This window comes from Streptococcus fryi (assembly GCF_053206505.1).
Genome location: NZ_JBRUGW010000010.1, coordinates 1 through 54,963, shown reverse-complemented (window position 1 = coordinate 54,963; position 54,963 = coordinate 1). Strand labels below are relative to the sequence as shown.

The following is a 54,963-nucleotide window of genomic DNA, read 5'->3' as shown; positions in this document are numbered from 1 at the left end:
GAAACTTTGACAACTTTAAAAGAAGGATTTTGATTGCCTTGAACATCAAAAAGGAGAGAACCAATCTGATTCTCTCCAGATGTTAGCTTTTCATCTACCCACTACAGTTGACAAAGAGCCTCATTTTATTGACCTGACAATTCAGTAGCGATATCGTCCATTGAAAGAACTTCGTGGAAGACACGTTGTGTCAATTCTGTTTTTTGTTCTTTAGTCAAGTACTTAGTGTTAACACAGTAACCTGAGATACGTACGATAACATCTTCGCCAGCCATAATCTTGTCATAAACATCTTGAAGGTCCATAACGTTCAAGTTAACGTGTTGACCTCCACCTTCAAAGTAACCATCAAGGATACGAACGAGGTTGTCTACTTGCTCATCGAATGTTTTACCAAGTGCTTTTGGAGATACTTGTGTAGTCAATGAGATACCGTCGTTAGCGTGGTTGAAGTCTAACTTAGAAAGTGAGTTAAGGTTTTGCAACCAACCACCACGTGCTTTAGATGTTGGGTTAGCTCCTGGTGGGAAGAATTCTACTTTAGAAGTGTTCACTGAACCATCTTCGTTTAAGAATACCCCACGGTGAACTGGAGAGTTACCAGTTTGTTTAGAGTAAGCAACGTTAGATGTGATTGTCAAGATTGACACAGCAGCTTCAGCGTTCTTATAAAGTTTGTGTCTGTTCAAACGAGTGAAGAATGCTTCCATCAACCATTTAGCGATGTTATCAACACGGTCATCATCTTCACCGTAGCGTGGGAAATCACCAGTAACTTCGTAGTCATAGATGAAGCCGTCTTCGTCACGGATTGGTTTAACTTGAGCGTATTTAATCGCTGAAAGTGAATCAACAGTATTTGCGAAACCACAGATACCGAATCCCATGTTTGCACGTAGGAATGATGGTAAGAATGCCATTTGAACAGCTTCGTAGTTGTACTTGTCTGTCATGTAGTGGATGATATTCATTGCATCTACATAAGTGTCTGTCAACCAGTCAAGTGCTTTTTCAAAGTTAGCGATAACTTCATCGTATTCGAAGATTTCAGAGTTATTTGGTTCTACAACATCGAAGACTTTGTAATCCTTGTGAACATCGTCGTAACCGTTGTTCCAGCTTGAAAGAAGAGCTTTAAGAACGTTAACACGTGCACCGAAGTATTGGATGTTATGACGTTTGTCTTCGTTTTCTGGATCAAGTGGTGATACACAACATGAGATACATGACATTTCACCGTAACCATCTTTAGCCATTGTTGTTACACCTTCGTATTGGATAGAAGAGTGTTTGTGGCTCATTGACATACAGTAGCGGCGGAAAGCGTATGGTAATTGGTCTGACCAAAGAACTGTTAAGTTTGGTTCTGGTGAGTTACCAATGTTGTCAAGTGTGTTCAAGAAACGGTAGTCCATCTTAGTAACACGGTGACGACCATCGTTACCCATACCTGCCATTGATGTTGTCAAGAATGTTGGGTCACCAGAGTAAATTTCGTCAAAGGCTTTTGTACGAGCAAATTTAACTGTACGAAGTTTAAGAACGAAATCATCAACGAATTCTTGAATTTGCTCTTCTGTATATGTTCCGCGAGCAAGGTCACGTTCTGAGTAAATATCAAGAACGATTGGCACACGTCCTAGAGATGTTGCAGCACCGTTGATAACACGACAAACTGCCATGAAAGCAATGTTAACCCATTGGATAGCTTCTTTTGTATCCATCGCAGGTTTGCGAACGTCAACACCGTACAAATCACCAAGCTGAACAACTTGTTGAAGAGCTTGATACTGAAGATTGATTTCTTCACGAAGACGGATAGTTTCTTCATTGATATCAGTGATTGAGTTCCAATCGTTAACTTTTTCTTGCATCAAGTAGTCTGCACCGTAAAGAGCAAGACGAGCGTACATACCGATGATACGTCCACGAGAGTAAGCATCTGGAAGACCAGAAACATGGTGTGAGTGACGAGCACGACGGATATCAGCAGTGTAAGCACGGAAGATACCATCGTTTACGGTAGTTGCATGCTTAGTATAGATTTCATGTAAAAGTGGATCTGGAGTATAGCCGTTTTCGATAAGCGTTGTTTCAGCCATACGAATACCACCACGTGGCATGAAGTTTAATTTAAATAATTCATCATTTTGAATACCAAAGATGACTTCGTTATCTTTGTCGATAAATCCAGCTGGGATGTCAGCGATAGAAGTTGCTCTGTCGATATCCATTGGGAAACGTGTTGCTTCGTAGTGTGCTTTTGTTTCTTCAATGATTTTTTTGATATGAAGAGAACGTTCTGTAGGACCTGCAAGGAAAGATTCATCTCCATCGTATGGTTGATAGTTGTCTTGTACAAAGCGTGTTACGCTTGCTCTATCACGCCAGCTAGTTCCTTTGAAGCCTTCCCAGGCTTTTTCAAAAACGTCAGTGTTAGTTTTTACAGTTGCCATTTTATTACTCCTATATTCTAGTAACAATAACTGTTACAATTACGACTTTATAATAACATACAGTAATCGGTTTCATCAAGAGAAAATAGGCACTTAAAGCGATTTCTTTACTAGCACAGTTTTTTCAAAAAGAACAACTGTATTATATCATTGTGTTTAATTTCACAATATCACAAAGTTTTTTCGAGATCATGCATCATTTATGGGGCTTAGAGGAGGTTAAACTAATTTTTTTATGAGATAATAGTAATAGAAGGGGGTTGTATGTTAGTTTTTCCTTTAATCAATGACATCTCTCGGAAAATAATTCATATTGACATGGATGCTTTTTTTGCTGCAGTGGAAGAAAGGGACAATCCATCTTTGAGAGGTAAGGCGGTTGTTATCGGCTCAGATCCTAGATTAAGCGGAGGTAGAGGTGTTGTCTCAACGTGTAATTATATTGCTCGTTCCTATGGCATTCACTCTGCCATGAGCACCAAGGAAGCATACGAACGTTGTCCACAGGCTATCTTTATATCGGGGAATTATCCCAAATATAAAGCCATTGGACAAGATATTAGACAGATATTCAGACGTTACACCGATTTGGTTGAACCTATGAGCATTGATGAAGCTTATCTTGATGTCACAGATAATAAATTAGGCTTAAAATCTGCGATCAAAATAGCAAGGCTTATTCAAGAAGATATTTGGAAAGAAACACAGTTAACCTGTTCAGCCGGGGTATCCTACAATAAATTCTTGGCAAAACTGGCTAGTGACTATCAAAAACCAGCTGGTTTGACAGTGATTTTGCCTGACGATGCCCAAGCCTTTTTAGCACAGTTACCTATCGAAAAATTTCATGGTGTCGGTCAAAAAACAGTTGCTAAATTGCATGATTTATCTGTTTTTAATGGGCAGGATTTATTGAAATTGTCAGAATCTGATCTGATTGATCATTTTGGACGGTTTGGTTATGATTTATACCGAAAAGCTAGAGGAATATCACAGTCGCCTGTAAGAGCCGATCGGATTCGCAAATCAATCAGCAGTGAGAAGACATATAGTAAGCTCTTACGTGAAACAGAAGATATACTTCTTGAGTTAGGCAAACACGCGAAGCGTCTGGCTCGGTTGTTAGAAGAAAATAATAGGTTGACGGAAGTTATCGTTGTCAAGATACGGTATGCTGATTTTTCGACAGTAACAAAGCGTCGACGCTTGGATCATCCTGTGAATGATAGTGAAGAAATTGATAGGCATGTTCAAGATATATATGCTGAATTAGAAAATGAAGATAAGGCGATTCGTCTACTTGGTATAACGGCAACGGGGCTTGTTAGCGCCTCCTCAGCAATTCAGTTAGATATTTAGCCAAGCACAGAGTCATCTGTAGTTTTTAATGTCGGTTCTGTTATATAAAAAACACTTCAAAAGTTAGAGTCGCTCTCACCTTTGAAGTGTTTTGATGATTATTGGAAGATGTCTTCTGAACCTTGGTTATCTTTCCCTTTGTAGATAGAATATTTGTAAATGGCATAACCATAAGCAGCTAATGCACTAATTGGTATGATAAGACCGATGACATTAGCCCCTTCAACTGTTAAGCTATTATAGATCCCGAAAATAAGGCCTATAGAAACATAAGTGATACCGATGTAGTAAGCAGTTGGTTTTGGGGTTTGTTCGTTACGTAATAGTTTAGCGTTTTTAAAGTTTAAAAATGTCAATAATGCTTCCATAAATAGTGAAATCACAGAACTTGCTATCACAAAAATAGATAAGAACTGTAATTCTGGGGCGCCACTGTCTTGTATGGCTTGATTAAATTCATTTTTGAACATGAACAAGGCAGATAAGAGGAAAACTATTCCTAATATTCCTAAAATGAGCATAACCAGATGATAGATAGCTAAGCCAAATGTCGTGCTTCTCAAAGATTCACGAACTTTTTCATAAGAAATCATGTCAAATCCTCCATAATGAATGATGTATTTTTGTAATGATTATATCATTTTGTTCTTTTTTTGCCTAGTCCCTCATGTCACATATTGTCTGTCTATGTTATAATTAACTTAGTTTAAAAAAGAGAGGTGATGTCTATGTTGGGACTAATTGTAGGAGCCATTATTGGTAGTATAGCAGCGTCAATAGCCAATACAAAAAAACAGCAAGGATGTTTATCTAATATTTTTGCTGGTATGACAGGTTCTTGGGTGGGTGAGCGTTTGTTTGGTAACTTTGGTCCAGAAGTGGCAGGTTATTATATTTTTCCAGCCATTATAGGCGCAGTTGTTGTGGTTGCTGTGATGACGGTTGTTAGGGGTAAATAATAATTAAGTAGAACTTTCGGATTGTAAAGTTCTTTTTAGTTATCTATACCAATTTATATTTTTAACTTAAATTTATGGAGTTTTCATCAAGAAATACTGTATCAGTGTCTTTTGAAAACAGGGTCTATACCAATTCCGGTAATGAAAAAGAGATTGACAAACACTTAAAAATTAGATAGTATATCATTATAAAGAAAACGTTTACAAAATTTCTTTAACACAATTGGTTACTTCAATACAAGGAAAGGAAAAGTAAAAAAATGAAAAAAGCATTGAAGTTTCTCGCATTAGCCTTTGTCGCTGTTCTCTTGGTTGCTTGTGGCAGCAAAAAAGCTGATGAAGGTTCAGGTGATGGTTCAGGAAAAACCTATAATGTAGGTGTTGCTATTTACAAATTTGATGACAACTTTATGACCCTCTACCGTGAAGAGCTTGACAAGTATTTCAAAGAACTTGGTGAAAAAACAGGTAATACTTACGTGTTGGATATCCAAGATGGTAAACAAGACCAAGCGACTCAAACAGAGCAAATCAACAACTTTATCGCTCAAGGTAAAGATGTTATCTTGGCAAACCTTGTTGACCCAACTGCAGCTGGTGCGATCATCAATTCAGCTAAAGCAGCTAATATCCCAGTTGTATTGATCAACCGCGAACCAGAAGTTGCTGAACTTGACATTTGGCCAGGTAAAACAACTTACGTTGGTGCAGACGCAACACAATCAGGAACTTTCCAAGGTGAAATCATCGCTGCAACAGACAGCAAAGGTGATATCAATGGCGACGGAACAGTTACTTATATTACATTGTTTGGTGACCCAGCAAACGTTGATGCGCAACAACGTACAAGTTATTCTGTCAAAGCATTGGATGATGCAGGCATCAAACGTGAAGCATTGGCAGAACCATATCTTGCAAACTGGGACACTGCTAAGGGTCAAGAAATGACAGCTTCAGCCCTTGAACAATTTGGTGATAAACTTGAAGTTGTTTTTGCAAACAACGATGGTATGGCTGTTGGTGCCGTTACAGCTATCAAAGCAGCAGGACGTACTGTTGGTAAAGATATTTTTGTTGTGGGTGTAGATGCTATTCCAGACGCTATGGAATTACTTGCCAAAGGCGAATTGACTGGTACTGTTCTTAATGACCACTTTAACCAATCACACACTGCAGCAGATGTTGCTGTTAAGTTGATGAATGGTGAAGATGTATCTTCTTACTACTGGGTTAACTATGTTAAAGTAACTAAGTCAGAAGATGCTGAACTTAAACCAGCTGAAGCTAAAACAGAAACAACTAAAGAAGCTAAGGCACGTTACGACGAACGCGCTAAGGACAAATAAGCCGACATTGAATAAGTAACCAATTAAGAAATCCAATATGTTCTCACGAGCCCAGGTGCCACAGAGTCTATGGTCATACAGCACGTGGGGACATATTTTTGTTAACTAAAAAAGGGTGAAAGTGAGTTAGGGAAGATGAGTGACTACATTTTAGAGATGAAACAGATCACGAAAACCTTTCCTGGGGTTAAAGCTTTAGACAAAGTTGATTTTAAACTCAGGCCAGGTACAGTGCATGCCCTGATGGGGGAAAATGGAGCAGGGAAATCCACACTGATGAAGTGTTTGTTTGGGATTTACCATCGTGATGGAGGACAAATCATTTTTGATGGCAAAGAGGTTGACTTTAAAGATTCTAAAGAGGCTATTGATGCAGGGATATCAATGATCCATCAGGAATTACAACCTATCAGAATGATGTCCATTTCAGAAAATGTCTTTTTAGGAAACTACCCTATGGGTAAGTTTAACTTGATTGATCATGCTAAGATGAATGAAGACACTAAGGTGTTGCTAGATGAAGTAGGTCTTCATATTGATCCCAGAACATTACTAGACAAACTGACAGTATCTCAGATGCAGTCTGTTGAAATTGCCAAAGCGATTTCACACCATGCTAAAGTTGTTATCATGGATGAACCAACTTCTTCCTTGACCACATCCGAGGTTGAAAAGCTGTTTGAAATTATCGCACAGTTGAAAAAGAAAAATATTGGAATCATTTATATTTCTCATAAAATGGATGAAATTTTAAGGATTTCAGACGATATTTCTATCATGCGTGATGGTCAGTATGTAGGAACTTGGCCAGCTAGTGAAATGACAACGGCTAAGATTATCCAAGCAATGGTTGGTCGTGAATTGACTAGTTTATTCCCACCGAAAACCAATGTGGTTAGTGATGAGGTTGTTCTTCGTGTAGAGAATATGACATCACCAAGTCCGTTGTCCTTTAAAGAAGCTTCTTTTGATTTACACAAGGGTGAAATTCTTGGTATTGGTGGACTTGTAGGGGCACAACGAACAGAGTTGATGGAGGCTCTTTATGGAATGAGAACCTTAGAGCAAGGCAAAATTATTCTCAATGGTAAAGAAGTTAAAATTAAGACCCCATCTGCTGCTATTCAAAACAAGATTGCTCTGGTAACAGAAGATAGACGTTATAACGGTATCTTTGGTGTCTTATCGATCACAGATAATGCCTCTGTCGCAGCTCTCAAACAATATGTTGGCGGTTTTGGACTCTTGGATGATCGCAAGATGAATAACGTCGTGAATCAGAATGTCTCACGTCTTCGTGTTAAGACACCGAGCAATAAAACTCATATTGAAAGTTTGTCTGGAGGAAATCAACAAAAAGTTATTTTGGCACGTTGGTTGGCAAATAACCCAGATATCTTGATTTTGGATGAACCAACTCGTGGTATTGACGTTGGTGCTAAATATGAAATTTATCAAATCATCAATGACTTGGCTGCTGAAGGAAAATCAATTATCATGATTACATCTGAAATGTCAGAATTGCTAGGAGTTTCAGACAGGGTTATGGTGATGTGTGAAGGCCGTGTATCAGGTTTCTTAAACAAAGAAGAAGCGACACAGGAAGCTGTCATGACATTGGCAACTAAGTTTATGACTAATGATTAGGAGGAAAAAGTAAAATGCCTAAACTACCAACTGCTGGTACAGCAAAAAGTTTTAATCTAGGGGACTTTCTGACGAAAAACTCTATGTATATTGTTGTTGCTGCAATGATTCTCTACACAGGATTAACGCAGGATAACTTCTTTACTGTAGGTAATGCAGGAAATATCATGGCCAACACCTCAGTGCGTTTTATCATCGCTCTTGGTGTCTCAGGATGTTTGATTATTCGTGGAACTGACTTAGCAGCAGGACGTATCGTTGGTTTGACAGCTATTGTGACGGCCACTTTAGTTCAACGTCCTGATTTTGCACAGAAATTCTTCCCTAATTTGCCAGATCTTCCGATTGTTGTGGCTTTACTAGCAGCACTTGCAGTGGGAGCTACCCTTGGTTTAATCAGTGGTTTGATTATTTCGTTCCTAAATGTACCACCATTCCTTGCGACATTAGGGATGCAAATCATGACTTATGGTTTTGTTTTGATCTATTCTGAAAGTAAGCCTATTGGTACCTTTAAAGACGAATTTGTGATGATTGGACAAGGTAAGATTTTTGGTGTTGTTCCGTATATCGCCATTATTGCAGCTGTCGTTGGACTTGTCATGTGGGTACTCTACAATAAAACACGCTACGGTAAATACATGTATGCCATCGGTGGCAACGAAAATGCTGCTGAAGTATCAGGGGTTAACGTTCGTTTATCTAAAATTAAAATCTACTTGCTTGCTGGTTTCCTTTATGGTTTAGCAGGATTCCTCTTGTCAGCTAAAACAGGTTCTGCAGGTGCAGGTGCAGGTATGGGTTACGAGTTGGATGCGATTGCTTCGGCGACAATCGGTGGTGTTTCAACTGCGGGTGGTCAAGGAACTGTGCCTGGTATCTTGCTTGGGGTATTTGTCTTTGAATTGCTCAAAGTCTGCTTGACTTACCTCGGTGTAACACCAGATATGACTAACGTTATCCAAGGTATTGTTATCATCGTTGCGGTAGCTCTTGATATCCGTAAAACAATGGTTAAACGTTAATAGTTGATGATGATATAAAAGGTATGCTTTCGTAGAAAGTGATTTTGTGGTTGCATTTTTGAAAGCTTGACAAACCTAGTCAACAATTGCACCAAATGCTTATTATAAAATGTATTAAGAGGTTGTGGACTTGTTCCCAACCTCTTTTGTGGGTATGGTAAAATAGATCATATCAGAAAAAAGGAGTTGTTGATATGAAGATTCATTTGATAGGCGATAGTTTATTTGCAAGAAGGGAAGGAGCCCCTGAGCCCATGCTATCACATCTGCTAAAGAGCAAACGTCCCGGACTAACAGTGTTTAACTCAGCTGTTTCAGGCTATAATAGTTTTGACTTACTTAGGCAATTACCCCAGTTGATTGAGCTTGGCCCTATGGACGTGGCATTTGTTTTGATAGGTGCCAATGACTTGGCTCTAAATAAGCAGATACCTCTACAGGTGTTTAAGGAGAATGTGACTCTCTTTATCAAGAAATATCAATCTGAGCAACTTGCTACTAAGTTGGTGTTTTTGACCCCGACTCCAGTAGATGAGGAGAAACAGTACTACAGGCATAATGCCTTGGTGGATAACTATGCTCAAGCTATCAAGGCTATTTGCTCGTCACTAAATGTGGAAGTTTTAGATGCTTATGCCTTATTTATGGCTCACACACAGGAGATTCCATTATCAGTCTTATTAGAAGGTAGCTTAGATGATGGGTTGCATTTTGGTCGGAAAGGATATGAGTTACTTGCGAATATGATCATAGAAAGTTTGGTATAAAACATGAAGACATTAGTTATAGGTAGTCCTGGAGTTGGGAAAACTCATTTTGCAAAACAACTTCAACAAAAAAGGCAGTGTGCTTTATTGCATTTGGATTTTTTATGGAATAGTGGTGATTATTCAGCACAAGCTAGAGAAAGCTACTTAAATGATTTAATGACATTCATGACGAAAGAGTCAAAGTGGATTATAGATGGTAATTACAGCAGTAGTCTACCTTTGAGATTAAAGTATGCTGATCAGGTGATTTGGTTGCGAAAGGGTCGTTTGTCCTGTATCAAGAACGTATTGAAACGAACGCTGGCTTTCTATAGAGATAGGAGCACTCGAAGTGAGATGCCTGCAACCTTCAAAGAAAAATTTGATAAGGAATATTGGGCATTTTTGAGATTTGTTTGGGATTTTCCTATCAAAACAGAGCCACAATTATCGGAGTATATGAAAGCATTTGAAGGAGACGTTGTTATTTTAAGCACTCCTAGTGCCATTGCTACTTTTTTAGATAATGAAGGTCTATCTTGAGGCATTTACTATTGGAAGATAGTCAATAGAATGTTTTATAGTGTAGGTTTTATGCTGATATCAGACTTAAAAGCCTATCTGTTATAGTTCTAAAATAACTATTTTAAAAAGATTGACGAATTTAAAAAAATAGCTTATAATAATCTTGTTATAACAAGTGTAAGCGTTTACTTGGAAGGAGTGATCCAATGCTTGATACAGATAATGATAGACCTCTGTATTTACAAATGGTAGATGCTTTGGAAGTTACCATTCGCAAAGAATTATCCGCAAACGACAAGCTACTATCTGAACGTGAGTTGACGGAGAAATTTGGCGTTAGTCGTATCACGGTGCGGCTAGCTCTTAAAGAATTGGAAAATAGGGGTCTCATTTATAAAAAACATGGTAAGGGTACTTATGTATCTGAAATTAGTGAACCAGCTGTCGATTTGTCAGCAGCATATAGTTTTACAGAGCAGATGAGAAAGATGGGCAAGGTTCCCAGCACCCAGACGATTGCTTTTAGTAAGATTCAAGCTAATGAACAAATTGCTCGTCAATTAAATATAGCTGTTAATGATCCTATATTTGAGATAGAACGACTTCGTAGTGCCGATGGTGTAGCTATGATGTTGGAGAGATCCTATATACCGGCTGAATCATTTGACGGAATTAGTAAAGAGGATTTGGAAAGAAAACCGCTATATGATATTTTTTATGATGATTTTGGCCATGTCATCAGAATGGCGGAGGAAGAATTTTACGCTAGTATAGCTCTTGAACAGGAAGCACAACTATTAAATATTAAAACAGGAAGTGCTGTTCTGCATTTAATTCGAAAGACTTATAATAGTAAAAATCGTATCATTGAGTTCACTTTAAGTGTAGCGAGGGCTGATCAATTTCGTTACAAAATAACCCACCATCGTCATCTAAATGATAAGGACAGCTAAAAAGCTCTCCTAGTAGGAGAGCATGACAGGTATATTAACGCTTGTTGACAGAAATTTCAAATTTGAAGTATTTCCAATGCTTATAACTCTCAATATATTCTAAATGCTCATCAGTACCATTTTGGCGCGTAGTACGAATTTGTAAGATACTAGGCTCGTCTTCGCCAAGCTTGAGAGCTTTAGCGATATGATCTGGTGTTGGAAGAGCGATTTCATTTGTTTCAACAAAAGGCTCTTCAGACATGTGGATATTAAAGTCTAACTTAAAGCGTTGGTAAACTGATTGGAAATGGCTAGGTTTAGCATTTGGAGTTAGGATATAGCGTTCAGGAATATAAGATTGTTGGTAAAGGTATGGTTGGCTACCAACTGAACGTAAACGAACAATCTTATAGTAGAAGTCATTTTTATCTAGTCCAAGTTTGTCGAGATAAAAGTCATCGTTACCTTTTTCAATAGAAATAACGGTGACAGACTCATTCTTTAGGGGGAAAATTTCAATATCAGAAAATTCGACAAGTTTCCCTTTCCGTGAACGAGAGACAAACGTTCCTTTTCCTTGTTGGCGAACAAGATAGCCATCTTTAACGAGTTCGTTCATCGCACGGATAACCGTTATCGAACTAACGTTGTAGAGCTTACTTAGCTCTGATTCAGTATAAAATTTATCTCCGTTTTCAAATTTTCCTGAGATAATTTGTTTCTTAAGATCGTTTTGAATGAGTTGATATTTTGGGACTCTCATTTATTTTCTATACTTTCCTTTCTATATTTTTTGAGTAATTGATTTTTCTATTAATCAGTACCATTATTATACTAAAAAAATAACTTTTACGTATGAAAAAAATCTAAAATGTAAAAAAAATTCTAAAACAGCTTGATATAACCAGTGATTTATGTTAATATAACAATGTAATTAAAAAAGGTGGTAAAACACATGACAAGATTCGAGATTTCGGATCAGTTTTATCTAGATGGAGAACCATTTAAGATTTTAGCCGGAAGTATTCACTACTTCCGTGTACACCCAGATGATTGGTATCATTCTTTATATAACCTTAAAGCATTAGGTTTCAATACTGTTGAGACCTATATCCCATGGAATATGCACGAACCTCAAAAAGGGGAGTTTGTGACAGATGGCATCCTTGATTTTGAACGTTTTTTGACGCTGTCGCAGGAACTTGGTCTTTACGCGATTGTGAGACCTTCACCTTACATCTGTGCAGAGTGGGAGTTCGGTGGTTTACCAGCTTGGTTATTGAATGAGGACCTGCGTGTGAGAAGTTCTGATCCAGCCTTCATCAAGCATGTTGATGATTATTATCAGTTCTTAATTCCACGTTTAGCCAAACACCAGTTGTCACAAGGTGGTAATGTCCTGATGTTCCAAGTTGAGAACGAGTTTGGTTCTTACGGCGAGGACAAGACCTATCTTAGACAGGTTCGTCAGTTGATGGATAAACATGGTCTAGAAAGTCCTTATTTCACTTCAGATGGCCCTTGGAGAGCGACTCTGAAAGCAGGTAGTCTGATTGAAGATGATATTTTAGTGACGGGGAACTTTGGTTCTCGAGCAACTGAAAACTTCAAGATGATGCAAGACTTCTTTGATGAATATGGTAAGAAATGGCCACTCATGTGTATGGAGTTTTGGGATGGTTGGTTCAACCGTTGGGGCGAAGAAGTTATTCGTAGAGACCCAGATGAATTAGCTAGTGCTGTTATGGAAGCACTAGAGTTCGGCTCAGTCAACCTCTATATGTTCCATGGTGGCACAAACTTCGGCTTTATGAATGGCTGCTCGGCTCGTAATCAAAAAGATTTACCACAGGTGACTTCCTATGATTATGATGCTATCTTAGATGAGGCAGGTAATCCAACGCGTAAGTTCTATGCCTTACAGGCCTTGCTCAAAGAACGCTATCCAGAATTATCCTATAGTGAGCCACTCACTAAGCCAGCTAAGGCTTTTGAAACGGTGAGTATAAAAGATAAAGTTAGTCTCTTTAACACACTAGAAAATGTAAGCGATTGCGTTGATAGTTTTTATCCAGCTAATATGGAAAAACTAGGGCAAAATGTTGGTTATATTCTTTATGAGACCACAGTTGAACGTAATAGCGATAATGAGGAGAAAATCCGCATTATTGATGCAAGAGACAGGGCTCAACTTTACTTAAATCATAAACATGTCACAACCCAATATCAAGAAGAGATTGGTGATGAGATTTTTGTGACACTGCCAGAAAAAGACAATCGTCTGACTGTTCTTGTCGAGAACATGGGGCGTGTCAACTATGGCAGTAAGCTAACAGCACCGACACAGCGAAAAGGTCTGGGTAGAGGTCTGATGTTAGACCTACACTATGTTGGCAACTGGAAACAGTATCCAATGCCCCTGACAGATATTTCTAAGCTAGATTTTGACCAAGAGTGGCAAGAAAATCAACCAAGTTTCTATCGTTATGTTTTTGACTTAGAGGAATTGGCGGATACTTACCTTGATATGTCAGCTTTTGGCAAAGGTGTTGTCTTTGTTAATAATGTTAATATTGGTCGTTTTTGGGATAGAGGCCCAATTGTCTCTCTCTACTTACCAAAAGGATACTTAAAGAAAGGAGTTAATGAGATAGTGGTCTTCGAAACAGAAGGCAGGTATGGAGAAGAGTTGGTCTTTTCTGAAAAACCAATTATAAAACCTATAGAAATGTGAGGAAAATGACATGGCTATTGTCGGAACTCGAATCGACGGTCGATTGATTCATGGTCAGGTTGCTAACCTTTGGGCAACCAAATTAAATGTAAGTCGTATCATGGTTATTGACGATGATGTGGCTCAAAATGATATTGAGAAGAGTGGCTTGAAATTAGCTTGCCCTCCAGGTGTTAAATTGAGTATTCTTCCTGTGAAAAAAGCAGCGGATAACATCTTAGCAGGAAAATATGATTCACAACGCCTATTTATCGTGGCACGCTATCCAGAACGTTTCCTACGTCTTGTAGAATACGGGGTAGAGCTTAAAGAGCTTAACGTAGGAAATATGTCTCAAACACCTGAAACACGTTCGGTGACTCGCTCAATTAACGTCGTAGATAAGGACATCGCGGATTTTGATGCCCTTGATGCTAAAGGTGTGCATTTGATTGCTCAAATGGTGCCTGGCGATGTTGCCAAAGACTTCTTGCCTTTGTTGGCGAAAGTCAGATAATGTCGGTAATAAAAACGTAAATTTTTAAGGAGGAACACTATTATGATTCAATGGTGGCAAATATTATTACTTACCTTGTATTCAGCTTATCAAATCTGTGATGAGTTGACGATTGTATCTTCTGCTGGTTCGCCAGTTTTTGCAGGCTTTATCACAGGGCTTGTGATGGGAGATATGTCAACAGGTTTGTTCATCGGTGGTAGCTTACAGCTTGTGGTACTTGGTGTAGGTACGTTTGGTGGTGCATCTCGTATTGATGCGACTTCAGGTGCAGTTCTTGCGACAGCTTTTGCTGTATCTCAAAATCTTGATCCAGAAATTGCGATTTCAACAATCGCTGTTCCAGTAGCAAGCTTGCTTGTTTATACTGACGTTCTTGGTCGTATGACAACAACTTACTTCGCTCACCGTGTGGATGCGGCAATCGAACGTTTTGACTATAAAGGTATTGAACTTAACTATCTTCTAGGTGCTATTCCTTGGGCAGCATCTCGTGCCCTTCCAGTATTCTTAGCTCTTGCTTTCGGTGGTGATTTTGTTAAATTACTTGTAGAAGGAGTAGCTCAAGTAGAATGGTTGGCTAAAGGTCTTACTCTTGCTGGTCGTATGCTTCCAGGTCTAGGTTTTGCTATCTTGCTTCACTACTTACCAGTTAAACGTAACCTTCACTACTTGGCGCTTGGTTTCGGTCTTACAGCGATGTTGACAGTGCTTTACGGAAATGTATCTGCATTAGGTGGTGCTATGTCAAGTGTTGTAGGTGCAGTTAACGGTTTGGTTGCTGAAGATGCAGCATTATCATTTGTTAATAACTTCAAAGGTCTTTCAATGATTGGTATCGCTATTATCGGCTTCTTCCTTTCATTCTTACATTACAAAAATAGCTTCAAAGTGGCTGCTGTAGCACCAACAACAACTTCAGAAAGTGGGGAAATTGACGATGACGAAATCTAATTACAAATTAACTAAAGAAGATTTTAATCAAATCAACAAACGTAGCTTGTTCACTTTCCAACTTGGTTGGAACTATGAGCGTATGCAGTCTTCAGGTTACCTCTACATGCTTTTACCACAATTGCGTAAAATGTACGGAGATGGTACTCCAGAATTGAAAGAAATGATGAAGATGCACATGCAATTCTTCAACACTTCTCCATTCTTCCATACGTTGATTACAGGTATTGACCTTGCCCTTGAAGAACAAGAAGGTGTGGCTTCTAAAGATGCGGTTAACGGTATCAAAACAGGTTTGATGGGACCATTTGCTCCTATCGGTGACTCAATCTTTGGTTCACTTGTACCAGCTATCATGGGTTCTATCGCAGCAGGTTTGGCTGTTAGTGGAAGCCCAGTTGGTATCTTCCTTTGGGTAGCAGTAGCAGTCGCTTATGATATCTTCCGTTGGAAACAATTAGAGTTTGCTTACAAAGAAGGTGTTAAACTTGTGACAACAATGCGTGACCAATTGAACGCTATTGTTGACGCAGCATCTGTTATGGGTGTCTTCATGGTTGGTGCGCTTATCGCAACAATGATTAACTTTGAAGTATCTTGGGCTCCACACATTGGTGAGAAAGTGATTGATATTCAAGACCTTCTTAACTCAATCTTCCCACGCCTTGTACCAGCGCTCTTTACAGGATTTGTCTTCTGGCTCCTTGGTCGCAAAGGTATGACATCTACTAAAGCAATCTTGATTATCATCGCTCTTGCAGTTGCTGCTTCAGCTCTTGGCCATTTTGCTGGATTAAATATGGTTTAAGACTATGGGAAAACAGTTAGTATTAGTTAGTCATGGTCGCTTCTGTGAGGAGTTGAAACATAGTACAGAGATGATTATGGGGCCACAGGATTCTATCCATACTGTCGCACTCTTACCAGAAGATGGTCCAGAAGACTTTAGAAGAAAATTTGAAGCATTAACAGCAGATTTTGATGAACTCGTGGTCTTTGCAGACTTACTAGGTGGAACACCAGCAAACGTTGTCTCAAGAATTATGCTTGAAGGTAAAGAAATTGATTTCTATGCAGGTATGAACATGCCGATGGTTATTGGTTTCTTGAATGGTGTCCTTCTTGACCAAGATGTTGATATCGTTGAATACGGTACAGATAACATCAAACGTGTCAATGACCTCTTCGCATCTGACGAAGATGATGAAGACGAGTAATCTGAAATAGCTCTTTAAGTATCCGACAACCCTATTAAGTTAGGGTTGTCTTTTTTCGACTTGCTGGATCTTTGCCTATTCAGCTACTTCATTTATGCTAAAGAATATCTCAAGAATATCTTGAAAACGCATTCAAGATATGGTATTCTAACCTAGGAAAAAGAGGAGGTATTAAGATGAATCGAGTGACAGAATTATTAGGGATTAAATACCCTGTGTTACAAGGAGCAATGGCGCAAATTTCACGACATGAATTAGTCAGTGCTGTATCTAATGCTGGAGGGCTGGGTATTTTAGCTTCTGGAGGGTTAACGGCAGAAGAACTACGCGAAGAAATCAAGAAAACTAAGCTCTTAACGGATAAACCATTTGCGGTTAATTTGATGCTGATGATGGCTAATGTTGCTGAAATCGTTGAAGTTTTAATTGAAGAAGGAGTCAAGGTTGTTACAACGGGCGCAGGAACACCAAAACCTTATATGCCCCGTTTGAAAGAAGCAGGTATTATTGTCATTCCAGTTATTCCATCTGTTAAGTTAGCACAAAAGATGCAAGATTTGGGGTGTGATGCTGTCGTCGCTGAAGGTATGGAAGCTGGCGGACATATCGGTGAGATGACAACTATGGCTTTGACGCGTCAGGTCGTAGCTCACCTTGACATTCCTGTGATTTGTGCAGGAGGAATTGCCGATGGTCGTGGGCTTCTAGCAGCTTATGCTTTAGGAGCAGAAGGCATTCAAATGGGGACTGCTTTTCTAGCTGCTCAAGAATGCCCTATCCCAGAGAGTTATAAACAAGCTATTTTGTCAGCGGTTGATACCTCAACGGTTGTTACTGGTCGTAAGCATGGCATGCCAGTACGTTGTTTACGAAATGCTTTAACAGACAAGTATTTAGAACTGGAGCAGCAAGATTTATCTCGTCATGAGCTTGAAGCAATGACTATGGGGGCTCTATCTCGTGCCGTGAAAGATGGTGATGTTGATACAGGTTCGTTGATGGCAGGGCAAATTGCAGGTCTCATCTCTGACATCAAGCCGGCAAAAATGATTATAGAGGAAATATTCTCTGAAGCTAAGATGGTTTTAGCACAGTTGAGATTGTAACGTGTGTTTACAATAGAGCTTATTTATCTTTCAAAAGAGCCTGTCTTATCGTCTTGTTTTATCCTTGAAAAAAATGACTTAATTTGATACATTAAGTCATAAGATTAGAGAAATGTTTCAATATTAAGCTTAAAGTGAGGAAAAGAGATGAGAGAAGCGGTTATTGTATCTGCTGTTCGTACAGCGATTGGAACTTATGGTGGTTCCCTAAAAGACGTTTCGGCAGTAGATTTGGGAGTTGCAGTTGTCAAAGGCGCCTTAGAAAAAATCAATCTTTCTCCTGAGTTAGTTGATGAAGTGATTTTTGGGAATGTTCTAAGTGCTGGCTTGGGCCAAAACGTTGCACGTCAAGTTGGTGTTAAATCGGGTATTCCGATTGCAACACCATCTTATACTATTAACAAGGTTTGTGGTTCGGGGCTAAAGACCATTCAGCTAGCAGCACAAGCTGTTTTACTAGGTGATGCCGATATCGTTGTTGCTGGTGGGACTGAAAATATGAGTCAAGCTGCCTACGTCCTTCAAAATCAACGTTGGGGTGCACGTATGGGAGATACAAAAGTTGTTGACACCATGTTACGCGATGGCTTGACAGATGCTTTTGAGCCAATTCATATGGGGATTACAGCTGAAAATGTCGCTACAAAATTTGACATAAGTCGCGAAGAACAAGATAGGTTTGCGGTGACGTCTCAACAGAAAGCAGTAACTGCTATTGAAGCAGGGCGATTTAAAGATGAGATTGTTCCTATTGAGATTCCTCAACGTAAGGGAGAACCAATTGTTTTTGACACCGATGAATACCCTCGTGCCAATGCCTCTCTTGAGAGCCTTTCCAAGCTGCGTCCAGCTTTTAAAACAGACGGCACAGTGACCGCGGGAAATGCTTCAGGTATCAATGATGGTGCAGCCGCCGTCGTGGTTACTAGTCGTGATAAAGCTGAGGAACTGGGTCTGCCTATTTTAGCAACGATTAAGGCATATGCTAGTGCTGGTCTAGAGCCAGAACTAATGGGTTGTGGTCCGATATATGCTACACGCAAAGCACTTGATAAGGCTGGTCTAAGTATTGCAGACCTTGATTTGATAGAATCTAATGAAGCCTTTGCAGCTCAAGCGAGTGCAGTGAATAAAGAACTTGGTCTTGATACAGATATTGTAAATGTCAATGGAGGTGCTATTGCTCTTGGGCATCCGATTGGTGCATCAGGGGCTCGTATCTTTGTAACCTTGCTCCATGAGATGCAAAAACGTGATGCTAAATGTGGTCTGGCAACACTTTGTATCGGTGGAGGGCAAGGAACAGCCGTGATTGTGACGAGATAAGAAAGCAAATACGTAACCTCTTATCTCTATTTTCTATTTTGTTATATCGTTTATCTTTGTGGTTTATTGTTAAGTAAGAATGGGACTTAAACAGGAGGGATTTTATGTTGCAGCGTTACCAATTTGGTCAAATGACATTGACTTGGTTAAGAGGTGCTGATAAATACACTGATGCGGGAACCTTGTTTGGTCCTGTGCCCAAGGCGGTGTGGTCTCGGTTTTACCCAACAACCGAAGATGGCCTTATGGCGGATTTGACCGACCCAATATTGATTGAGTACAAGGAGAAACGCTACCTTATTGATGCTAGTCTAGGGACAGAAAAGTTAAATGCTAAGCAACGCCGAAATTTAAGTGTACTGTCTGAGAATGACGTTCTAGCTAGCTTAGATGAACTTGGTTTAACCCCTGATGATATTGATGTGGTGATGATGACCCACATGCACAATGACCATGCTGGAGGATTAACGCGGTTGTGTGATGGAGAGATTGTTTCGACTTTTCCAAATGCAAGGATTTATATCCATACGATTGAGTGGGATGAGGTGAGACATCCTAATGCACGGACGCGAGGAACCTATCTCAAAGAAAACTGGGAAGCTATTCAAGAGCAGGTAGTGACCTTTGGTGATGTGTTAGTGGTTGCAGATGGTATAGAAATGCATCACACGGGAGGTCATAGTAATGGACATTGTATTATCCTGTTGCACCAAGATGGCGAGACCATGATTCATATGGCTGACACGCTCTTGACTCATGCCCATCGTAATCCCCTCTGGGTTGCGGCGGTTGATGATTATCCTATGGACTCTATCAAGGCTAAAACCAAATGGATTAACGAAGCTTACGAGAAAGGCTATACCTTTTTCTTCTATCATGACCCATTTTACGCTGTCCTAAAATTTGATGAGACCGGTCAAAATGTAGTCAAATGTTTAGAACGTATTCGCCCACCGAGAGTACCCTTTACAGAAAAACAAGATAAACGTTTGATGATACCAGAAGAAGCAAAAATCAAATAAGAGCTAGTCAATGCGTCTATGGGAATACTATCTCTATATGATAATTTAGTCATAGCTATATGATACGGTAGATGATGTATCATCAAGAGTTCAACTCATCAGTTTTAAGGGAGTGCGACGACAAATCGATTGCTACGGCATCACTATTTTTGTCACACTCCCATTTTTAATGGCTACTCAAATGTAGTAATGCTTATCAGTGGTTGAACTTGCCAGTCGCTAATAGATGGGGAATAGCGTCTAGAAAACAAAAAAAACCTTGAACAATCAAGGTTTCAGGTGTCTTATATATGCCACCACCGAGAATTGAACTCGGAACGGAGCATTACCATTGCTCTATTATACCATTTAACTATAGCGGCAACACCTTTATCATATCATACTTACTAACGAGGCGCAAGACTTTATTGAATTTTTTGAAAAGATTGTGTATAATGGCTTTTGGCAGTAAGTGGAAGGGAGGTTAGCATGACATACGAACAGGAATTTTTAAAAGACTTTGAAGCTTGGGTGGAGAATCAAATGATGATTAACGAGATGGCTATGGCTGAAAGCCGTCGTACCCTTGAAGAACATGGCGATGAACGTGCTGCTGATGCTTATATCCGTTACGAGAGTAAGCTAGATGCATATCGTTACATCCGAACGAAATTTGCTAATTATCATGCAGGCAAGTCCTTTCATGAGTTACCAGATGGTCTATTTGGACAAAGACATTATTAAGAGGAGAAGATGATGGGAAGTAAGGTTACACAAGGTCGAAAAAGATTGCGTCAAGAGTTACGCCGTTTGAAACGTCAAGGTCAGGTAGTTGCTGATAAGGCTTTGACAAAGGCAGAAGTGGTAGTTACTCAAGTTGCTGAGCAAGCACAAGTCATGGTGGAAGCAGTGCAAGAGCAAGTTTCTAAAGTTAGTTTTGAAGCATTCTCTAGCTTATCAGAATTTGAAAGTTTGCCAGAAGCACGATTGAAAAACTTTTATGATGAAGGCATCCAGTCTATTTCAGATTTTACGAATTGGACGGAGCAAGAGTTGTTAGCCTTGAAAGGTATTGGGCCTGCAACAATCAAAACACTGAAAGAAAACGGTGTTGTATTTAAAGATTAAATCACTCTAATCAGTCATCGATGGCTGATTTTTTTGTTATAATATAGACAAAAGACTTTTAGGTTATCGATAAAGGGGACAGGTTATGTCTAAACCAAAAAATCGCAAAAAAGAATTGAAGCGACAACAAAAACTTGACGTCAAACTAATGTCATCTGAGGAAGCAGATTTGTTTGAACGTTTGCAGAAACCAATCATAGTAGAGCGCCGTATAAGTCAAAATTTTGACGATGTCCATGTCGCCATGATGCAATACTATGAGCGAGAAGGTGAGTATCCAGAAATTGGCATGTTAAATCAATTGCTGGCGAGTGGCACATTCCAGTTTAAAGAGGCAGATGAGATTTTTAGACAGGCCATGCACACACCTAATACGACGAAACGTAAGAAATTATTAAGGAGAGTTCTTGAACTGGATTCCGATTATTTTCAAGCAGAGTTGCAATTGCTGATTGCAGACACTGACTCAAATAGTGAAAAGACGTTGAAAGAAGTGCTCGTATTCTATGACCGTGCCGTGACCTTGTGGAAACAAATCGGTAGTCCTTCTTGGGAGATATGGGAGGCAAGACCCTATTTACAGGGGATGATGTTCTGTTTGGAGTATTTTATTGCTGAGGGGTTTCTTGCACTAGCAAGGCAATTGATTGAGTTAATTGACAGGAAAAAGCCATTATACTATCCACCTAATTTTATTTTTTCAATGCTGTCTTTCTACAATATGGTTGGTGACTATCGCAAAGTCGAAGACTTTTATCGTAGGGATTTAAAGACCTATCAAATCAAAGATGGTGTCTTGTTACATGTGATATTGTCCAAGATTCTATCTGGACAATTAGATGAGGCAAGGGTCTTATTTGAGGAGCTAAGTCGCATCAATCCATTAACGACAGATTTCTTTATGAATGAAGAATGGGTGCTAGACATTGGTGAGATTGAAACAGCGGAATTTTTTGTCCCATTCAGTATGGATTCGTTGCGCTCTGCTCTATACCCTATGGAAGTTTTTTTCCTTCAAAACATCATGCTGGAGGGCATATTACACCATATGACTATTGATTTGACTGGTGAATTACCAGTTTTTGGTCACAAAGGTATCTTTGACTTAGAGGAAGACTTATTAGCATTTGGAGAATGGCTGAGAGCCATACACTCACCGATTTTTAATAATATCAAGATGGATATTGTCAGAATCTTGTCAGAACATGATTTGTTAGAGCTAGACGATTTTAAGAAGGTTACTGAAAAGGAAGTTTTAGCGATCAAAGGAATCGGAAAAGTAACGATTGAAAAGTTAAAAGAAAACGGTGTTGTATTTAAGGGCGAATGATGATTGCATTTTGTTTTAGAATCTGTTAGAATAGGCGTATCAGAGGTATTTTGGTCCTCATCTGTTTCAGAAAGTGGCGATGCTGGGAAACCCACACAGATGACAAAAGAGTTGCTGATGTCTGACAATTAAACAGAGAGTTGCGGGTGAAAACCCGAATTTGGGTGGTACCGCGGATTTAAGATTGAAATTCGTCCCTGTCTAGCGTGAGCTGGGCAGGGATTTTCTATACCTCTTGGTGATACAAGTCGTTCGCGATACAGTAGCGTTTAGAGGTATTGATGCAGTTCGAGAGGTGCGAGAACTGTAACTCTAAGACAATTGAAACAAATACATGACGTATAGCATATCTCATAGGATTTTCCGTCATCACATGTACGAACGTTCCTGTAAGACTTGTTGCCGTGAAAAGTGTCAATCGTTCACGAGAATCTAACTTGAAAGGAGAAATGATGTTACATCACGTTGAAATTTATGTTTCCGATTTGGCAAAGAGCCGTGCGTTTTATGATTTTCTCCTGACAAAGTTAGGCTATGAGCTGTATCAAGAATGGGAGTTTGGCTTTTCTTATCAAAAAGCAAAGATATACTTGGTGTTTGTGCAAACGCCAAAAGCCTTTTTAGATGAAGAGTATCATCGTTGTCGGACAGGATTGAATCACCTCGCTTTTCATGCGGGGACACCAGATGACATTGACGCTTGGCGCAAAGAATTCCTGACTAGACGAGTCAAGCTCCTTTATGACGATAAGTACCCCTATGCCAGTGGCAGTTACCATGCCCTTTATCTTGAAGACCCAGACGGGATAAAGATAGAGTTGGTGGCAAACGCAATATCCAGCCCAGTGGACTGACTATTTCTAGCTTGAGATTAGTATAAACTATATGTCTTAAACAGTAATAAAGGAGAAAAAGATGAGACTGGATTTTTTTATTATCGTTATTTGTTTGTCTTTTTTTGGTTTGGGGATTTTCATATACAAGATGAAATTTCTTAAGAGAACTTCCTCAAATTCTTCTACACAAGTAATTGGTTCAGACGACGATTTATCAGTTGGGGAAAGCGAGAAATTCTTGTCTTTACTTCCTAAAGTTATAAGCATGTCTGAAAAAGATAACATACAAATAGAAACAATGCATGAAATCAGAGATAAACAAATCCTCGCAAAGATAAATGCTGTTTTATCACAAGGGATAAATCATGTTCAAAAGAAGAACAATCAAAAGCATATTCAGAATATAAATGATATATTAAGTAGTGCTGACTTATATAAAGTAATCATACCTCCGGAAGCAGAACTATATAAAGCTAGGGATATGATAGGAGCCGTCAGGGGAGGATATCACATAGATGGTCAATTAGCTGGTCAAGCTCATTTACTCAAAGTGAAGCCAAATGAGTTGTCAAATTTACAAAATATAGGACAAGCAGGAGAGATAGTGGCTAATGCTATGAATGTGGCATCTATGGTTGTAGGGCAGTATTATATGGCGGAAGTAGATGCCAAACTTGAAAAAATCCAAGTTGGAATTGATAAAATTGCAGATTTTCAACAAACCAATTTCAAAGCTAGAATATTGTCTTTAATTGCTAAAGTGGGTAAAATTTCTAAATTTAATACTGAAATTATTGAAAACGAGGAAATGAGAAAAAGAAGCTTAGATAGCTTAGCTCGTCATGAAGATGAGTCAATGGTGCTATTGCAAGAAGTAAATTTATCAATCAGAGATATTATAACCTCAAATGATAAAGTAGATTATCACAAATATAAGGAGATTGTTCTTGAAGTTGATAAACTTATTGGATTTCAAAGCTATCTGACCTCAACACAAGAAGAAATTGGGCGTCTATCTTATTTACTAAATAAGGGAAAAGTTACTTCGGAATTTTGTTACTCGGTTTTTGATTCCTATTTGAATCAGTCAAACGAAGTTAGAGGTGGACTTGCCACATGGCATGCAAAACAAACTAACAATCTTGGGATTCAAACTCATAAGACCAGAATCATTAAAAAAGGATTTGAAGCAGCGGTTTTCTATTTACCTGGAATTGTCAACAATGACTTGAAATATAAAAAAATGAATAAGACTATTGCTGAAAAGATAAAGGAACAGATGGGAGATCAGCTGCAACTAAACAATACTACAGATGATGTATTAAGTAAAGAGACGCAAATTATTATTCAAAATGGAAAATATTATTATTTAACAGAATAAGGAGAACTAAAATGACAGAACTATCATCAAAATACAATCCAGCCGAGGTTGAGGCTGGTCGTTACCAATCTTGGTTAGCCCAAGATGTTTTTAAGCCGTCAGGCGATAGCACAGCTAAGCCGTATTCAATCGTTATTCCACCGCCAAATGTGACGGGTAAGTTGCACTTGGGGCATGCTTGGGATACGACCTTGCAGGATATCATCATCCGTCAAAAACGTATGCAAGGCTTTGATACGCTTTGGTTGCCAGGGATGGACCATGCTGGTATCGCCACTCAAGCTAAGGTTGAGGAGCGTTTGCGTGAGCAAGGGATTACGCGTTATGATTTAGGTCGTGAGGCTTTCCTTGAAAAAGTCTGGGAGTGGAAAGATGAATATGCAGCGACCATTCGCGAGCAGTGGGGCAAACTAGGGCTGTCGTTGGACTACAAGCGTGACCGTTTCACGCTTGATGAAGGCTTGTCAAAAGCTGTTCGCAAGGTCTTTGTAGACCTTTACAAGAAAGGATGGATTTACCGTGGTGAATTTATCATCAACTGGGATCCTGCAGCACGTACTGCCCTTTCTGACATCGAAGTTATCCACAAGGATGTTGAGGGTGCCTTCTACCACATGAACTACATGCTTGAAGATGGCTCACGCACCCTTCAAGTCGCAACAACTCGTCCAGAAACCATGTTTGGCGATGTGGCTGTTGCCGTCAACCCAGAAGACCCACGCTACAAGGACTTGATTGGTCAAAACGTTATCTTGCCAATCGTCAATAAGCCTATTCCGATTGTTGCTGATGAACACGCTGACCCAGAATTTGGGACAGGTGTTGTGAAAATCACACCAGCCCATGACCCGAACGATTTCCTCGTTGGGCAACGTCACAACTTGCCACAAGTCAATGTCATGAACGATGACGGTACTATGAATGAGCTTGCAGGCGAATTTGCTGGTATGGATCGTTTTGAAGCTCGTAAAGCAACGGTTAAGAAATTAGAAGAACTTGGCGCTCTTGTCCAAATTGAAAACCGTTTGCATTCAGTAGGTCACTCAGAGCGTACAGGTGTTGTGGTTGAACCACGCTTGTCAACACAGTGGTTTGTTAAAATGGACCAGTTGGCTAAGAATGCCATTGCCAACCAAGACACCGATGACAAGGTTGATTTCTACCCGCCACGCTTCAACGACACCTTCCTCTCATGGATGGAAAATGTGCACGACTGGGTTATCTCACGTCAATTATGGTGGGGCCACCAAATCCCAGCTTGGTACAACGAAGCTGGTGACATGTACGTTGGTGAAGAAGCTCCAGAAGGCGATGGCTGGGTACAAGATGAAGACGTCCTAGACACTTGGTTCAGTTCTGCCTTATGGCCGTTCTCAACAATGGGTTGGCCAGATGTGGACAATCCAGACTTCCAACGTTATTTCCCAACGTCAACACTTGTTACAGGCTATGACATCATCTTCTTCTGGGTGTCTCGTATGATTTTCCAATCGCTTGAGTTCACAGGTCGTCGTCCATTCAAGAACGTCCTTATCCATGGTCTTATCCGTGATGAGCAAGGCCGTAAGATGTCTAAGTCACTTGGTAACGGTATTGACCCGATGGATGTTATCGAGAAATACGGTGCCGACAGCTTGCGTTGGTTCCTGTCAAATGGTTCTGCACCAGGACAGGACGTGCGTTTCTCTTATGAAAAAATGGATGCGTCATGGAACTTCATCAATAAGATTTGGAATATTTCACGTTATATATTGATGAATAATGATAGATTGACACTTGATGAGGCGCGTGCCAATGTGGCGAAGGTTGCTCAAGGTGAAGTCGGAAACGTGACTGACCGTTGGATTCTCCACAATCTCAACGAAACTATCGGTAAGGTGACAGACAACTTTGACAAGTTTGAGTTTGGTGTAGCAGGACACATCCTCTACAACTTCATCTGGGAAGAATTTGCCAACTGGTATGTGGAGTTGACTAAGGAAGTCCTTTACAGTGACAATGAGGCTGAAAAAGTCATCACACGTTCAGTGCTTCTCTATACACTTGACCAAATCCTGCGTCTCCTCCACCCAATCATGCCATTTGTGACGGAAGAAATCTTCGGGCAAATTTCAGAGGGTAGTATCGTGACTGCCGCTTACCCAGTGGTTAACCCAGACTTTGAAAATGCCCAAGCCCACAAGGGTGTTGAAAGCCTTAAAGACTTGATCCGTTCAGTGCGAAATAGCAGAGCAGAAGTGAACGTGGCGCCATCTAAGCCAATCAGTATCTTGATTAAGACGACTGACGAGAGCCTCGAAAGTTTCTTGAATGACAATGTCAACTACATCAAGCGCTTTACCAATCCAGAGCATTTGGAAATTGCCTCTACCCTTACTGCACCAGAACTTGCCATGAGTTCAGTTATCACAGGAGCAGAAATCTTCTTGCCACTGGCAGACCTGCTCAATGTCGAAGAAGAACTCGCTCGCCTGGATAAAGAATTAGCCAAATGGCAAAAAGAATTGGACATGGTAAGCAAAAAACTCAGCAACGAACGCTTTGTTGCCAATGCCAAACCAGAAGTCGTTCAAAAAGAACAAGACAAACAAGCCGACTACCAAGCTAAATACGATGCCACAGTAGCCCGTATTGAAGAGATGAAGAAGTTGGTGAAATAAGCCTTTACAAAGCCGTAAACCCAGTCAAAAACGACTGGGTTTTGTGGTATAATGGTGCTAAAGAAGTTATATAAAGGGTGTTGGAAATGAGTAAAATTGTAGCAATAGATTTATTTAGTGGAGCTGGAGGTACGACAAGTGGATTAAAACAAGCTGGAATATCGGTACAAGCAGCTGTTGAAATAGACTCGGTTGCCGCTAAAACCTATCAATACAACAATAAGGAAGTTTCTTTGTTTGTAGCAGATATTTCAAATATTTCAGGAGAAGAATTGTTATCCAAAGTTAAACTAGATGTTACGGATAGATTGTTATTGGTTGCATGTCCTCCGTGTCAAGGTTTTTCACCAATCGGTACTAATGATGAAAATGATGAACGGAATCAATTAATTTTTCAATATCTAAGACTAATTCAAGAAATTAAACCAGATTTTTTGTTAATGGAGAATGTATCTGGCATGACAAGAGCAAAAAATCAATCAATTTTTTCTAAATTTATAAAAGGAATCGATAAGGATTACTATTGTATTTATGATGTGCTTAACACTGCAGATTTTGGTGTGCCACAGTCACGTAAAAGACTAGTTTTACACGGGGTGAAGAAAAGTATTACGCCTAATAATTTTCAAATTGATTTACCTAAGAGAACACATTCTAAAAATGGTGATGGAGACTTGAAAAAATGGCTAAACGCTGATATTATCATGGATTTGCCACGAATTGAGGGTGGTGAGGAATATATCGGTAACGGAGTGTATAATCATGTAGCAAATAAACTATCAGAAGTCAATATTGAACGTATACGATATATTCGAAATAATGGTGGGAGTCGAAACTCCTTACCAGAAAATATGCAACTAAAATGCCATATAGGAAAAAGTGGACATGGAGATGTATATGGTATTCTGGATATTTCGAAACCCTCTATAACAATTACAGGAGGGTGTATGTCCTATTCTAAAGGACGGTTTGGACATCCAACTCAAGATCGAGCTTTGAGTGCTCGAGAGGCCGCTAGGTTGCAATCATTTGATGATGAGTATGTTTTTATTGGTAATAGAGGACAATTAGCTAAACAAATTGGAAATGCAGTTCCTGTTAAATTGGCAGAAGCAAGTGGCAGATACTTTCAAGCCATCTTTGAGGAGATTTTGTAAAAATGAGTACTACTAAGGAATTAATAGATGATTTAACGAAAATGTTTACTGCAAAACATAACTTTTATCCTTTCATAGAGCATATACGTTTTCCTAAATATAAAGCGTTAGAAGAAAATTCAAAAATAACGTTTTCTTATCCAGTGACATTGTTAGTTGGTCAAAATGGGAGTAATAAAACTTCAATACTTCAAGCATTGTACGGTGCGCCAAAAGGAAAGAGTATTGGTGATTATTGGTTTAGTACAAAAGTAGATGAAATAAAAGATGGAAAAGGCATAGATCGGCAATGTTTTATCTATGGCTACTATCTTCAGTCGGCAGCAAGAACAGTAGAAGTATTAAAAACTAGAATTAAAAAAGATAAAAATCCAGATTATTGGGAACCTGCTCGCCCACAAGAAAGTTATGGTATGGATGTATTAGCACAGGGAGAATATAAAAAACTTGGTAGTCCACACAAAACGAGATGGGAGGTTTTATCAAAGAATGTGGTATATTGTGACTGTAAAGAGTATGTATCGGCCTTCGATTTATTTTTTTACCACTATGATTTTGAGTCAACTTCGACTCAAAAAAGTAAACAGGATTTTATAAGGAAGAGATCAAATCCACTTGCAAAAGTTTTGAAACAAGATAGAACTACTTATTCTTACTATAATAGAGAAATGATTGCCAGTAATCTAAGTATTGATAATAAAGTTTGTGAAAAGGTAAGTGAGATTATGGGGGAGATTTATTCTGAAATAAAAATTTTAACTCATAATTTCTATACCAAATCGAGTGGAAATAAACCTTCTAAAACTATATGGATAAAGAAAAATGGGAAAGAATATTCAGAGGCATTTGCAGGTACAGGGGAGGCTAGGCTGATCTTGCTTGTAAATGATATTTTGAACGCTCCTGATAGAGCGCTTGTACTTATTGATGAACCCGAAATATCTCTGCACCCAAGCGCTATTTATCGTTTCAAAGATTTTATTTTAGAGCAAGCTAAAAAGAAGAGACATCAAATTGTTATAACGACACATTCAACTCAATTAGTCAAGGATTTTCCTAAAGAAGCAATAAAATTAGTATCTAAGACCGGTGATAAAATACGGATTGATGAAAATGTTGATTATCCAAATGCTTTCTTTGAACTTGGTGAAGAATATAAAGATAAGAAGCTGATTTATGTTGAAGATAGATTAGCAAAGGCATTAATAGAATATGTCATAGAACACGAAACAAATGAAAATTTAAAGAATAATGTGAAGGTTTTGCAGCTACCTGGTGGAGCGGAACAGATGGTTAAAAATCATATTGTACCATCTGCAGTAGAGGAGCAACAAAATAAATACTATTGGTTAGACGGTGATAAGAGATGTTCTTATGATGAAGGGGAGTTTAAATTTATCAAGAGTCATTTTTTAGAAAATGGAAAAGTTGTATCGAAAAATATTCCAGAGTCGGAGTATGAAAATTTGGGTGAAATTATTAACGAGCTATCTATTGCATCATATATAAAAATAGATGTCTCAGGAAATAAAGGAAATAAAAATAAAGATGAACTAGTGATAAAACAAAAGCAATTTATTGATTATTGGGGTCAATATGTAGATTTTCTTCCCTGTAAAACTCCTGAAGAGGCTTTAGCTAGACTAGATAGTTCCAAAAGTGGGGAAACTTATGATTTTACAAAGGATCCTAATGGTAAAGAATTTTTTAAAAAAAAGACAGAATCAGAGTTTAATATAAGTCCAGATTCCAATCTTATTTTTAGTGAGCAACGTAGAGCACTCGGAAAGTTGACTAAAGAAGATGGATTATATATTGAGATTAAGAGGATGCTAGAGGCTCTTTTTTGAGGGAATAGCCTAAGGTAACTTTGTTGTTAAAATTTTATCATCTGGTGATGTTATTGAAGCATACATCAATCAAGAAGGTGGTAAAGCTATTCAATCTGTTGATAAGCAAGATATTCTAGGAGACTGGATTTTACGCGGTGTATTTTAGTTAAAGGAGCTCGAGTCATTAACTGGTTAAAAGCTTACGGATTTAGGTATAAACGGCATCCATGTGTCAAACTTTAAGAGTGGAGAAATTGGTATTGAATTTATCTGGATTGATATTGAAAATCTTCCTAGTGATGCAATTATTTGGATTATCCAATCTCTCTAGGTAGTTCTCAACTTTCCTTCAAAATCCACTTGCCAATCCCAAAAAGAAAAACATTTGAGCAAAATGGGCTTTTGTGGTAAAATGAGATGATAATTATTTTATAAAGAGGTACTAATCTAATGATTGAAGCAAGTAAGCTTAGAGCAGGTATGACGTTTGTTGCCGCTGATGGCAAGTTGATTCGTGTCTTGGATGCAAGCCACCACAAGCCAGGTAAGGGTAATACCATCATGCGTATGAAGTTGCGTGATGTTCGTTCTGGATCAACATTTGACACAACATACCGTCCAGATGAAAAATTTGAGCAAGCGATTATCGAAACACGCCCAGCTCAATACCTTTACCAAATGGATAATACTGGGTTCTTCATGGACACAGAAAACTATGAGCAATATGAAATTCCAACTGCTAATATCGAAAACGAGTTGAAATACATGTTGGAAAACTCAGAAGTGAAAATCCAATTCTTTGGTACAGAGGTTATCGGTGTTACTGTTCCAACAACTGTTGAGTTAGTGGTTACTGAGACACAGCCATCGATCAAAGGTGCAACTGTTACAGGTTCTGGTAAACCAGCAACAATGGAAACAGGTCTTGTGGTTAACGTGCCAGACTTCATCGAAGCAGGTCAAAAATTGATTATCAACACTGCTGAAGGAACTTACGTTTCACGTGCCTAATCCTAGACCTTTTGGTGCTAGGAAATCGGGTGAGTATAGACTCGTCCTTATAGAAAGGAAATGCTATGTCAACTGAATCAATTGGTGAAATCGTTATTTCACCACGTGTTCTAGAGGTGATTACAGGTATTGCAGCGACTAAGGTTGACGGTGTTCATTCGCTTCACAACAAAAAAGTAGCTGACAGTTTGAGTAAGTCAACACTAGGTCGTGGTGTTTATCTGGAAACTGCTGAGGATAGTTCTGTGACGGTGGATTTGTATGTGCATCTGCAATATGGTGTCAAAGTTCCAGAAGTCTCAGTAGGTATTCAAAAAGCTGTCAAAGCAGCTATCTTTGATATGGCTGAGGTTGTTGTCTCTGCGGTCAATGTCCACGTCGTTGGTATTGTTCCAGAAAAGACACCAAAACCAGATTTGAAAGCCTTGTTTGATGAGGGTTTCTTGGATGACTAAAGCCTTTACAGACAGCAGACGAGACCTACGTGAACGTGCTTTTCAAGCTTTATTTGCGATGGAGTCAGGTGTGGAAATGCTTGATGCCAGTCAATTCGCTTACGACTATGACAAGGTTGAAAGTGACGATGTCCGTGATTTGCCAGTTTTCCTATTGCATTTGATTAAGGGCGTAACTGACCATAAAGAAGAGTTAGATGCCTTGATTGAAAGCCGTTTGAAAAAAGGCTGGACCTTATCACGTTTGACAGTGACAGATAAAACCTTGTTACGCTTGGGTCTTTACGAAATCAAGTTTTATGATGCAACGCCAGATAGGGTTGCATTGAATGAAATCATTGAAGTGGCAAAAACATTCTCAGACGAAACGTCAAGTAAGTTTGTGAATGGCTTGTTACGCCAGTTTATCAATGAGAACCAAACAGCAGACTGATAATAGCAGAACGCTGATATCAAAATAATAAGCAATCAAAAACTGGGTACATATTGTCCCAGTTTTTTCGTTTTTAAAGATATTCTATCAATGAAGTCTATCTTGTCCACTTTTATTGTAGCTCTTGGGACAATTCATTGCTGTGCCCCCAAAAAGATAGCTATCAGTTTTGATAGCTATCTTATGCCAGTTGACGTCCGATTTGATCGGCTTTAATGATGGCTTGAGCAAAGACGTCATCTTCAAACGGTGTATGGTGGTATTCAAGTGTGTTTTTCGCCGCGTTGACAATGGTTGGAATATCATCGACTGTCAGATTGATGTCAGATAGTTGGGTTGGAAATCCCATAGCCTTATTAAAGCTTGCGACCTTTTGTAGGTCACTATCATTCTCGAAATAAGCGTGGAGCACCATAACGCCGAAGGCGACAACCATGCCATGTAGGAAATGCCCTTCGCGTTTAACGCTGGTCGAACCGTTGTAAAATGCGTGCGCATGACAGGTGCTGTAGAAATGGGTAGGTTGATTTTCTAAATTTGATGCAAAACCTGTGGAGATGATAATGGCGAGAGCAACCTCATCTAGTTCAGGGCTAGGTCCTGCTTTGGAATTGTCAACAGCAGCTTGACCATAGCGATAGAGGCTATCTTCTGAGGATTGAGCGATTGCTCTGCCGAGTTTCGCTTCGTAACTGAGGATAGCTCCCTTTCTTTCAGCTTCGGAACTGGCATAAGTGACTTCTGGGCCTTTGGAAATACCATCAGCAATGCCTGCTAGGAGATAAGGGCTAGGTGCTTTGGCAATGATAGAGGTATTGATAAAAATATGCAAGGGTGCATCTGCCACACCACAATAATCAAAGGTATGGTCGTTGTGATAGAGTACAGCGACTGTAGTGCTAGCAGCGCAGGTAGAACAGATTGTCGGGAAAGTCATAAAAGGTTTTTGGCTGACTTTGGCAACCATTTTGACAGTATCAAGTGCCTTACCACCACCAAAACCAAAGATGAGATCAGCGTCCTGAACGTCTTGGAGTTGAGCTAAGCGGTTGATGTTATCAATGTTAGCTTCTTTACCGTAGATAATCTGACCTGTTATGTCATAATTGTGTTGTTTCAAGATATCGGCGACTTCATCAGCAGCGCTAGCTAAAGCCTTTTCACCACCGATAAAGACAATTTTCTGATAAGGGTTATTGGCCAAGACATGAGGGATATCATCGAAGCAGTGACTGCCATAACTATAATTAGGGAAAGAGTGTGTTGTCATAGGTATTCTCCTTTGTGACATGCTAGTCGTTTGTTGTCTGTTATTATATCCCAAAAAAAGTGAAAATAAAAGATATAGTTTCAAAATATGGGGAGATATGGCTTGTGTTTATAGCATCTTATTGATGTGTTATGACCATCATACCAGAAGGGATTTTGAACAACTGGTTATATATTGCCAACATTACTAAGGAGAATGTTGATGGCTTTGCTCCTTGGTCTACATTTACTAGTTTAGTTAATCAGCTCAATAGCTTTTTTTGTAGACCATCTACCTAGATGCTTCTTCCTGGAAGAAGACTTACAGGAAGAATATACTCTTTTTGGATATCCTTTCCACTAATGCTTTTTAAGAGGATATCGACAGTTAGTTTTGCGATTTCATCAATGGGTTGTTTGATTGTCGTTAATTGCGCATGGTAATTTTCGATGAAGGTTGTGCCATCATATCCAATGATTTTTAATGTCTTAGGAATATCCATCCCCATATCTGCGGCAATCCTCATCGTTAAGAGAGCTGTTAGGTCATCAGATATGAATAGACCGTCTGGCTTATCTTGTGAGAGTAGGTTCTTGATTTCCATTTCTTTACGAATAGCTGAAAAGTCGCTAGGAATATTGTACGATTTTGCGTTTGGTAAGACTGCTTTAAATCCTTTTAGACGTAAGCCGGTAGGTGAATTTGAGTTATCATTTCCGGTTAACATCATGATGTTCTGACAACCAGCTTTTAACAGGGTTCGAGCAGCAATTTGTCCCCCTTCAAAATTATCAGAAGACACAATCGGAATGTTTGGGGCAAGATTGCGGTCAAATGCAATGATTGGAGCAGAGACTTTTTGATAGTCGTCAATTCCTAAATTATGGCTACTCGAAATAATGCCGTCCACTTGATTAGCCTCAAGCATCTCTAAATATTCTCTTTCTTTGTCGGGGTCGTTTTGACTGTTACAAATAATCACCTTATACCCGTTTTTGAAGAGTTCTATTTCAAGATGTTCAATGAGTTCCGAATAGAAGATGTTAGAAATCTTGGGAAATATGAGACCGATTAATTTAGCTGATTTACCTTGCAAGCTACGGGCTAAGTTATTAGGTTTATAGCCTAGGGTTTTCATAGCTTCTTTAACTTTTGTAATGGTTTTTTCTGATAGATAACCTTTATTATTGATGACGCGTGAGACAGTTGTTGGACTAACACCAGCTAGTTCAGCAACATCTGTTAGTTTTGCGACCATTTTAGTACCTCAATTCGTAGTAATGACCAGTAATGATGTCTTTATCTACTATGATACCAGATTGCTTTTTGGTTGGGAAGTAGCGACTTGTTAGCACTTTCTCGCCTTTGTTGACAAAAATTTCTACGATAGATTTATCAACGAAGATGTTGAGTTTAGTTTCGTTAGCGCTTATGCTACAAGTACGTGTTTGACCGTGTTCCACATCGAAAGCATAGTCTGTTTGACTCCTATCTAACGTTATATAACCTTTTTGAGTATCAATGGTTATTTTGAAACCTTGGTTGGCATTATCTGCAAACAGTGTTAATTCTGTTAGTTGGTTTTTTGGAATCGTAAGTGATAATTCGTAAGTGTTAGTGGTACTTCTTTTTGTAGTTAAGCCTTCTTTTTTATGGCGTAGTTTTTTGATAGCGGAGACAGGGTATTGGTATAATTTACCGTCACTAAGACTTAGTTCTTTAACTAGACTTAGAGCTCCTTGGTAGCTAAACTGATCGGTGGGATAGTCAATGTCTGGTAAACCAATCCAACTGACTGCAAATACCTTTCCATCTGGCGCATTAAATGCTTGAGTGGCGTAGCAATCAAACCCCTCGTCTAGATTTTGAATAGGTGAAGCATGATGTAATTTTGCTTCTTCAGTGTCAAACGATTGACATATCTTGTAAGTATTGGGATAGATGTTCTGATAGTTTAATTCTGTCTTAGCCAATCCCTGTGGGCTATAGATAAGGATAGGGTGATTATCTATAAAGACGATATTGGGGCACTCAATCATATACTCGCTACTATTGCTATTAAAATCTAAATTACCAACAAAAGACCAATGTTCAATATTGTTATCAATAGCTTTGTAAAGTTTGATAAAACCCTTTTTATTATGATTTTGCGCCCCTATGATAGCATAAAATTGGTTATTGTATTCGAATAGTTGAGGATCTCTGAAGTGCTCTGTAACATCCTCTGGCTGTGGAATAAGAACGTTAGGAATTTTAGTCAGTTGTCCATCCTTATCAAGATAGGCACCGATTTGGAGAGGAGTACGCACCCAATTAGTATCACGCACATTTCCTGTGTAGAATAAAAAGAGCTTGTCGTCAATAGCATACGCACTACCTGAATAAGCTCCATGGCTATCATTGGCGGTATCTGGGTCTAAAGTGATGCCTGTTTCAGTGAAATGCACCAAATCCTCGCTTTCGGTGTGTACCCATGATTTTAAGCCGTGAGCAGGTCCGAAAGGCCAATTTTGGTAAAAGAGATGGTATTTACCGTTAAAGTAAGAAAAACCATTAGGGTCGTTAAGAAGTCCTGTTTTGGGCTCTATATGATAGTTGGTCAACCACGGGGATTTCTTTTTTTGTTCTTCTAAGATGTTTTTTTCTTCTGCTGTCCACTCATTATAGCGTTTGTAACGAACGTGTTGAGGAATAATCATTTTTGCTCCTTTGGAAAATAAATGTTAAATATCAATACAATCACAATTATATAGTAAACGTTTTCCGTTTAAAAATCAAGGTTTTTGACAAAAATAAAAATATTTCTGCAAAACGCTTGACATATTTTTGAATGGTGGTAAAATAAATCTTGTAAAACGAAAGTTAACGCTTTCAAAAAATAAAAAAGGAGATTTTGCAAATGGATAACAAACAGATTGCAAATGAGGTCATCGCAGCAATCGGTGGTCGTGAGAATGTTAAAAGTGTTGCACACTGTGCGACACGCCTGCGTGTCATGGTCGTTGACGAGAGTAAAATTGATAAAGACAAGGCAGAAAATATCGAAAAAGTTAAGGGAGCATTCTTCAACGCTGGTCAGTATCAATTGATTTTTGGAACAGGTACAGTTAATAAAATTTATGATGAAGCGGTCGCTTTAGGTTTACCAACTGCAACAACTAGTGAACAAAAGACACAAGCAGCGCAACAAGGCAACTGGTTCCAACGCAATATTCGTGTTTTTGGTGATGTATTTGTACCGATTATCCCAGCTATTGTAGCAACAGGACTTTTCATGGGCTTCCGTGGCTTGTTGACTCGGGAAGAAGTGATGACTTTTCTTGGTGTAACGGCTTACAATGCTGATTTTATCACATACACTCAGATATTGACGGATACCGCCTTTATTGTGTTACCTGCTCTTGTTGTTTGGTCAACGTTTAAAGTATTTGGTGGTAATCCAACGATTGGTATCGTTCTGGGAATGATGCTGATTTCGGGCTCTCTTCCTAATGCTTGGGCGGTAGCTTCAGGTGGTGATGTCACACCGATGATGTTCTTTGGCACTATTCCAGTTGTTGGTTTACAAGGTTCAGTTTTGCCAGCCTTTATCATTGGTATTGTTGGTGCTAAATTTGAAAAATTGGTCCGTAAGTCTGTACCAGAAGTGCTTGATTTGTTGGTAACACCATTTGTGACCTTACTTGTGATGTCAATACTCGGTTTATTTGTGATTGGACCAGTGTTCCATGTAGTTGAAAATTACATTCTTTTGGCAACAATGGCACTCCTCTCATTACCATTCGGTATTGCAGGTCTCCTTATTGGAGGAGTTCATCAAGTTATCGTGGTCACTGGTATCCACCATATCTTTAACTTATTAGAATCACAACTTGTTGCTAATACAGGGGCAAACCCATTCAATGCGATTATTACTGCAGCGATGACAGCACAAGGTGCGGCAACAGTAGCTGTTGGTGTAAAAACTAAAAATCCAAAACTAAAAGCTCTTGCTTTCCCAGCAGCTCTTGCAGCTTTTCTAGGGATTACAGAGCCAGCTATCTTTGGGGTTAACTTACGTTATCGTAAACCTTTCTTCCTATCATTGATTGCAGGTGCTATTGGTGGTTGGGTTGCCTCAATTCTTGGTTTGGCAGGGACAAGCTTTGGTATTACAATCATCCCAGGAACACTTCTTTATCTAAATGGTCAGTTATTATCATATCTGCTAATGGTTGCTGTATCGTTTGGAGTTGGTTTTACTTTAACTTATCTTTTTGGTTTTGAAGATGAGGTGCCTGCTGGAAAAAAGTCTGATACTTCAGTTGCCTCAGTAGCAACTGAAGAGACTAAAGAAGAGATTCTAGTTAGTCCGCTTCAAGGTGAAGTCGTTGCTTTAGAAACAGTTAGTGATCCAGTATTTGCAAGTTTGGCTATGGGACAAGGTGTGGCGATTAAACCAAGTTCTGGCAAACTCTATGCTCCCTGTGATGCTACGGTGACAGTTGCTTTTGAAACAGGTCATGCCTATGGTTTGAAAACAAGCAAAGGAGGGGAATTGCTGATTCATATTGGTATTGATACGGTGTCGTTAGGTGGTAGAGGCTTTACCTCTCACGTCACAGTCAATCAAATGGTTAAAGCCGGTGATTTACTAGCAAGTTTTGACTTAGACACGATTGCTTCATCTGGGCTTGATCATACAACGATGCTTGTTGTCACCAATACAGCAGATTACAGAGCAATCAAAACCTTAAAAGAAGGTGATATCTCTGTTGGTCAAGATTTACTAGCTTTAAGTTAAACTTTTCTTATTGAGCGAAAAAGGAACTGTTCAATCTTCCCAGTTCCTTTTCATTGTTTAAAGATTACTTTAATTTGTAGATTTACCTTGTGACAAGCCTTTGTTACAATAAGGTCGAGAAAACGTTTTATCACAGGATAAGGAGAATATTATGACAGTTTTATATGGCAGTTTAGAGGCTGGTGGGACAAAGTTTGTTTGTGCTGTTGGAAATGACAACTTTGAGACTGTGGAGACAGTTCAGTTTCCAACGACCACACCGGAAGAAACTATTGCAAAGACGATTGCTTTTTTCAAGCAATTTGATAATCTCGTTGCACTTGCGATTGGCTCTTTTGGGCCGATTGACATAGACCCAATGTCTGCTACCTACGGGTACATCACCACTACTCCCAAACCCAATTGGGGGAATACTGATTTATTAAGTCCACTGAAAGAAGCGCTGCAAGTTCCTGTCTATATTACGACAGATGTCAATAGCTCAGCTTATGGTGAAGTCATTGCTCGTCAGACTGTTCATAGTCTTGTTTATTACACGATTGGAACTGGGATAGGTGCAGGTGCCTATATGAATGGTGACTTTATTGGAGGTATTGGCCATACTGAAATGGGGCATACTTACGTCGCCAAGCATCAAGATGAAGGTGATTTTGAGGGTGTTTGTCCCTTTCATAAAGGTTGTTTGGAAGGGCTGGCAGCAGGGCCTAGTTTAGAAGCTCGTACAGGTATTCGAGGTGAGAATATCCCGCTAGAATCAGATGTTTGGGATAAACAGGCCTATTATATTGCTCAAGCAGCCCTACAAGCTACAATGATGTTCAGACCAGAAGTGATTGTTTTTGGTGGGGGTGTTATGGCACAAGACCATATGTTGGCGCGTGTGCATCAATACTTTGAGCAGTTGTTGAATGGCTATCTGATTGTTCCTGATTTAAAGGATTATATCGTTCGTCCTGTTGTTGAAAATAATGGCTCTGCGACGCTAGGTAACTATGCCTTAGCTAAGAAGTTACTAGAAGAATGATATCATAAAAAGAGTGAGACTAGAATCGGTAGTTACCGTTCTAAGTGCTCACTCTTTTTTATGGTGTGTCCTAATTAGTGGGGGTCAGTATGCTAATGGCAGTGTGAGTTTAAAATGTCCGCTAATTGACTTGTTAATGGAAATAGGATAATAAAAGCTGATTTTACTAAGTTATCGGTGTTTTTTACGATAGGTAGTCGGGGAGATTTTATACTGTCTTTTAAAGGCAGCAGATAGGTTGAATTGATTAGAATAACCGACTTTCTCCGCGATTTCTTGTAGCGTTAATTGACTATTTTTTAACAATTCACAAGCTTGGCTTAAGCGGTACTGGATGAGAAATTGTTGAGGTGTTGTTGACAAATGTTCACGGAAGAGACGGCTGAAGTAAGAACGGTTGAGATTACATTGTTGAGCCATGTCATCAATCGAAATAGGTTCATGAAAATGACGTTCGATAAAATTGATGGCTTCACGAATGTATAATTCTTTGGCATCTTCATGGAGGCTTTCTTTTTTATTGATAGACTCGTTGATAAGAGCGCCGACAAACAGGTAAAGATGTCCAATAATATGACAACTACGTTCTTGATACAAGGATAATAGCTGTGTCATTTCCTTATATACAAGGCTTTCTAAAGCGGGTGTCTCTTGTGAAAAAAATCAGTTGCTTTTTGGACAGCCCAGCTTGATTTAGAAAGTGCTCTGTTTTTAATCCGTCGAATTCAATCCAAATATATGACCAAGGGTCATCTTTATCAGCTTCATAGCTACAAATCATATTTGGAGGGATGAGGAAACCCTGCCCTGCAGATAAGGTGTACTCAGCTTGTTCTGCTGTGGCGTAAAATCGTCCTGTCCCAGATATGACATAGTGAAAGAGGTAATGTTGTTTCATTGTTGGGCCAAAAGAGTGAAGTGGCTTACATTGTTCCATGCCAAATTGTATGGGATAAAAATCAACATAGGAACGATTATCGAAAACATGAAATTCACGTTGTTTTTCCACAATATATCTCCTTGATAAATGTCTTAACTTTATTATAGCATATTGATTTGTGACATTGCATATGAAAAAATGAAAAAAGAGCCCAAAATAATATAAAAGAGGTCATTTTATGCTATGTTGTTTTAAAAGGCGTTTTTATATACTAAAAGCATAAAGCACAAGGTTATATTAAGGAATGTCTTAATATAATACATAAAAAAGGAGAAACAAATGAAAAAAGCAGCTTATTATATTGGCGCTCTAGCATCAACCTTCCTATTAGCAGCTTGCTCAGGAGGGGCTCAAAAGGATACGGCAACTGAGTCAACGTCAGGAACAACAGAAATTTCTTATGCGATTTGGGACTCAGGTCAAGAGCCTGGTCTTCGTCAAATTGCAGATAAATTTGAGGAAGAAAATCCAAATATCAAAGTCAATATCCAAGTGGTAGACTGGGATAATTATTGGACGATGTTAGAAGCAGGGGCAACTGGTGGCTCTCTTCCAGATACTTTCTGGATGCACTCAAATGAGATTTATCGCTACGGTTCTAATGAAATGCTTCTTCCTTTAGATGATTATTTAGCGAAGAGTGAAAAAACTAAACTGAGCAATTTCCCAGATGGATTAAATGACATTTATAATATTAAAGGCAAACAGTATGCTATTCCAAAAGACTTCGATACTATTGGGCTTTGGTATAATAAAAAGATGTTTGATGAAGCGGGTATTGCTTATCCAGACGATACATGGGATTGGGCAAAACTAAAAGAAGTGGCTAAGCAATTAACTAAAGCTGATGGTAGTCAATACGGTTTTGGTGCAGGTTTGAGTAACCAAGAGGGGTATTATAATTTTATCTATCAAAATGGCGGTGAAGTTATTACTGACGACCTTAAATCAGGTTATGACAATCCTAAGACAGTTGAAGCTTTAGATTACTATTTTAGCTTTGTAAAAGAAAACATCTCGCCAGCTATTACAGTAGATAAAGAACGGGCGGAAGCTTTCCAAAATGGTCAAGTAGCGATGAGTTTATTTGGTTCTTGGAATTTATCTGGTTTTACTGCCAACGATTATATTCGTGAAAACGCTGATGTAGCTGTTTTGCCAAAAGGTCCTGATGGAACACGTTCTACTATTTTCAATGGTTTAGGACATGCGATTGCAGCTAATACGAAGCATCCAGAAGAAGCTTGGAAATGGGTTGAATTCCTAGGTTCTAAAGAAGCACAAGAAATGCAAGCAAAACTTGGAGTTGCTATTTCAGCTTATAAAGGCACTGCAGAAACATGGGTTGATTCCAACAAAAACTTCAACATCAAGAATTATGTGGATATGGTTGATTACGCACAAATTCGCCCTTATTCACAAACAACTATAAAATGGGAAGATAAAGCTTATGAGCTTTTGAAACCAGCTTATCTTGGTGAAAAATCAACTAAGGAAGCATCAAGTGAAACAGCTAAGATGATGAATGAAGAACTAGCTTCAGAAAAATAAGATTGACTATCTGGAGAGGAGCTAACCCTCTCCAGATTTTTTAGTAAAGGAGTCGGAATGTTTAAAGATAAAAAGCGTCTGAATGAGGCTTTGTGGGGCTGGGCAATGGTGGCTCCTACAATTATTGGTTTAATAGTTTTAAATATTATTCCTATTTTTCAGACTTTGAAGATGAGTTTTTATAAAAGCGGTGATTTTGGGCGTAATGATATTTTTGTAGGATTTGAAAATTATGTTCGTCTCATTTCAGATGGTCAGGTATGGCAAGCGACTTGGAATACTTTAAAGTATACGTTGCTAGTGGTGCCTTGTACGGTCTGCCTAGCAATGCTGTTAGCCGTGTTATTAAATTCAAAGATAAAAGGAAAACATCTTTATCGTACTATTTTTTTCTTACCAATGGTTGCAGCACCGGCTGCAGTAACAATGGTTTGGAAATGGTTGTATAATACAGATTTTGGTCTAATCAATTATGTTTTAGGGAAAGTTGGTATTGGTCCTGTCAATTGGATTGAAAATCCTTCTATAGCCCTTTACGCTATTGTTCTAATTGGGGTGTGGAGTACTGTTGGTTATAGTATGATTCTGATTTTGGCGGGACTTCAGGAAATTCCAACAGATTACTATGAGGCGGCTCGTATAGATGGAGCCACACCGGTGGAACAGTTCTTTAAAATAACTCTGCCTCTCGTGTCACCGACCTTGTTTTTTGTCATGATAACCAGTATTATCCAATCTATGCAGGTGTTTGACGTTATTTATATGATGGAAGATATTAAGAGTCCTGCTTATGATAAGACAGTATCTTTGGTTTATCTTTTCTATAATAATTCCTTTAAGTATTCAGATAAGGGATATGGGTCAACGATTGTGATGCTCTTGTTAGTCATTATCTTGATGATTACAGTGGTACAGATGAAAGCCCAGAAGAAATGGGTTCATTATAATTAAGGAGACGATGATGAAAAAACAGAAAATATGGTCAATGATTGGCATTCATGCCTTTCTCATTTTGGTATCTTTAGGAATGGTGCTTCCATTTTTGTGGATGGTTTTGACTTCTTTTAAAACTGTGACAGAATCAACTCAGATGAATCCGTTTCATTTCTTTCCGTCAGAATGGATGGTGAATAACTATACAGAGGCTATCCGAATCAATAATTTTCCTATTTTGTATTTTAACACGATTATGATGATGCTATTACGCATTTTTAGTTCAGTCATGTTCTCTGCTATGGCGGCCTATGCGTTTGCTCGTTTAGAATTCCCTGGTCGTAACTTTTTATTTGGATTAGTCTTGTTCCAAATGATGGTACCTCCTCAATTGTTTGTTATTCCACAATATTTGATGATTGATGGTATGGGAATGCGAAATAGTATTTTTGCCTTGGTTTTCCCAGGTTTAGTTAGTGCATTTGGCACTTTCTTGTTGAGACAATTTTTTATGGGGTTACCAAAGGAATTGGAAGAATCAGCTAAGTTAGATGGTTGTAATATTGGTCAGACATTCTTTAAAATCATGTTGCCGTTAGCGAAGTCAGGTTTGATAGCTTTGTCTATTTTTACAGCCTTATTTGCTTTTAAAGATTTATTGTGGCCTTTAATCATTAACTCAGATGCTGATAAAGCAACCTTATCAAGTGCTTTGGCTAAAATTCAGGGAGCTTATGCTGTCAATTACCCTCAATTGATGGCGGCAAGTGTTTTAGCGATTTGGCCTATGGTGGCTTTATATGTGATTTTCCAAAAACAATTTATTCAAGGAATTGCAACATCAGGTGGGAAGTTATAGGAGAACAATATGTCGATTCAATTCAATCAAGAAACACAGGAATTTCATCTTTATAATGATGAGATGAGTTACATCATGCATATCTTGCCAAATGAGCATCTAGGTCAATTGTATTATGGTAAGAAAGTTAGTCCGAAAGGGTTATATACAGACTCTATGCAGTCTTTTGACAGACCTCTAACTTCTTTCGTTAATGATGATGAAACCTATTTTTCATTGCAACATGCCCGTCAAGAATATGCTTGTTATGGCACTAGTGATTTTGCTTTGCCAGCTTTTGAAATTAAACAGCATGATGGGAGCACGCTGTCACATTTTGTTTATCAGAGTCATATGATTTATCAAGGCAAAAAGGCCTTGGATGGTCTTCCTCATACTTATGCTAATGATGAAAAAGATTGTGAGACTCTGGAGGTTACTCTGTGGGATGAGGTATCTCAAACGAGACTGATATTAGCTTATACTATTTTTTCAAGTTTTCCAGTGGTGACACGAAGTGCCCGCTTTGAGCAAATTGGTAAGCCGATTGTGTTAACCCGAGCTTTAAGTATGTCCTTAGACTTGCCGGATAAGGACTACGAGTGGCTGCATTTGGATGGTGCTTGGGGGCGAGAACGTTTTGTTCAGACGAGTCCTCTACACCAAGGTGTTCAATCAATTTATAGTTTGAAGGGGTCAAGTAGTTCAGAGCACAATCCTTTCATAGCATTGAAACGTCCCTATACCACTGAACATAGTGGAGAAGTGATTGGTTTTTCATTAGTATATAGTGGGAACTTCTTAGCTCAGGTAGATGTTAGTAGTTATAATCAGACGAGAGTAAGTCTGGGGATAAATCCTCATCGCTTTAGTTGGTTATTGCAAGCAGGCGATACATTCCAGACACCAGAAGTTGTTATGGTTTATAGTGAAGATGGCTTAAATGGCATGAGTCAGACCTATCATAAATTGTATCAACATCATTTGATTAGAGGTTTTTGGAAAGATAAAGAACGTCCAATCCTACTAAATAATTGGGAGGCAATGACATTTGACTTTGATGAAGAACGAATTTTAGAATTGGCAGGTAAGGCTGCTAGTGTTGGTGTTGAATTATTTGTCATGGATGACGGTTGGTTTGGTGCTCGCAATCATGATAGGGCAGGACTAGGTGATTGGACAGTTAATAGGACGAAATTACCTAGCGGTTTATCAGGTGTTATTTCAAAAATCCACGACATGAAGTTGAAGTTTGGGTTGTGGATTGAGCCTGAAATGGTTAATAAAGATAGTGATCTTTATCGGGCGCATCCGGATTGGATTTTGCACCATCCAGCTCATACGCAATCACATGGTAGACATCAGTATACCTTGGATTTATCACGAGAAGATGTTTATCAAAATATTCATCAGCAACTGTTTACTCTGTTATCAGGACACGACATTGATTATATAAAATGGGATATGAATCGCTATCTGACAGAAGTTTATAATAGTCTTTTGGGGCATGATAGACAGGGGGAAGTTTTCCATCGTTATATGTTAAATGTTTATCGTCTATATGATAGCTTGACGACAGCCTTTCCGACAATCTTGTTTGAATCGTGTTCAAGTGGCGGGGGGCGTTTTGACCCTGGCATGCTCTTCTATGCACCACAAACATGGACGAGTGACAATTCAGATGCGATTGAACGCTTGAAAATCCAATATGGCACTTCAATAGTGTACCCTCTATCAAGTATGGGATGCCATGTGTCAGAAAGTCCCAATCAGCAAATGGGCAGAATAACTTCGCTTGAGACCAGAACTAATGTGGCTTATTTTGGTAATTTTGGTTATGAGATTGATTTGTCAAAATGTGACCAAGAAGAATTGGATCGAATGGCAGAGCATATTGTATTTTATAAGAAATATAGGACAGTTTTCCAAAAGGGAACATTTACCCGTTTAATGAGTCCATTTGACGGTGATTTATGTGCGTGGCAGGTTGTTTCAGAAGATAAAAAGACAGTCATCGCAGGAGTTTACCGCTTGCTTGGTCTATCTAATCAAGGTCAAGTCCTACTATATTTTAAGGATTTAGAAGAAGATGCAGAATATCTGTTAAACGGTAGAACTTATTCAGGAAGTCAATTGATGTATATGGGAGTACCTATATATAACAACTCGTACTTTGATAGTGCTAAAGATTTTAATTCGGAGTTATTTATTCTTGAAAAACAAGTTGACTAGGATAGACAAGTTAGCTTAATGAGACAAAACAGCCTAGGAGGCAGGTTAATCCCGCCTCCTAGGCTGTTTTTAAATTGGACTAATGAGTAGCATAATAAAATAGGGGAAATGAGGGTTGCTTTTTAATTAAAGTAATTAAGGTTAGCTCCGTTTACTAAGCCAAAGGTGTTGTAAAAAGCTAATATCTTTATAAGGCGTCAGGTCAGCTACGGCTAGTTCTATCTCGAGCAATTTTGATAGCCAATCCTCCTCGTTTTTAAAGTGGTTGGGTTGTAAAGAGTAAAATGTTCTGATTGCCAAATAGTTTTCAAGAATTAGGGTTGTTTTTTCTAGTAATTCATCTATCGTATAGGTGTGACCATGAGTAAATGAAGGGCTGCTGAAGTCATTACTCGTTAGTTGCTTTAGGGCTGTTTCTGTGTCATTTGCAAAGACAACACTTTGTAATACCTTGCCGACTTGATTGTGTTTGATGAGAGATAGTTTACCGTTGGGTTTGAGTAGTCTCTCAAATTCAAAGAGGTATTTTTGGTGCTCAGATACAGGGATATACTCTAAGACATTATGACAAACGATGATATCAAAACTCTGCTCAGGTAGATCTTTTAATTTATTGTAGCCTCCAAGAATTTTTTGAAAACCTTCGTTGATATCACGTTGAAGAAGATCAGGATTAGGTTCAATGGCTGTGACATGATTGTGTTTGGATAAGAATTTGCTAGTAAGACAAAGTCCCGCTCCAAAATCTAAGATGACCTTGTTCTTTATCTGTTTGAGTTGAGCAAAGGTAATGTCGTATTGTATTTTTCCCCAAGGCTGTTCAAGCATTTGTTTATAATGACTGATATCAGTAACCATAATAACCTCCTTTTAGATTATTGTAACATATTGTTCTAGTGTTGTGGGGAGTACTACTTGAGATGTGGGTTAATTGGTTATTGGACGTAATGGCTACGTTCGCTTTAGAATGAGCATGTTTTGGGAGATGTATCACTTGTTCTATCTATCTCCGTCCTTGAATTAGGTTGCTGTTTATGATACAATAAAGTGATTTAGACTATCGAAAGGAAAAGTGATGGCAAACATTATACGTACGATTATCGAAAACGATAAAGGCGAAATTAAAAAATTAGAAAAATTAGCAAAAAAAGTTGAAAGTTATGCTGATGAGATGGCTGGGCTTTCTGATGAAGCATTAAGAGCAAAAACAACAGAGTTTAAAGAAAGATATACCTTTGGTGAAACCTTAGATGACCTGTTACCAGAGGCATTTGCGGTTGTACGTGAAGGTGCAAAACGTGTCTTAGGCTTGTTCCCTTACCGTGTACAGATTATGGGTGGTATTGTACTGCATCATGGTGATGTGCCTGAGATGAGAACTGGTGAAGGTAAAACATTGACTGCAACTATGCCGGTTTACCTTAATGCTTTGGCTGGAGAAGGTGTTCACGTTGTTACCGTTAATGAATACTTGGCTACTCGTGATGCGACCGAAATGGGTGAGCTATATAGCTGGTTAGGCTTGTCGGTAGGTATCAATTTAGCGGCAAAATCGCCATCGGAAAAACGCGAGGCATATCAGTGTGATATCACTTATACAACTAACTCAGAAGTTGGTTTTGACTATCTTCGTGACAACATGGTTGTTAGACAAGAAGCAATGGTACAGCGTCCGTTGAACTTTGCCTTGGTAGATGAAGTGGACTCTGTATTAATTGACGAGGCTAGAACACCATTGATTATCTCAGGGGCACAAAGTTCAGAAGTAAGTAAATTGTACGATTTGGCTGACCACTATGTTAAGACTTTGACACCTGACGATTACATTATTGATGTACCAACAAAAACAATTGCCCTTACTGATTCAGGAATTGATAAGGCAGAGAGTTATTTCAAACTTGACAATCTTTATAACTTAGAGAACGTTGCTTTGACTCACTTTATTGACAATGCTCTTCGTGCTAACTATATTATGGCACTAGATATTGACTATATCGTTAGTGAAAAACAAGAAATTCTTATCGTTGACCAATTTACAGGTCGTACAATGGAAGGTCGTCGTTTCTCAGATGGTCTCCACCAAGCTATCGAAGCTAAAGAAGGTGTTCCAATCCAAGATGAGTCAAAAACAAGTGCAAGTATTACTTATCAGAACTTCTTTAGAATGTATAAAAAATTGGCAGGTATGACTGGTACTGGTAAAACAGAGGAAGAGGAATTCCGCGAAATTTATAACATGCGTATTATTCCGATTCCGACAAACCGTCCTATTGCACGTATTGACCACTCAGACCTCCTTTATCCTTCCTTGAATGCCAAGTTTAAAGCAGTTGTTGAGGATGTTAAGGAACGCTATCAAAAAGGTCAACCTGTACTAGTTGGTACAGTAGCTGTTGAAACCAGTGACTTGATTTCAAAAATGCTCGTTGAGGCTGGAGTTCCACACGAAGTCTTGAATGCGAAAAACCACTTTAAAGAAGCCCAAATCATCATGAACGCAGGTCAACGTGGTGCTGTTACTATTGCGACAAACATGGCTGGACGTGGAACGGACATCAAACTTGGTGAGGGTGTTCGTGACCTGGGTGGTCTTTGTGTCATTGGTACAGAACGTCATGAAAGTCGCCGTATTGATAATCAGCTTCGTGGACGTTCAGGTCGTCAAGGTGACCCAGGTGAATCTCAATTCTACCTATCCCTTGAAGATGATTTGATGAAGCGTTTCGGTTCAGAACGTATCAAAGCAGTTTTTGAACGTATGAATTTGACAGAAGAAGATACTGTTATTAAATCACGTATGCTCACCAAGCAAGTGGAAGCAGCTCAACGTCGCGTTGAGGGAAATAACTATGACACGCGTAAACAAGTGCTTCAGTATGATGACGTCATGCGCGAGCAACGTGAAATCATCTATCGTGACCGCTACGATGTTATCACGGCTTTCAGAGATTTGGGGCCAGAAATCAAGGGTATGATTAAGCGGACGATTGATCGTGCTGTTGATACTCACATGCGCTTGAACCAAGAGAACGCTGCTGAAGCTATCGTTAACTTCGCACATACAACAATCCTTTCAGAAGATGAGTATAGCTTATCGGATGTTAAAGGGAAAAAGCCATCGCAAATTAAAGAAGACTTGTATGAACGTGCTATTGAGATCTACGATAGGCAAATTTCAAAATTGAAAGATGACGAAGCAATCACAGAATTCCAAAAAGTATTGATTTTGATGGTTGTTGATAATAAGTGGATGGATCACATTGATGCTCTAGATCAACTACGTAGCGCTGTTGGATTACGTGGCTATGCACAAAATAACCCAATTGTCGCTTATCAATCAGAAGGTTTCGCTATGTTCCAAGATATGATAGGTTCTATTGAATACGATGTCACTAGGACAATGATGAAGGCTCAGATTCATGAGCAGGAACGTGAGCGTGTGCCAGAAGAGTCACATACAACTGCTGTCAAGAATATTTCAGCCAAGACAATTGATTGGGAAGATTTGGAAGGCGACGAGTTTGAAAATATTGGTCGTAATGATAAATGCCCATGCGGGTCTGGTAAAAAATATAAGAACTGTCACGGTCGCCGTTTCTAGTTATTGATAAACATAGTGTAAATAAATGGTGTAAGGAGTGAGGAATTGAAACATATTCCTTTCTCCTTATTTGGTGCCAGAAGAGACAGTGATAACAATTGGAAAGTCAGGTAATATCATGGGGATTGCCCACAGGGGAGAAAGAGTTAATCTCGAAGAAGTGACATCAAAATACACCTTAGATGCCGCCACTTTGCAGATAAAAAAAGAACGTGACACCTCTTTAGCGTCCATCATCAGAGGAGAAAACCAGAGGTTATTATTGGTGATGGGGCCGTGTTCAGCAGATAATGAAGAAGCTGTACTAACTTATGCTCATAAACTGGCAGCTTTACAGAAAGATGTCTCAGATAAGATATTTATTGTGATGCGTGTTTACACAGCTAAGCCTCGTACGAACGGAGATGGTTATAAAGGTATTCTGCATGAATCCCAAACCACAGTAACAGAAAAAATGGTTGCAGTTCGACGTATACACTATCGTGTGATTAGTGAGACTGGTTTGACGACTGCTGATGAACTCCTTTATCCATCTCACTTGAGTCTTGTTAATGACTTAGTGTCCTATCATGCAGTAGGTGCTCGTTCTGTAGAGAATCAAGAGCATCGTTTTATAGCTTCGGCTTTGGATGCGCCTGTCGGTTTGAAAAATCCAACCTCTGGACAGTTACGCGTTATGTTTAATGCTATTTATGCCGCTCAACAAACTCAATATTTGATTGAAGGGGGACGTAGTGTTGAGACGACTGGTAATCCTTTGGCGCATGCGGTATTAAGGGGCGGAACCAGTTCTGATGGGACTTCCGTCCCAAACTATCATTATGAAGATCTTATAGAAACAATTGATAGCTATGAAGAAATGGGGTTGCAGAATCCTTTTATCTTGATTGATACAAATCATGATAATTCACGTAAACAGTATTTTGAGCAAGTGAGAATTGTTCGTGAGACCTTGATGAATCGTCTGTACAATGAGAAGATAGCCCGACATGTTCGTGGCTTTATGATTGAATCCTATTTAGAGGATGGTCGTCAGGATGAACCAGATGTTTTTGGAAAATCTATTACAGATGCCTGTTTAGGTTGGGATAAAACAGAGCAATTGGTACGAATGATTTATGACCATTTAACAGATATTACAGAAAAGAAAGAAGTTGAGTGATGATTGTTGGACATGGTATTGATATAGAATGGATTGATCGTATCGAGGAAGCTCATCGCAAGAGTTCAAACTTTTCTAGACGTATTTTGACGGATAAAGAGTTAGACGTTTTTGAAACTTTACAAGGTCATCGTCAAATGACCTATCTAGCGGGTCGTTGGTCTGCTAAAGAGGCCTTTTCAAAAGCCCTTGGTACCGGTATTGGACAATTAAGCTTTAGGGATATTGAAGTTTTAAATGATAGGGCTGGTCGCCCGGTGTTAACAAGTTCAGCCTTTTCAGGACGTGTTCATCTCTCGATTAGCCATTCAGGTAACTTAGTTCAAGCGAGTGTGATTTTGGAGGAAATATGATACCCAGTATTAATAGACCAACTCAAGCAACGATTTGTCTTGGGGCGATAAAACAAAACCTTCAGCTTCTAGAGGAACATTTCGGAAAAGACAAACAAATTTTTGCCGTAGTGAAAGCTAATGCTTATGGTCATGGTGCGGTTCCTGTTGCTGAAGCTATTAAGGGACAAGTTGATGGCTTTTGTGTATCAAATATAGATGAAGCTTTGGAGCTTAGAAGGGCTAATATCAATAATACTATTCTTGTACTAGGAGTGATTATGCCAGAACAGGTGAAAGAAGCTATTGCTAATAATGTGACCATTACCGTATCTAGTTTGGAATGGCTTGATATGGTTAAGCGAGATAAGGTATCATTGGCTGGGTTGTCTTGTCATATCAAAGTGGATTCTGGCATGGGACGAATTGGCCTGTCTAATGCTACTGATATTAATGTCTTGATGTCAGAACTTGTAAAATTATCGGTCAAGGTAACAGGTATTTTTACGCATTTTGCGACAGCTGATGAGCTATCGCAAGATTACTTTAATCGCCAACTGACTATCTTTAAGACAATTTTAGGTGAATTGGATAAGGTTCCCGATTTGGTTCATGCTAGCAATTCAGCGACAAGTCTATGGCATAAAGAGACTATTTTTAATGCTGTACGTTTGGGAATTGCACTTTATGGGCTTAATCCGAGTGGAGAAGTATTAGATTTGCCTGTTCCTTTAACTCCAGCATTATCGTTGACCTCTTGTCTTGTTCAAGTTAAGCAATTAGAACAAGAGCAGTCCATAGGTTATGGTGCAACTTATCACGCATCAAAAGGAGAATGGATTGGCACAATTCCGATAGGTTATGCAGATGGTTGGGTGCGACATCTACAAGGTTTTTCTGTGCTTGTTGATGGAGAATTTTGTGATATAGTTGGGCGTGTTTCTATGGATCAGATAACCATTCGTTTACCCAAATGTTATCCGATGGGAACTAAGGTTACTTTAATTGGGAAAGACGGCGGTCACAAGATTTCAGCAACTGATGTTGCTCAGTATGTTGGCAGTATCAATTATGAAGTCCTTTGTTTACTGAGTGATCGCATCCCTAGACATCATGAATGACTGATAATGGTTAGTTAGAAAATAATGTAATACGACAACTCCTAGAGATAAGCTTCCTAAGAGTTGTCGTATTGTTTTTGTGAAAAGTCATATCGCCTGTCACTATTTTTGATTGGGGAATTTCGATTTCCTAAAGAGTTTTCTCTTGACTAATTTTGACCAAATGGTAAAATAAAAGAGAAGTTAGCACTCAATATACAAGAGTGCTAAAAAATAGGAGGAAGTATCATGTTAAAACCTTTAGGTGATCGTGTGGTTGTTAAGCTACAAGAGGAAAAAGAAGAAAGTATCGGTGCATTTGTTATTGCAGGTGCTAGCCAAGACAAGACTAAAAAGGCGACTGTTATCGCTGTTGGTGAAGGAATTCGCACCCTAACTGGGGAGCTGGTTTCTCCAAGTGTGACAGTTGGTCAATCTGTATTGATTGATAGTCATGCAGGTGTAGACGTTAAAGATAATGATGACAAAGTCTTAATTATCCGTGAAGCAGATATTTTAGCGATTATAGAATAGGAGAAAAATATGGCAAAAGACATTAAATTTGCATCAGATGCACGAGAAAGCATGGTTCGTGGTGTTGACATTTTAGCAGATACTGTCAAAGTAACCTTAGGTCCTAAAGGGCGTAATGTTGTTTTGGAAAAATCATTTGGCTCACCCCTTATCACTAACGATGGCGTAACCATTGCTAAAGAAATCGAACTCGAGAATCACTTTGAAAACATGGGTGCGAAATTAGTAGCTGAAGTGGCTTCTAAAACCAATGATATTGCTGGTGATGGGACAACAACTGCAACTGTTTTGACGCAGGCTATTGTCCGTGAAGGCTTGAAAAACGTTACAGCAGGTGCAAATCCTATCGGCATTCGTCGTGGGATTGAGGCCGCAGTTGCCGTAGCTGTCGAAGAATTGAAACATCAAGCACAACATGTTGAAACAAAGGAAGCGATTGCCCAAGTTGGAGCTGTATCCTCACGTAGTGAAAAAGTGGGAGAGTATATCTCAGAAGCTATGGAACGTGTTGGCAAAGACGGTGTGATTACGATTGAAGAATCACGCGGTATGGAAACAGAGCTCGAAGTTGTTGAAGGTATGCAATTTGACCGAGGCTATTTATCTCAGTACATGGTGACAGACAATGAAAAAATGGTTGCCAATCTTGAAAACCCTTATATCTTAATTACAGATAAAAAGATTTCAAATATTCAAGACATCTTACCACTATTAGAGCAAATCTTGAAAACTAATCGTCCATTGTTGATTATCGCTGATGATGTGGATGGCGAAGCATTGCCAACTCTTGTCTTGAATAAAATTCGTGGCACATTCAATGTTGTAGCCGTGAAAGCGCCTGGATTCGGTGATCGTCGTAAAGCGATGCTTGAAGATATCGCTATTTTAACGGGTGGTACAGTCATTACAGATGACCTCGGTCTTGAGTTGAAAGATGCTACGATGGAAGCTCTTGGTCAAGCTGCAAAAGTTGCTGTTGATAAAGATACAACGGTTATCGTAGAAGGTGCTGGTTCATCGGAAGCTATCGCTAATCGTACGGCATTGATTAAATCACATATTGAAAAAACAACCTCTGATTTTGATCGTGAAAAATTACAGGAACGTTTAGCTAAATTAGCAGGTGGTGTTGCTGTTATCAAGGTTGGTGCTGCCACTGAAACCGAGTTGAAAGAAATGAAGCTCCGTATTGAAGATGCCTTGAACGCTACTCGTGCTGCAGTTGAAGAAGGTATTGTTGCTGGTGGAGGAACAGCCTTTGTCAATGTTATTGAAAAAGTCGCTAGCCTTGAACTAGATGGTGATGCTGCAACAGGACGTAACATTGTTAAACGTGCCCTTGAAGAACCAGTACGTCAAATCGCTTACAATGCTGGCTATGAAGGGTCTGTTGTGATTGATAAACTCAAAAATAGTGCAGCAGGTATCGGATTTAACGCTGCAACAGGTGAGTGGGTAAACATGATTGAAGCAGGTATTATTGATCCTGTCAAAGTAACTCGCTCAGCCCTTCAAAATGCTGCTTCTGTAGCAAGTTTGATTTTGACGACTGAAGCTGTCGTAGCCAACAAACCTGAACCAAACACCTCAGTACCACAAATGGATCCAAGTATGATGGGTGGAATGATGTAATAATCGTTTTAATATCAAAGTTCCTGTTACTTCTAACCTAAACGAAAGTAGCAGGAGCTTTTTAATAATTTTGAAAGCTCTAAAAAAATTAGCTACTAATATTGGAGAGTAAAACCTACCTATGTCTCATTTGTATTTATCACATTACAAGTGAAATACTTAACGACATGAGTCGCAAATCTATCATCATTTCTTGCATTAAGCCAAATGGTCCCTTGAAATAATTTCCAAGACAGATGATAATCCATTGAATAATGGCAAAAAACTAGCTACTCAGATAGAAATAAAGATATTTTATAATTACCTTCCGCTAAGTAACCGTCAAATAGTACACTTGCTAGGAAAAGCGCCCCAAACCATTAACAACGATATCAAACGTGACACCGGTCTCCAGCAGGTCAGAAAGGGTAAGTTTGAGAAACACTATTCTGCCGACTATGCCCAACAGGCTTACACCAAGTTTCGCCAAAATTCAGGCCGTAAAGCCAAGGGCGTACAGGCGGCAATCTCAACCATCTACTATTGGCTTCATCACGGTTACCTGGGTCTGACTAAGGCTGATATGCTTTATCCAAGACATAGCAGAGCTGCTAAGAGAACCATCAGTCCGGACTTCAGACAAGCTGGAAAGTCTATCGAGGAACGACCAGAGGTTATAAATCTAAGACTGGAGAACGGCCATTACGAGATTGACACGGTTATCCTGACGCAGACGAAAAACCATTGCCTTCTCGTCTTAACTTGAAATTTAGCTAGTTTTATTTTTCAAATTTAGTCCAAAAAAGTTTGAAAAAGTACTTGTCAAGGTGCTAAAGTTCTGCTATACTATAAAAGTTGTCTCGTGAGACACAGTCACATAAAAAAGTTTCAAAAAAACTTTCAAAAAGTTATTGACAAGTTAAAAAATGACTGGTATAATATAAAAGTTGTCTCGCAAGAGGCATAAGACCCTTGAAAACTGAACAAGACGAAGCAAAGTGCGGGTTATGTTTAA

At 39.0% G+C, this 54,963-nt stretch carries 46 protein-coding genes, 1 tRNA gene and 3 pseudogenes; 41 read left to right on the top strand and 9 right to left on the bottom strand.

The features are described 5' to 3' along the window. Positions 1–125: 125 nt before the first annotated feature. Positions 126–2,456, bottom strand: coding sequence for a formate C-acetyltransferase (gene pflB / locus ACVRZH_RS04245; protein WP_447454078.1), 2,331 nt, complete (start codon positions 2,454–2,456; stop codon positions 126–128). Positions 2,457–2,720: 264 nt separating this feature from the next. Here pflB and dinB point away from each other — a divergent pair, with 264 nt between their 5' ends. Further along, positions 2,721–3,815 carry a DNA polymerase IV gene (gene dinB / locus ACVRZH_RS04240; RefSeq protein WP_447454077.1) on the top strand — a complete coding sequence of 365 codons (1,095 nt, stop codon included), beginning with the start codon at positions 2,721–2,723 and terminating at the stop codon, positions 3,813–3,815. Positions 3,816–3,913: 98 nt separating this feature from the next. On the opposite strand, the gene ACVRZH_RS04235 is transcribed toward dinB, so the two are convergent. Then, positions 3,914–4,408: a hypothetical protein gene (locus ACVRZH_RS04235; protein ID WP_447454076.1), complete on the bottom strand. Its 495-nt coding sequence runs from the start codon at positions 4,406–4,408 to the stop codon at positions 3,914–3,916. 135 nt (positions 4,409–4,543) lie between these two features. Between ACVRZH_RS04235 and ACVRZH_RS04230 the strand changes: the two genes are divergently transcribed. The 7 genes from ACVRZH_RS04230 to ACVRZH_RS04200 all read left to right on the top strand — a co-directional run bounded on the left by ACVRZH_RS04230 (position 4,544) and on the right by ACVRZH_RS04200 (position 11,019). Then, a complete protein-coding gene (locus ACVRZH_RS04230) occupies positions 4,544–4,774 on the top strand; it encodes a GlsB/YeaQ/YmgE family stress response membrane protein (RefSeq protein ID WP_447454075.1) in 231 nt (76 codons plus the stop codon). A gap of 260 nt (positions 4,775–5,034) precedes the next feature. After that, the gene (locus ACVRZH_RS04225) at positions 5,035–6,120 is read left to right on the top strand and encodes a galactose ABC transporter substrate-binding protein (protein ID WP_447454074.1); all 1,086 of its coding nucleotides are present in this window, start codon (positions 5,035–5,037) and stop codon (positions 6,118–6,120) included. Positions 6,121–6,255: 135 nt separating this feature from the next. Continuing rightward, a complete protein-coding gene (locus ACVRZH_RS04220) occupies positions 6,256–7,767 on the top strand; it encodes a sugar ABC transporter ATP-binding protein (RefSeq protein WP_447454073.1) in 1,512 nt (503 codons plus the stop codon). Positions 7,768–7,781: 14 nt separating this feature from the next. Next, on the top strand, positions 7,782–8,792 hold the full coding sequence (locus tag ACVRZH_RS04215; RefSeq protein WP_447454072.1) for an ABC transporter permease subunit: 1,011 nt from the start codon (positions 7,782–7,784) through the stop codon (positions 8,790–8,792). A gap of 194 nt (positions 8,793–8,986) precedes the next feature. Next, the gene (locus ACVRZH_RS04210) at positions 8,987–9,559 is read left to right on the top strand and encodes a GDSL-type esterase/lipase family protein (RefSeq protein ID WP_447454071.1); all 573 of its coding nucleotides are present in this window, start codon (positions 8,987–8,989) and stop codon (positions 9,557–9,559) included. A gap of 3 nt (positions 9,560–9,562) precedes the next feature. Further along, positions 9,563–10,084: a P-loop NTPase family protein gene (locus tag ACVRZH_RS04205; protein ID WP_447454070.1), complete on the top strand. Its 522-nt coding sequence runs from the start codon at positions 9,563–9,565 to the stop codon at positions 10,082–10,084. A 188-nt stretch (positions 10,085–10,272) separates the two neighbouring features. Continuing rightward, positions 10,273–11,019 carry a GntR family transcriptional regulator gene (locus tag ACVRZH_RS04200; RefSeq protein ID WP_447454069.1) on the top strand — a complete coding sequence of 249 codons (747 nt, stop codon included), beginning with the start codon at positions 10,273–10,275 and terminating at the stop codon, positions 11,017–11,019. Positions 11,020–11,053: 34 nt separating this feature from the next. On the opposite strand, the gene agaR is transcribed toward ACVRZH_RS04200, so the two are convergent. After that, a complete protein-coding gene (agaR, locus tag ACVRZH_RS04195; RefSeq protein WP_447454068.1) occupies positions 11,054–11,764 on the bottom strand; it encodes a transcriptional regulator AgaR in 711 nt (236 codons plus the stop codon). Positions 11,765–11,956: 192 nt separating this feature from the next. Here agaR and ACVRZH_RS04190 point away from each other — a divergent pair, with 192 nt between their 5' ends. The 8 genes from ACVRZH_RS04190 to ACVRZH_RS04155 all read left to right on the top strand — a co-directional run bounded on the left by ACVRZH_RS04190 (position 11,957) and on the right by ACVRZH_RS04155 (position 19,856). Further along, positions 11,957–13,735 carry a glycoside hydrolase family 35 protein gene (locus ACVRZH_RS04190; protein ID WP_447454067.1) on the top strand — a complete coding sequence of 593 codons (1,779 nt, stop codon included), beginning with the start codon at positions 11,957–11,959 and terminating at the stop codon, positions 13,733–13,735. 10 nt (positions 13,736–13,745) lie between these two features. After that, entirely contained in the window at positions 13,746–14,231 is a 486-nt protein-coding gene (locus ACVRZH_RS04185) for a PTS sugar transporter subunit IIB (RefSeq protein WP_447454066.1), read from the top strand. Between the two features lie 42 nt (positions 14,232–14,273). Beyond that, positions 14,274–15,185: a PTS mannose/fructose/sorbose/N-acetylgalactosamine transporter subunit IIC gene (locus tag ACVRZH_RS04180; protein ID WP_447454065.1), complete on the top strand. Its 912-nt coding sequence runs from the start codon at positions 14,274–14,276 to the stop codon at positions 15,183–15,185. Continuing rightward, positions 15,172–15,993 carry a PTS system mannose/fructose/sorbose family transporter subunit IID gene (locus ACVRZH_RS04175; protein ID WP_447454064.1) on the top strand — a complete coding sequence of 274 codons (822 nt, stop codon included), beginning with the start codon at positions 15,172–15,174 and terminating at the stop codon, positions 15,991–15,993. The genes ACVRZH_RS04180 and ACVRZH_RS04175 overlap by 14 nt, the downstream gene beginning before the upstream one ends. 4 nt (positions 15,994–15,997) lie before the next feature. After that, positions 15,998–16,402 (top strand): PTS sugar transporter subunit IIA, encoded by a 405-nt coding sequence (locus ACVRZH_RS04170; protein WP_447454063.1) that lies wholly within the window; start codon positions 15,998–16,000, stop codon positions 16,400–16,402. A 176-nt stretch (positions 16,403–16,578) separates the two neighbouring features. After that, complete coding sequence (locus ACVRZH_RS04165) at positions 16,579–17,508, top strand: DUF561 domain-containing protein (RefSeq protein ID WP_447454062.1); 930 nt, start codon at positions 16,579–16,581, stop codon at positions 17,506–17,508. Between the two features lie 147 nt (positions 17,509–17,655). Beyond that, positions 17,656–18,834, top strand: a complete 1,179-nt coding sequence (locus tag ACVRZH_RS04160) for an acetyl-CoA C-acetyltransferase (RefSeq protein WP_447454061.1) — start codon at positions 17,656–17,658, stop codon at positions 18,832–18,834. Between the two features lie 104 nt (positions 18,835–18,938). After that, positions 18,939–19,856, top strand: a complete 918-nt coding sequence (locus ACVRZH_RS04155; RefSeq protein ID WP_447454060.1) for an MBL fold metallo-hydrolase — start codon at positions 18,939–18,941, stop codon at positions 19,854–19,856. A 291-nt stretch (positions 19,857–20,147) separates the two neighbouring features. On the opposite strand, the gene ACVRZH_RS04150 is transcribed toward ACVRZH_RS04155, so the two are convergent. Then, positions 20,148–20,218 (bottom strand) — tRNA-Thr (locus tag ACVRZH_RS04150). A gap of 106 nt (positions 20,219–20,324) precedes the next feature. On the opposite strand from ACVRZH_RS04150, the gene ACVRZH_RS04145 reads away from it, so the two are divergent. From ACVRZH_RS04145 to nusB, 12 genes and pseudogenes are all read left to right on the top strand, one after another. Next, a complete protein-coding gene (locus ACVRZH_RS04145; protein WP_447454059.1) occupies positions 20,325–20,579 on the top strand; it encodes a DUF1912 family protein in 255 nt (84 codons plus the stop codon). 12 nt (positions 20,580–20,591) lie between these two features. Next, the gene (locus ACVRZH_RS04140; RefSeq protein WP_447454058.1) at positions 20,592–20,963 is read left to right on the top strand and encodes a helix-hairpin-helix domain-containing protein; all 372 of its coding nucleotides are present in this window, start codon (positions 20,592–20,594) and stop codon (positions 20,961–20,963) included. Positions 20,964–21,048: 85 nt separating this feature from the next. Then, positions 21,049–22,293: a tetratricopeptide repeat protein gene (locus tag ACVRZH_RS04135; protein WP_447454057.1), complete on the top strand. Its 1,245-nt coding sequence runs from the start codon at positions 21,049–21,051 to the stop codon at positions 22,291–22,293. Positions 22,294–22,745: 452 nt separating this feature from the next. Next, positions 22,746–23,147, top strand: coding sequence for a VOC family protein (locus ACVRZH_RS04130; protein ID WP_447454056.1), 402 nt, complete (start codon positions 22,746–22,748; stop codon positions 23,145–23,147). 61 nt (positions 23,148–23,208) lie between these two features. Further along, positions 23,209–24,510, top strand: a complete 1,302-nt coding sequence (locus ACVRZH_RS04125; RefSeq protein WP_447454055.1) for a hypothetical protein — start codon at positions 23,209–23,211, stop codon at positions 24,508–24,510. A gap of 11 nt (positions 24,511–24,521) precedes the next feature. Further along, the gene (locus ACVRZH_RS04120; protein ID WP_447454054.1) at positions 24,522–27,170 is read left to right on the top strand and encodes a valine--tRNA ligase; all 2,649 of its coding nucleotides are present in this window, start codon (positions 24,522–24,524) and stop codon (positions 27,168–27,170) included. An 86-nt stretch (positions 27,171–27,256) separates the two neighbouring features. Next, a complete protein-coding gene (locus ACVRZH_RS04115) occupies positions 27,257–28,327 on the top strand; it encodes a DNA cytosine methyltransferase (RefSeq protein WP_447454053.1) in 1,071 nt (356 codons plus the stop codon). 2 nt (positions 28,328–28,329) lie between these two features. Next, positions 28,330–30,177 carry an ATP-dependent nuclease gene (locus ACVRZH_RS04110; protein ID WP_447454052.1) on the top strand — a complete coding sequence of 616 codons (1,848 nt, stop codon included), beginning with the start codon at positions 28,330–28,332 and terminating at the stop codon, positions 30,175–30,177. Between the two features lie 19 nt (positions 30,178–30,196). Continuing rightward, a pseudogene (locus ACVRZH_RS04105) lies at positions 30,197–30,490 on the top strand (hypothetical protein); the annotation flags it as partial. Between the two features lie 119 nt (positions 30,491–30,609). Next, entirely contained in the window at positions 30,610–31,170 is a 561-nt protein-coding gene (efp, locus tag ACVRZH_RS04100) for an elongation factor P (protein ID WP_447454051.1), read from the top strand. A 65-nt stretch (positions 31,171–31,235) separates the two neighbouring features. Further along, entirely contained in the window at positions 31,236–31,625 is a 390-nt protein-coding gene (locus ACVRZH_RS04095) for an Asp23/Gls24 family envelope stress response protein (RefSeq protein WP_447454050.1), read from the top strand. Then, a complete protein-coding gene (gene nusB / locus ACVRZH_RS04090) occupies positions 31,618–32,058 on the top strand; it encodes a transcription antitermination factor NusB (protein ID WP_447454049.1) in 441 nt (146 codons plus the stop codon). Before ACVRZH_RS04095 ends, nusB begins: the two co-directional genes overlap by 8 nt. A 181-nt stretch (positions 32,059–32,239) precedes the next feature. Here nusB and ACVRZH_RS04085 read toward each other — a convergent pair whose 3' ends face one another. The 3 genes from ACVRZH_RS04085 to ACVRZH_RS04075 all read right to left on the bottom strand — a co-directional run bounded on the left by ACVRZH_RS04085 (position 32,240) and on the right by ACVRZH_RS04075 (position 36,006). Next, positions 32,240–33,328 carry an iron-containing alcohol dehydrogenase gene (locus ACVRZH_RS04085; RefSeq protein WP_447454048.1) on the bottom strand — a complete coding sequence of 363 codons (1,089 nt, stop codon included), beginning with the start codon at positions 33,326–33,328 and terminating at the stop codon, positions 32,240–32,242. 274 nt (positions 33,329–33,602) lie between these two features. After that, a complete protein-coding gene (locus tag ACVRZH_RS04080) occupies positions 33,603–34,565 on the bottom strand; it encodes a LacI family DNA-binding transcriptional regulator (protein WP_447454047.1) in 963 nt (320 codons plus the stop codon). A 1-nt stretch (position 34,566) separates the two neighbouring features. Continuing rightward, a complete protein-coding gene (locus ACVRZH_RS04075) occupies positions 34,567–36,006 on the bottom strand; it encodes a sucrose-6-phosphate hydrolase (protein WP_447454046.1) in 1,440 nt (479 codons plus the stop codon). A 200-nt stretch (positions 36,007–36,206) separates the two neighbouring features. Between ACVRZH_RS04075 and ACVRZH_RS04070 the strand changes: the two genes are divergently transcribed. Both ACVRZH_RS04070 and scrK read left to right on the top strand, forming a co-directional pair. Then, complete coding sequence (locus ACVRZH_RS04070) at positions 36,207–38,090, top strand: sucrose-specific PTS transporter subunit IIBC (RefSeq protein ID WP_447454045.1); 1,884 nt, start codon at positions 36,207–36,209, stop codon at positions 38,088–38,090. Between the two features lie 151 nt (positions 38,091–38,241). Next, entirely contained in the window at positions 38,242–39,114 is an 873-nt protein-coding gene (gene scrK, locus ACVRZH_RS04065) for a fructokinase ScrK (RefSeq protein ID WP_447454044.1), read from the top strand. Between the two features lie 171 nt (positions 39,115–39,285). Here scrK and ACVRZH_RS04060 read toward each other — a convergent pair. Next, positions 39,286–40,123 (bottom strand): annotated as a pseudogene (locus ACVRZH_RS04060) (helix-turn-helix domain-containing protein). A 210-nt stretch (positions 40,124–40,333) separates the two neighbouring features. Between ACVRZH_RS04060 and ACVRZH_RS04055 the strand changes: the two are divergent. Genes ACVRZH_RS04055 through ACVRZH_RS04040 form a run of 4 tightly spaced genes read left to right on the top strand, consistent with a single transcriptional unit; the run spans position 40,334 to position 45,608 of the window. Next, positions 40,334–41,605, top strand: coding sequence for an ABC transporter substrate-binding protein (locus ACVRZH_RS04055; protein WP_447454043.1), 1,272 nt, complete (start codon positions 40,334–40,336; stop codon positions 41,603–41,605). A 57-nt stretch (positions 41,606–41,662) separates the two neighbouring features. After that, positions 41,663–42,556, top strand: coding sequence for a carbohydrate ABC transporter permease (locus tag ACVRZH_RS04050; protein ID WP_447454042.1), 894 nt, complete (start codon positions 41,663–41,665; stop codon positions 42,554–42,556). A gap of 7 nt (positions 42,557–42,563) precedes the next feature. After that, positions 42,564–43,397 carry a carbohydrate ABC transporter permease gene (locus ACVRZH_RS04045; RefSeq protein WP_447454041.1) on the top strand — a complete coding sequence of 278 codons (834 nt, stop codon included), beginning with the start codon at positions 42,564–42,566 and terminating at the stop codon, positions 43,395–43,397. 9 nt (positions 43,398–43,406) lie between these two features. Continuing rightward, positions 43,407–45,608: an alpha-galactosidase gene (locus ACVRZH_RS04040; RefSeq protein WP_447454040.1), complete on the top strand. Its 2,202-nt coding sequence runs from the start codon at positions 43,407–43,409 to the stop codon at positions 45,606–45,608. A 141-nt stretch (positions 45,609–45,749) separates the two neighbouring features. Here ACVRZH_RS04040 and ACVRZH_RS04035 read toward each other — a convergent pair whose 3' ends face one another. Next, a complete protein-coding gene (locus ACVRZH_RS04035; protein ID WP_447454039.1) occupies positions 45,750–46,466 on the bottom strand; it encodes a class I SAM-dependent methyltransferase in 717 nt (238 codons plus the stop codon). A 217-nt stretch (positions 46,467–46,683) separates the two neighbouring features. Between ACVRZH_RS04035 and secA the strand changes: the two genes are divergently transcribed. The 7 genes and pseudogenes from secA to ACVRZH_RS04000 all read left to right on the top strand — a co-directional run. Beyond that, positions 46,684–49,209, top strand: coding sequence for a preprotein translocase subunit SecA (secA, locus tag ACVRZH_RS04030; protein ID WP_447454038.1), 2,526 nt, complete (start codon positions 46,684–46,686; stop codon positions 49,207–49,209). Positions 49,210–49,327: 118 nt separating this feature from the next. After that, complete coding sequence (locus tag ACVRZH_RS04025; RefSeq protein ID WP_447454079.1) at positions 49,328–50,371, top strand: 3-deoxy-7-phosphoheptulonate synthase; 1,044 nt, start codon at positions 49,328–49,330, stop codon at positions 50,369–50,371. Then, entirely contained in the window at positions 50,371–50,724 is a 354-nt protein-coding gene (gene acpS, locus ACVRZH_RS04020; RefSeq protein ID WP_447454037.1) for a holo-ACP synthase, read from the top strand. Before ACVRZH_RS04025 ends, acpS begins: the two co-directional genes overlap by 1 nt. Then, a complete protein-coding gene (gene alr / locus ACVRZH_RS04015) occupies positions 50,721–51,824 on the top strand; it encodes an alanine racemase (protein ID WP_447454036.1) in 1,104 nt (367 codons plus the stop codon). The genes acpS and alr overlap by 4 nt, the downstream gene beginning before the upstream one ends. A gap of 228 nt (positions 51,825–52,052) precedes the next feature. After that, entirely contained in the window at positions 52,053–52,337 is a 285-nt protein-coding gene (gene groES / locus ACVRZH_RS04010; protein WP_447454035.1) for a co-chaperone GroES, read from the top strand. A gap of 9 nt (positions 52,338–52,346) precedes the next feature. Beyond that, a complete protein-coding gene (gene groL / locus ACVRZH_RS04005) occupies positions 52,347–53,969 on the top strand; it encodes a chaperonin GroEL (RefSeq protein WP_447454034.1) in 1,623 nt (540 codons plus the stop codon). A 313-nt stretch (positions 53,970–54,282) separates the two neighbouring features. After that, positions 54,283–54,711, top strand: a pseudogene (locus tag ACVRZH_RS04000) (transposase family protein); the annotation flags it as partial. Positions 54,712–54,963 lie beyond the last annotated feature (252 nt).

Bases quoted from the DNA above. Each gene is read 5' to 3' on its own strand.
- secA (WP_447454038.1), top strand. From the start codon at position 46,684: ATGGCAAACATTATACGTACGATTATCGAAAACGATAAAGGCGAAATT.
- ACVRZH_RS04110 (WP_447454052.1), top strand. From the start codon at position 28,330: ATGAGTACTACTAAGGAATTAATAGATGATTTAACGAAAATGTTTACT.
- ACVRZH_RS04200 (WP_447454069.1), top strand. From the start codon at position 10,273: ATGCTTGATACAGATAATGATAGACCTCTGTATTTACAAATGGTAGAT.
- ACVRZH_RS04040 (WP_447454040.1), top strand. From the start codon at position 43,407: ATGTCGATTCAATTCAATCAAGAAACACAGGAATTTCATCTTTATAAT.
- pflB (WP_447454078.1), bottom strand. From the start codon at position 2,456: ATGGCAACTGTAAAAACTAACACTGACGTTTTTGAAAAAGCCTGGGAA.
- ACVRZH_RS04170 (WP_447454063.1), top strand. From the start codon at position 15,998: ATGGGAAAACAGTTAGTATTAGTTAGTCATGGTCGCTTCTGTGAGGAG.
- ACVRZH_RS04045 (WP_447454041.1), top strand. From the start codon at position 42,564: ATGATGAAAAAACAGAAAATATGGTCAATGATTGGCATTCATGCCTTT.
- ACVRZH_RS04190 (WP_447454067.1), top strand. From the start codon at position 11,957: ATGACAAGATTCGAGATTTCGGATCAGTTTTATCTAGATGGAGAACCA.
- ACVRZH_RS04235 (WP_447454076.1), bottom strand. From the start codon at position 4,408: ATGATTTCTTATGAAAAAGTTCGTGAATCTTTGAGAAGCACGACATTT.
- scrK (WP_447454044.1), top strand. From the start codon at position 38,242: ATGACAGTTTTATATGGCAGTTTAGAGGCTGGTGGGACAAAGTTTGTT.
- ACVRZH_RS04035 (WP_447454039.1), bottom strand. From the start codon at position 46,466: ATGGTTACTGATATCAGTCATTATAAACAAATGCTTGAACAGCCTTGG.
- ACVRZH_RS04050 (WP_447454042.1), top strand. From the start codon at position 41,663: ATGTTTAAAGATAAAAAGCGTCTGAATGAGGCTTTGTGGGGCTGGGCA.
- ACVRZH_RS04215 (WP_447454072.1), top strand. From the start codon at position 7,782: ATGCCTAAACTACCAACTGCTGGTACAGCAAAAAGTTTTAATCTAGGG.
- ACVRZH_RS04165 (WP_447454062.1), top strand. From the start codon at position 16,579: ATGAATCGAGTGACAGAATTATTAGGGATTAAATACCCTGTGTTACAA.
- ACVRZH_RS04120 (WP_447454054.1), top strand. From the start codon at position 24,522: ATGACAGAACTATCATCAAAATACAATCCAGCCGAGGTTGAGGCTGGT.
- groES (WP_447454035.1), top strand. From the start codon at position 52,053: ATGTTAAAACCTTTAGGTGATCGTGTGGTTGTTAAGCTACAAGAGGAA.
- ACVRZH_RS04225 (WP_447454074.1), top strand. From the start codon at position 5,035: ATGAAAAAAGCATTGAAGTTTCTCGCATTAGCCTTTGTCGCTGTTCTC.
- ACVRZH_RS04085 (WP_447454048.1), bottom strand. From the start codon at position 33,328: ATGACAACACACTCTTTCCCTAATTATAGTTATGGCAGTCACTGCTTC.
- ACVRZH_RS04160 (WP_447454061.1), top strand. From the start codon at position 17,656: ATGAGAGAAGCGGTTATTGTATCTGCTGTTCGTACAGCGATTGGAACT.
- ACVRZH_RS04075 (WP_447454046.1), bottom strand. From the start codon at position 36,006: ATGATTATTCCTCAACACGTTCGTTACAAACGCTATAATGAGTGGACA.
- ACVRZH_RS04130 (WP_447454056.1), top strand. From the start codon at position 22,746: ATGTTACATCACGTTGAAATTTATGTTTCCGATTTGGCAAAGAGCCGT.
- acpS (WP_447454037.1), top strand. From the start codon at position 50,371: ATGATTGTTGGACATGGTATTGATATAGAATGGATTGATCGTATCGAG.
- ACVRZH_RS04115 (WP_447454053.1), top strand. From the start codon at position 27,257: ATGAGTAAAATTGTAGCAATAGATTTATTTAGTGGAGCTGGAGGTACG.
- ACVRZH_RS04070 (WP_447454045.1), top strand. From the start codon at position 36,207: ATGGATAACAAACAGATTGCAAATGAGGTCATCGCAGCAATCGGTGGT.
- ACVRZH_RS04135 (WP_447454057.1), top strand. From the start codon at position 21,049: ATGTCTAAACCAAAAAATCGCAAAAAAGAATTGAAGCGACAACAAAAA.
- ACVRZH_RS04180 (WP_447454065.1), top strand. From the start codon at position 14,274: ATGATTCAATGGTGGCAAATATTATTACTTACCTTGTATTCAGCTTAT.
- ACVRZH_RS04140 (WP_447454058.1), top strand. From the start codon at position 20,592: ATGGGAAGTAAGGTTACACAAGGTCGAAAAAGATTGCGTCAAGAGTTA.
- ACVRZH_RS04210 (WP_447454071.1), top strand. From the start codon at position 8,987: ATGAAGATTCATTTGATAGGCGATAGTTTATTTGCAAGAAGGGAAGGA.
- ACVRZH_RS04155 (WP_447454060.1), top strand. From the start codon at position 18,939: ATGTTGCAGCGTTACCAATTTGGTCAAATGACATTGACTTGGTTAAGA.
- nusB (WP_447454049.1), top strand. From the start codon at position 31,618: ATGACTAAAGCCTTTACAGACAGCAGACGAGACCTACGTGAACGTGCT.
- ACVRZH_RS04145 (WP_447454059.1), top strand. From the start codon at position 20,325: ATGACATACGAACAGGAATTTTTAAAAGACTTTGAAGCTTGGGTGGAG.
- dinB (WP_447454077.1), top strand. From the start codon at position 2,721: ATGTTAGTTTTTCCTTTAATCAATGACATCTCTCGGAAAATAATTCAT.
- ACVRZH_RS04175 (WP_447454064.1), top strand. From the start codon at position 15,172: ATGACGAAATCTAATTACAAATTAACTAAAGAAGATTTTAATCAAATC.
- efp (WP_447454051.1), top strand. From the start codon at position 30,610: ATGATTGAAGCAAGTAAGCTTAGAGCAGGTATGACGTTTGTTGCCGCT.
- ACVRZH_RS04025 (WP_447454079.1), top strand. From the start codon at position 49,328: ATGGGGATTGCCCACAGGGGAGAAAGAGTTAATCTCGAAGAAGTGACA.
- ACVRZH_RS04185 (WP_447454066.1), top strand. From the start codon at position 13,746: ATGGCTATTGTCGGAACTCGAATCGACGGTCGATTGATTCATGGTCAG.
- ACVRZH_RS04125 (WP_447454055.1), top strand. From the start codon at position 23,209: ATGAGACTGGATTTTTTTATTATCGTTATTTGTTTGTCTTTTTTTGGT.
- ACVRZH_RS04095 (WP_447454050.1), top strand. From the start codon at position 31,236: ATGTCAACTGAATCAATTGGTGAAATCGTTATTTCACCACGTGTTCTA.
- ACVRZH_RS04230 (WP_447454075.1), top strand. From the start codon at position 4,544: ATGTTGGGACTAATTGTAGGAGCCATTATTGGTAGTATAGCAGCGTCA.
- ACVRZH_RS04220 (WP_447454073.1), top strand. From the start codon at position 6,256: ATGAGTGACTACATTTTAGAGATGAAACAGATCACGAAAACCTTTCCT.
- ACVRZH_RS04205 (WP_447454070.1), top strand. From the start codon at position 9,563: ATGAAGACATTAGTTATAGGTAGTCCTGGAGTTGGGAAAACTCATTTT.
- ACVRZH_RS04055 (WP_447454043.1), top strand. From the start codon at position 40,334: ATGAAAAAAGCAGCTTATTATATTGGCGCTCTAGCATCAACCTTCCTA.
- agaR (WP_447454068.1), bottom strand. From the start codon at position 11,764: ATGAGAGTCCCAAAATATCAACTCATTCAAAACGATCTTAAGAAACAA.
- groL (WP_447454034.1), top strand. From the start codon at position 52,347: ATGGCAAAAGACATTAAATTTGCATCAGATGCACGAGAAAGCATGGTT.
- alr (WP_447454036.1), top strand. From the start codon at position 50,721: ATGATACCCAGTATTAATAGACCAACTCAAGCAACGATTTGTCTTGGG.
- ACVRZH_RS04080 (WP_447454047.1), bottom strand. From the start codon at position 34,565: ATGGTCGCAAAACTAACAGATGTTGCTGAACTAGCTGGTGTTAGTCCA.